This window comes from Sphingobium sp., from assembly GCA_023266575.1.
GTDB lineage: Bacteria > Pseudomonadota > Alphaproteobacteria > Sphingomonadales > Sphingomonadaceae > Sphingobium.
The window spans coordinates 1-57,671 of record JAHFPV010000004.1 but is presented as its reverse complement, the minus strand read 5'-3'; the positions used below and the strand labels follow the sequence as shown (position 1 = coordinate 57,671).

Genomic DNA, 57,671 nt, shown 5'->3' with positions numbered 1-57,671 from the left:
TAGTCATGCGCGGTGCCATTATTGCACTGGCCGCCATTGCGCCCTGACGCCTCGCCCACGACCTGCCCCGCCTCCAGCAGCACGACGCTCGCGCCGCGTTTCGCCAGCGCCAGTGCCGCCGACAGGCCCGTAAAGCCGCCGCCGATGATGGCGACATCGGCCGACCCGTCGACCCCGCCCTCCGCCCCGCCCATGAAGGGCGGCGCGCTGGCGAGCCAGTAGGAGAGGGGGGAGGCGCTCATCGAACGATCAGAGACCCACGACCGCCGGCAGGCAACCGATATGGGGGATTTCCACGTCGCGATAGAAGGGGTTGGACGGCTCATGCCCCCGGCCCACAAACACGCGGCAGCCAAAATGCAGGTCGGTCGCCGTATTCTGATCGTAGCGGAAGCTGGAGGAGACGTGCATCATATCCTCCGGGTTCGCGCCAAGCTGATCAAACATATATTCGAACGCCTGCATCCGCGGTTTGTAGGCCTGCGCCATCTGCGCGGTATAGACCGCGTGGAACGGCGCGCCCAGCATCCCGACATTATGATGGATCTGGTCGTTCATCGCGTTGGACAGGATGACGAGCGGAATCTTGTCGCCAATCTTGGACAGGCCACCGGCAACATCGTCATGCGGTCCCCAGGTCGGCACGGCGTTGTAAACGGCGTCCGCGTCCGCCTCATCATAAGCCACACCCCACTTCTCGCACGTCCGGCGCAGCGAGTTGCGGATGATCTCCTGATAGGGTTCCCATGGCCCCATCACCTGGTCGAAACGGTAAGCGCTCCAGTCCTTGCAGAAGGCGGGCAGTTTTTCCGCGTCGATGCGATCGGCCATGAAGGCGGTCGCCATCTCGGTCATGCGGAAACGGGTGAGCGTGCCATAACAGTCGAAGCTGATATATTTGGGCCGGAAATTGGGCATCGGCTGATCGTCCTTTGCGGGTTCTTAACGGTCGGCCTGTTGGCCATGTGACTGCCATATTACGACATGGGCGCACCGGAACATGAAGCCCATTTCTGCGGGCGCGGGCGCATATATGGGGCTTTTATCGCTACCCTTTCGGCATAGATTGCCGCGCTCTCAATAGCCACGGTCACGCGCGACTTCGCCCTCCATCGGCACGCCGGATTGGTGGCGGCGGATATTGGCGATCAGCGCGCGTGCCGCGCCGTCCGCGCGGGTCATGCTGGCGACATGAGGGGTCATGATGATGCGCGGATGCGCCCAGAAAGCATGGCCTTGGGGCAGCGGTTCGGGATCGAACACGTCCAGCACCGCGCCCGACAGATGCCCATCGTCCAGCAGAGACAGCAGATCCTGCTCCACCAGATGCCCGCCCCGCCCGACATTGATCAGGCTGGCCCCGGATGGCAGCTGCGCCAGCGTTTCCCGGCACAAAATGCCGCGCGTCTCGTCCGTCAGCGGCAGCAGGCAAATCAGGATATCGCAGCCTGACAGGAACGTCGGCAACGCCGCCTCGCCCGCAAAACAATCCACGCCCTCCACCGCATGGGCCGACCGGCTCCACCCCGACAGCGGAAAGCCGAACGGCCGCAATGCCCCCAGCGCCGCCTGCCCCAGATTGCCCAGCCCCATCACGCCGATGCGGCGCTGGCTGGCTGGCGTCAGCTTGATCGGCGACCAGCGCCCTTCGCGCTGCGCGATCCCATGTTCGATCAGATTACGATGCAGCGCCAGCACCGCCATCGTGACATATTCGACCATGCCCTGCGCAATCCCCGGCTCGATCATCCGTACAACGCGGACATGGGGCGGCAGGCGCGACATATCGAACTGGTCGATCCCCGCACCGATCGAAAACAGCACTTCGAGTGCGGGCAATGTCGCGATCAATTCCACCGATGGGTTCCATGCGGCCAGATAGCGGATCGTGGCGGGGTCAGGTGCGTCCGCCGGATCGGCAAAGCCAATGTCCGACGCTTCATCAGCGAAAATCCCGCGCCAGATGCGGCCACGTTCGGGGTCGGAGGTATAGAGCAGGGTCATGACACAGACTTTCGCGCGGGAGCGGGGCGGCGGGCGCGTTGGACCTGCCACCACATAAGAGGGCCGGAAATGCACAGCGCGGTCCATGCCAGCGCAACGACCAACAGCAGCGCCTTGCCAACCGCGCCAAAGGCATCGCCCGCATGAAGCGGCAGAACGGTTATCCATAGCGCCTTGTTGTTATCCGCACGGATTGCGCTGACGATGCGCGGCTGCGCCAGCGTCACGATGACACGATGGATCGCGCGCGCATTACGCTCCGGCGCATGAAAATTGACGATCAGCCGGTCGTCCTCGATCCGCAGGTCGCGCAATGCGGCATCGGGGAAGGCGGTCTGCGCCAGCGTCAGGCTGCGGTCGATCGCAGCGGCCGATGCGACGGACGGCGCACTCGCCGCGCCGCTCCCCAATAATTCGGGCACTGCCAGTAACAGGCCTGTCGTCGCCATGAACAGCAGGATCGCACTCAGCACGACGCCCGCGGTACGATGGCATTGGCGCAGCACCAATCGGGGCGACAGCGTCCAGCGTATCGCCAGCGCCTTGCCCATCTTGCCGCGCTTGGGCCACCAATAGGCCAGCCCGCTCGCCAACATCGCCAGCAAGGCGATGCCGTTCAGCATGACCACCGCCATGCCCACCTTGCCCGCCATCAACCGATAATGGATCTGCAGCGCCGCCTCGACCGGAAAGGCAAACACACTGCCGGACCGCGTCACTGCGCCGCCCGCGGGATCGACCGACGCATAGCGTAGCGCGCCGTCACGATTGCCCAGTTGCGCGAACCAGGTCGCCCCGTCCGCATCGGGCGCAAACAGCCGCGTCACCGTAAAGCCCGCCGCCGCCCGGTTTGCCTGCACGACCGCTTCGCCGACTGAAACCTCTGGTCCCACGCCGCCGCTTGTCATCGCGACCGGATCGATCAGCCGCGCCAGCGGCCCGCGATAGACCAGCATCGCCCCGCTCAGCGCCTGCACCAGCAGAAACGCCGCCATGGCCAGGCCGATGATACGGTGCAGGCGCAACATCAGCGCACGGTTCATGGGACATCCCTCTGAAACGAAAAGGGCCGCTGACGACAGGAGGAGAAATGTCGCCAGCGGCCCTGAAAGAGGAGGCGCGAACGCCTCCCCGACACCTGTTTTAGAAGTTGAACGTGCCACGCACCGTGAAGGAACGGGGCGTGCCCGGCTGCACCCACAGGGCTGCATAGGAGCTGGCATAATATTTCTTGTCGAACAGATTATCGACATTGGCCGACAGCTTGAACTGGTCATTGATTGTCACCGACGCCAATAGCTTGGCGATGGTGTAGCTGGGCAGATAGAAATTCGCCGCTGTCTGGCCAAGGCGCTTACCGACATGGTTCACGCCCGCGCCCAGCATCGCTTCATGATCGCCGATCGCAAAATTCTTGAACAACAGGATATTGCCCTGATGCTTGGGAATGTTGATCAGTGGATCATTTTTGAGAACCCCGGCGGTCGGATAGGTGTCCGCCCATCCTGCATCGGTATAGGCATAGGTCATGAACAGCTCGAACCCGGCGGGCAGCTTGGCGTTGACGTCGAACTCCACCCCCTGGCTCTTGGCTTCACCGACCGCCACCGACAGGCCAGTCAGCAGATCGGCGGTCAATACGTTGCTCTTCTTCATCTTGTAGAGTGAGAGTGTGCTGGTGATCCGGCCGTCCGGCGTCACGAATTTCGCACCGACCTCATAGCTTTTGCTGATTTCCGGCGCGAAGGGGTTGTTAGCCGCATCGACGCCGCTGTTCGGCCGGAAACCTTTGCCATAGCTGGCATAGAAGGACAGACTTTTAGTTGGCTCGAACACCAATCCCGCCATCGGGCTGAACTTGGAATAGGTGGTGTTCGGATTGCTGTTGTTGATCCGGTTGACGATATCCTGATTGAAATGATCATAACGGCCCCCGAACCGGACCTTGAATTGTTCGGTGATCTCGATCTGGTCTTGCGCATAGACGCCCCAGGCCTTCTGCACTTCGGTTGAATTCTGGATCACCGCATATTTGTCTGCTGTCGGTACTGCGATGGTGTAGTTGGGGTTGAAAATGTCGATCGAATAGGACTGGTCAACAGCGGTTGGACGATAGCGGTTCTGGAACGTTTCGATCTCGAACTTGTCCCAGTCCGCACCGACGCGGATATTGTGGACAATCGATCCGGTTTCCAGCTTGCCGCTGATTTCGCCACGGAACACCATGTGCTTGGTACTGTAATCGCGATAGCGGCGCTGGCGGGACAGAGTGCGACCGTCATTGTCGATCAACTGCCGTCCCAGCGCCAGTTCAGGATCGCTCGAAAAGCCCTCGAACGTGGTGTCCTTATAGCCAGCACCCAGCATGACAACCCAATCGTCGCTCAGGTCATGCTGCAGCTGCGCCTGATGGCCCAGCACTTCGATCGCGATCGGGCCGTCATTGGGATTGCTAAGAAACCGCGTGTTGGGGATGGCCCCCAGCGTATAGGTCGTGCCAGCCGCCGCCACGGTCGGGATCGCCACCACGCCGCGATCGAACGGCACTTCCTGGTTCACATATTCCAGTTCATAGGTGAAAATCGTCTTGTCCGACAGTTTCGCCAGGAAGGACGGGTTCAGCACATATTTGCGCGTCTCCACCGTGTCGCGGAAGCTTTCGGCATTTTCGACCGCACCCGTCAGGCGGATGGCGACGGTATCGGTGATGGGCAGATTATAGTCGCCCTCGACGCGATACGTGTCCCACTTGCCGCCCGCGACCGAAAAGCTGCCGCCTTCCTTGAAGGTCGGCTTCTTGCTGACGATGTTGACTGTGCCGCCTGGCTCGCCGCGCCCGAAGAGCGCGGAGTTGGGGCCTTTTAGCACTTCGATCCGCTCGACATTCGACGCATCGCGCGGGCCGCCATAGCCGCGGCCACCGTTAAAGCCGTTGACCAGGAAACCGCTCGGAAAATTCTCGTCGCCAGCAAAGCCGCGGATCGCGAAACTGTCCCACAACCCGCCAAAATTATTCTGCTTGGAAATGCCGCTCGCCAACTCCAGCGCGGTGTCGAGCCGCGTGATGTTCAGATCGTTAAGCAGCTTGCCTTCCAGGAACTGGACCGCCTGCGGGATTTCCTTAACCGGCGTGTCGCCGAAATATTGGCGCTTGAGGCCCGTAACGACGATGTCGCTGGTTTCGGCGGCGGGTGCCTGCGCGATCGCGGAAGTCGGCAACGCGATGGCGGCGGTGCTGGCAATCATCGCCAGACGGAATGTGGATGATGGTCGCATGATGAAATCCCCTTAAAAAATCGCTGTTCCGAACGTCCTGCGAAGCGGGGACCGGCGGGTCTTTTATATCCGACGCGGACTGTTTGTCCTGTCATCGGGTGCCGGGCCACGGGGTGTTTGTGCCACCTCTTCTTGCTGTTCAGGCTAGGATGAGTTCCAGACATATTCCGTCAAACTTGGCGCATAGGACGGCGCAAAATTGTGAATCGATGGTCGTTACGGCATTAAAATGCTGCGCCAGATTTTCGCAGCAAAGATGGCAAAACCGCCAAAAAATGGCCGCCTGCCTTAAGAAAGCGGCCACTTGACCCCGTCACAGATATTTCAGCCACCAGATATCCTTGCGCCGCTGTTTAAGCTGCGCGAACCAGCGGGTCGGAAAGTAAAGCGGCAGGATCAGCAGCGCGACCCAGATCCACACGGTCGACAGATTATCGACCCCGAACACCTTGCCCTTGGTCGGCCCGTAGAGGACGAGCGCGACATTGTAGATCAGCTTCAAGACGTAGAGATGCAGAATGTAATAAAACATCGGCGCCCCGCCTAGCAGCGCCAGATGCGGCATCACCGCGCTGTCCTCATATGTCTCGAACAAGGCAAGCAGCAGGCAGCCGGTGCCCACGGTCGGCATCAGGAACAGCAGGGATGGCGGATATTTGGTCAGCGCGAGAAAGCTCATCACCGTGCGCAGCGGCGTTTCCGCCACGAACCACGGCTTGTCGCCGTAAAAATTGAGATAGCGGATCGCAACGAAACCCAGGATCAGCCCCAGCCCCAGCGCGACGAGGCGGCGGATGCGCCGCTTCGGGTCGCTGCCCTTGGCAAACCATGGCCCGCAGGCATAGCCCAGCAGGATAACGCCGATCCACGGCAACACCGGATAGGTGGTCTTGATCGCCGCGCCGCCAAATTCAATCAGCGACCGCTGATGCAGGATCGCCCAGGCAACATAGCCGGGCTGGTCTGCGGTCAGCCGAATGGGATCGAGCAGATTGTGCAGGCAGACAATCGCCAGCCCAACGCCAAATTGCGCGGCTCGCGGCAAATGCAGCAGTGCCGCCAGTGCCACCATGGAAATGCCGATCGCCCAGATCACCTGCAACCAGATCGCCGTCGGCGGAAAAGCAGGCGCCTGCGTCGGCCAGGCATAGCCAACCACGGTCATTTCCAGAAAGATCAGGAACAGCCCGCGCTTGAGCAGAAATTCGGACACCTGACCCTTGCTGTGCGACTGGCCATAGAGCCAGGCCGACAGGCCGGTCAGCGCCACAAAGGTCGGCGCGCAGAAGGTCGACAGCAGCCGTGTGAAAAACAGCCCCGGATCGGTCGTGTTCGCATCGACCGGATCGGTCACCTGCAAATGCAGGAAAAAAGTCTCGCGCACATGATCGACCAGCATGAACAGCATGACGAGGCCGCGCAGCGCGTCGATGGCGATCAGTCGCGTGCGCGCCTTGGCGGCTGCGACCGGTGAGGCGACGCTAGGGCTGTAGGCGGTGGGGGGCGCATGGCCCGCAATGCTGCTCATAATCTGTCCCTCTATCCTCTGCTTCACGCGCCCTTGGGCTGGAAGAGATCCTTGTAGAAACCGGCGGTTTTTACCGTCACGGTCACGGGTGTGTCGCCCTTGTTGCGCCAGTACCAGCCATGGGTGCCGGCAAAGGGCGCGGTGAAACTGCCCTGCGCACTGGTCTGTGCGCGCTCTTCCCAATAGCTGGTGAATTCACCCTCGGCAGCATCGGGCTTCTCGCCATGCATATCGACCTTCACCGGCCCGCCGGTGGTGGTCCAGCTAAACACGAAACTGTCGCCCGCCTGCATATGCGCTTTCACCTCCTGCCCGCTATGCGGCGCCAGGGTGATAGTCATTGCGTCCTGTCGCAGCGTGCCGGTGCGCGCGATGCTGGCCCCGGTCGGCAGCGCCGATGCAGTCGCAACGGGCGCGGCGGTAGCTTCGGGTGCATCCGTCTTGACCGCGACCATGCCCGTCAGCCCCAGAGCGCCGCCGACTCCCGTAGGGTCGATCCCATATTCGGCAGGCAGCACGAACAGGGTCAGGATCGCCGCGGCGGCGATCGCCGCGCCGGCGGTCGCCTTGGCCAGCGTGGCAGGCGACGGGGTGATGCGGGTGGGAAGCGCGGATGCTGTCATGTCATGCCCCTTGCGTGAAATAACCGGCCAGCTGAAAGCCGACCAGAACGAAGCCTGCCGTCATCAGCGCAGCATTGGCGAAAATGGCGGAGCGCTGGAAACTCCCGCTCATGCGCCACAGATTCATCAGCAGCAGGATGATCGCCAGCGCCATGAACTGGCCCAGCTCGACCCCGACGTTGAAGCTAATGAGATTATATATCATTCCTTCCTTCGCGAGTGTCAACTCCTGCAATTTGGTCGCCAGACCAAAGCCGTGGAAGAAACCGAAGATCAGCACCGCCGCCTTGGGATTGGGCGACAGGCCAAACCAGGTGCGGAACCCGTCCAGATTGTCGATCGCCTTATAGACCACCGACAGGCCGATGATCGCGTCGATCAGAAAGGGGTTGGCGCGAATGTCGAACAATACGCCCAGCAGCAAAGTCGTGCTGTGGCCGATCGCGAACAAGGTTACGTAAGCGCCGACATCCTTCATCCGGTAGAGGAAGAAAATGACCCCCGCCAAGAACAGCAAATGGTCATAACCGGTGACCATATGTTTGGCCCCCAGATACATGTAGGGGATGATATTGACGCCCGACGCGCCCTCGATGAAGGCCTTGTCATTCTCATCGACGCCATGCGCCAGCGCCGCCTGGCTGAGCAGCGCAAGCAACAGGGCGATCAGCAGCAACGCGACCCGCCGCACGCCTGGAGAGAAAGACGGGGGGAGGATCGCGCTGCGCATCGACCGGCTCCTTATTTCGCCTGGAAGGTGGCGAAAATCTTGGCGCCGCTCTTGTCGACCAGCGCGACGACCAGCTTGGCCCCCTTGGCAGTCTTGAAGCCCGGCGCGGTCAGCCTGTTGCCGCCTGCGGGTTTCAGCGCCGCCTCGGTCTTGGCACCGGCGACGCTCTGGGTCAGCTTGGCGGTATAGCCTGCCGCTGCCAGTGGTTCATCCTCCTCGCTCAGATAGACGTCGACGCCCTTTGGCCCAGCGACCAGTTCCATCATCGTCTCACCCGACATCTGGACGAGGCCGCCATGCTGCGGCTTCATGCTGCCATGAGCGTGCAGCATTACAGGCGCGGCGATGAGGGCGATCGCGGCGATGCCGGTGCGGAAAAATGCGCTGTTCATGGGATCAAACTCCTTGGCAAACTGGATTATTCGGGCAGATGCGGCAGGACGAAGGACAGTGACGCGCGATATTCGACATGGTCGACCTTTGTCTTGTCGTCCGCAGGGCCGACATAGATGCCCATCAGCACGTTCAGACCCTGATTGCGCAGCGTGATGGTCGCCGTGCCGTCAGCACCCGTCTTGACGGCGGCTTCGTCGGGATCATTGACATAATCGGTCATGACCGTGACGCCCGCCATCGGCTTGCCCTGATAGAGGGCGCGCACCTTCATCGGTTGTCCCATCTTCTGCGGGATGGCAGGGTCTACAGGAACGATCTGGAGCATATGACCCGGAATGATCGGCAGCGGCTTGGTCGGCACCTGCGTCAGATGGACGGCATATTTCCAATTATGCTCGGCCAGCGCGGCGGTCGGCACTTCGTCGCGGCCCTTATTATGCCACTCGCCATCGGGCGTCCGGCTCCACAGACCATAATCCATAACCGCCGCGACGATCGCAACCGGCTCGTCGCTATCGACCACCGGCACAACGCCAGCCGCGCGCAGTGACGTCGTCACCGGCGCGCCATCGGCGTCATAGCCAGCGACAGACTTGATCATCGGCAGCCGCTTGACCGCATCCAGATCATCCGCGCCAACGCCATAGACCAGGGCAATCTGACGCGCGCGCTGGGCGAACCAGATGCCGTGCGCACTGGCAGGGACGGTGGCGGCGATCAGGGTGGCAGCGGTAACGGCGGCAGTCACCATAGGGACGAAACGCATAGGGAAGTTCCTCGACAAAGGGGGCCAATTCCTGGGTCGAGGCTATGATGACCGCGCGAACGAAAATTCTGAATACGTCATATGGGCGACGCGAAAATGTCAAAAAGAAAGGGCCGGAGGAGCGATCTGCTTCTCCGGCCCTTTTTGCGCCCCATCAGGATAAGAAATCAGGCGTCGGCAAATTCCACCGAATTGACGATATGCGCCTGGGTATATTCCAGCAGCCCCGCTTCGCCCAGTTCCGCGCCAAGGCCGGACTGTTTCACGCCCCGGAACGGGATGTTGGCGTCGATCGCCAGATGCTGGTTGACCCACACCGTGCCGCTGTCGATCTTCATCGCGACCGCCGTGGCGCGGGCCAGATCCTTGCCCCACACCGTACCGCCCAGCCCGTAATCGCTGTCATTGGCGCGGGCGATCACATCGTCGATGTCGTCATATTTCAGCACCGGCAGCACCGGGCCGAATTGCTCTTCACGCACCAGCGGCGCATCATCGTCCAGATCGCGCACGATAGTGGGCGCAATGAAATAGCCCGCCCGGTCGAGCGGCGCGCCGCCGGTCATCACCGTGCCGCGGGTGCGGGCGTCCTCGATCAGGGCGTTTACCTTGTCGAACTGCATCTTGTTCTGCACCGGGCCGATCGTCGTCCCCTGCTTGGCCCCGTCATCGACGATCGCTTCATTGGCAAGTTTGGCCAGTTCATCGCAAAATTCGTCATACATGGGGGTGGGGACATAGGCGCGCTTGATCGCGACGCAGATCTGCCCGGCATTGGTCATCGCGCCCTGATAGACTTTCTTCGCCGCCAGCTTGGCGTCGACATCGTCCATCACGATCGCCGCGTCATTGCCGCCCAGTTCCAGCGTCACCCGCTTCACCGTGCCCGCCGACGACGCCATCACCTTCTTGCCGGTTGCGGTCGATCCGGTGAAGGCGACCTTGGCAATGTCAGGATGGCCGGTGATCAGCGCGCCCAGCTCATTCTGGTCGCACACGATGTTGAACACGCCCGGCGGCAGGATCGCCTGTGCCAGTTCGCCGAACAACAATGTGGTCAGCGGCGTCGTGGGCGCGGGCTTGGCAATCATCGTATTGCCGGTCACCAGTGCCGGACCCAGCTTGTTCATCAGCAGGATCATCGGGAAATTCCAAGGCGTGATCGACGCGACGACGCCCAGCGGGGTGCGATGTTCGACAACGCGGTTGCCGCCTTCATCCTTCAGCACCTTGGGTTCGACCCGCATCGCGGCAAAACCGCGCAGCGTGAACACGCTGCCCATAATCTCGTATCCGGCCTGATCCAGCGGCTTTCCCTGTTCCGCCGTCAGCAGGCTGGCAAATTCCCCGATCCGCGCCTCCAGCGCGTCGGCGAGTTTGTTGACCAGTGCGGCCCGTTCATCGACCGGCAGCGCGGACCATGCGGGCAGCGCGCGCTTGGCGGCGGCAACAGCGCGCTCCAGCAGCGCCTCGTCGGCCTTGGGCGCGGAGGCAAAGGCAGCGCCCGTCGCCGGGTTCACCACATCGAACATGCTGACGCCCGGCACCAGTTCGCCGTCGATCAACAGGCGGTATTCATGATCCATTATCGCTCTCCTTGACTGCAAATCCTGATTCGGAACGGCTTTGGCTATCGCTTTGTGCGACGCGAGCCTGTAGCATGTATTTGTGCGCCTGTGATACAATTTTGGCAAGAGGATAAAGGCAGGGATGAAAAAGGGGGCGGATCTGCGCGGGCTGGTGGGCTATCAGATCCAGCGCGTGCATCTGGAGTTAGATGCGGACGCGCGCGCCGCAATGGCGGACCATGATCTGTCGCCCGCCAAGCTGACCGCGCTCATCCTGATCCGTGACAATCCGGGCTGCGACCAGACCGCCCTGGGCCGGGCGCTCAGCATCAATCGGTCCAGCGCGATGAAGCTGGTCAATATATTGGCAGAGCGCGGCCTGGTCGAGCGGCGGCCTGGTCGCGACTTGCGCACCAACGCGCTGTGGCTGACGCCCGGTGGAGAGGCGCAGGTGCCGGTCATGGTGGATGCACTGCGCAAGTCTGATGCTCGTATGACGGCACGGCTGAGCGCGGAAGAAGTCCGCACGCTCAATGCTCTGCTGCGTAAACTCGGCCCGGCGACGCGCGCCGCCAGCGCGGACTAACGGACAGGCAGGCGCAAAATCGGTTGCGTAAATTGTATCATAGGCGCACAATCTGCGCGAGAAAGAGCGGCTGATTCGATCCGCTCCCATGACCTGATTTCTGGGGAGAGATACGCTTGACCGACATGATCGACCTCGACCGGCCCGCATCGTCCATGGCGGCCCCGTCGCTCGACCGGTTATTGCGGCCCCGCTCGGTCGCCATCGTCGGCGCGTCCGACAAGCCGGGCGCGCTGGGCGCATCAGTACTGGCCAATCTGGTGCGGCAGGGCTTTGCCGGAGCCATCCATCTGGTCAATCCCAAGCGTGCCGAGATTGGCGGACGTCCCTGCGTCGCCTCGGTCGATGATCTGCCCGACTCTGTCGATGTCGCTGTCCTCGCCATCCCGCGCGCCGGGGTCTTGGACACGATGCGCGGCCTCGCCCGGCGGAACGTCGGCGCGGCGGTGATCTTTTCCGCAGGCTTTGCCGAGGACGGGCCGCAGGGTCTGGCCGACCAGCAGGAAATCGCCCGCATCGCCCGCCATGCCGGGATGGTGGTCGAAGGGCCGAACTGTCTGGGCCTCGTCAACTTCCGCGACAATGTCTCGCTGACCTTCATCGAAATGCCCGAAGCAAAGGCGCAGGGCGACCGCCGCGTCGGCATCGTCTCGCAATCGGGCGCAATGGCCGCGGTGCTGGCAACGACGATGATCCATCGCGACGTGCCGTTGAGCTGCTACATCTCGACCGGCAATGAAGCGGCCAGCGGGATCGAGGATTATCTGACCCATTTGGTCGATGAACCCGAAACCATGGTCATCGCCATGATCGCCGAACATATCCGCGACCCCGCCCGCTTCCTCGCCGCTGCCCGCGCGGCACGGGCTGCAGGCAAGCAGGTCGTGCTGCTCCATCCCGGCCGCAGTGCGGCGGGTGCGGCCAGCGCCGCCACCCACACCGGCGCGATGGCGGGCGATCATGCCGTCATGGCCGTCCATGTCGAACGGGCCGGCGTCATCTTGGTCGACTCGCTCGAAGAGTTGGGCGACGTCGCCGAAATGCTGACCCGCAATGCGTCGATCGGCACGGGCGGCACCGGCGTCATCGCCGAATCCGGCGCGTTCAAGGCGATGATGCTCGACCTGTCCGAAGCGGTCGCGCTCGACCTGCCGACCCTGTCCGATGCCGACAGCCCGGCGCTGCGCGCGGCGCTCCCTGATTTCGTGCCGGTCACCAACCCGCTCGACGTCACCGCGCAGGGGCTGGTCGATCCCGGCCTTTATGGCCGCACGCTCGCCGCTCTGGTCGATGATCCGCGCATCGCCACCATCCTGCTGACCCTGATCCAGACCGACACCGGCACATCCCACATCAAATTCGCCGCCGTGCTGGATGCCCTCGCCAGCCTGCGTCCGACCAAGCCGATCATCGTCGGCGGCGTCGATGAAGGCGGCGCAGTGTTCGCCGACGACCTTGCCGCCCTGCGTCAGGCAGGCGTCACCTATCTGCCTACCGCCGAACGGGCCGTGCGCGCACTCGCCCATATCAGCGCCGCCGCCGCGCGCGACTTTGCGACGGCCCCACTCGACGCCGCCCCGGTCGCTGATCTGGCGCAGGTCGGCCACTCCATCCCCGAATATCGGTCGAAGGCGATTATGGCCGCCCACGGCATCGCCTTCCCGCGCTTCGCGATGGCGCAGAGCGTGGAAGAGGCGATCGCCGCCGCCGATACTCTGGGCTACCCCGTCGTTCTCAAGGCCCAGTCGCCCGACCTGCCGCACAAGAGCGACGCCGGCGGTGTCATCATAAACCTCAAAAATAGCGATGAACTGGCCGACGGCTGGCACCGCCTCGCTGCCAATATCGCCGCGTCCCGCCCCGGCCTGGTGCTGGACGGCGTGCTGGTGGAGGGGATGGCGGACAAGGGTGTCGAACTCATTGTCGGCGCGCGCAACGATCCGCACTGGGGCGCGACCATACTGGTCGGTTTCGGCGGCGTCGCGGCGGAATTGCTGCACGACGTTTGCCTACTCCCCGCCGATCTGCCGCGCGACGCGATCATCGCCCGCATCCGCACGCTGCGGATGGCCCCCTTGCTCGACGGCTTCCGTGGCGCGCCGGTCATGGACATTGGCGCGGTCGCCGACGTTGTCCAACGCCTCGGCCGCATGGTCGCCGCCACCCCCGCCATCCGCGAGGTCGATCTCAACCCGGTGATCGTCTATCCAGAGGGGAAAGGCGCGCTGGCGCTCGACGCGTTGATTTCGCTGTAACCACGTCCGTTCGTTTCGAGCGAAGTCGAGAAACGCGAATCACTGCGCTAACCGCTTCTCGACTTCGCTCGAAGCGAACGGCTTATGGCCCATTTACGTCAGCGCATAATAGCGCAGCACATTGCCATCCGCGCGCCGTTCGCCGACGCCAACGAACACATGTTTGGTCAGCCAGTCATGCTTGCCGACCGGACATTCAAAGGTTGGATTGCCACGCAGATAATAGTCCTGCTGCTCCACCGGCTGCCCCTCGCCAAAGGCCCAGTCGCGCAATTTCGCCATCGTGTCGGGCTTGCGCCCCCACAGGAAACCGCGATTGTTGAGCAGGATCAGCGTGCCATCCTCCTCCTCCAGCATATAGCGTGCGTCGAACACCGCGACATCGTCGGGTCGGAAATAGGCATAGTCGCCGCCCGATCCCGGCACCGCCTTGCCCTTGATCCGTGGCCCCTCAAACGTCCCGCCATCGACATAGACGGCGCTACGATTGCCCCCCATCGGCGTATTCACGATGGTCTGCACCCGCGGAAATTGCAGCCGCACCTCCATCGCAAATTCCAGCCGTGGATTATCCAGCGTCGAAAACAGATTTTCCATCAACCTAACTCCCCAATCACCCCAATTCCAGTGTGCCGCCATCCACAAACAGATTGGCAGCGGTAATAAAACTCGCCTCGTCCGATGCCAGGAACAGCACCGCGCGCGACACTTCCTCCGCCCGTCCCATGCGCTTCATCGGCACCGCCTCGATCATCATCTCGCGCATCGCCGCAACATCGGCCTCGCTCATCCCCGGATTGCGATGCAGCAGCGGCGTTTCGATCGGGCCGGGGCTGACCAGATTGACGCGGATACCCTCGCCCACCAATTCGCCCGCAATCACCTTCATCGCCGCATATAGCCCGCCCTTGGCCGCGGCATAGGCCGTGTTCCCAGGCACGAAGGCATGGCCGCCGATCGATCCGGTCGCGACGATCGACCCGCCCCGGCGCATCAGCTTCAACGCCTTCTGGATCGCAAATACGCAGCCGCGCAGATTGACGCCATGGACATGGTCCCAGTCCTCCGGTGTCAGATCGCGAAAGGTCGCGAAACCGCCGACGCCGGCGTTGATGAACAAAGTGTCGATTCGCCCGTCCTGCGCCGCCATGTCGGCCATGACCGAGGCCATCGCATCCAGATCGGCAATGTCCGCCCGATAGCCTTTCGCGCCGGGGATGGACGCCACCGCCGCGTCGATCGTCGCCTGATCCCGCCCGGTGATCCGCACGATCGCGCCCTCGGCTGCAAAGGCCTGCGCGCTGGCGAGGCCAATCCCGCTATTGCCACCGACGACCAGGACGATCTTGTCGCTGAACCGCATGTCGCTCTCCGTCAGAAGGGGGAGTTGGGATTGGGACTGTCGGCCGGCACATCCTGCACCACATCCCAATGTTCGGCGATCAGGCCGTTTTCCACGCGGAAAATGTCGATCACGGCAAAGCCCGGATCGCCCGGCCGCCGCAGGACATGATAATGGACGATGACATGGTCATCCTCGACAAAGCAGCGCTTGATGTCATGCACGGCGTCCGGGTTTTCTCCGCGCACCTGCCGCAAGAACGCCTTGAGCGGCTCCGTCCCGGTGTCGATCCACTGGTTATGCTGGATATAATCGGGGGCCAGATAGCGGTCCACCGCATCGGCATCCATGGGTTTCAGCACATGGTCGAACATCGCCATGACCAGTTTGAGATTGCGCTCTTCCTGCTCGGTGCGGGCCATATCATCCTCTTCCCATCTTTTCGCTGGCGTTTGATCGCCCTTTGCCCTTACGATAACGATCGTTATTAATAAGGCAAGCGGGCAGGGAGAAAATTGCCGCCCGGAAAGCAGGAGAGGCCAATATGAACCGCGCCGATTATGAGCGTTACGCGCACGCCTTCAACAATCGCGATTATGACACGGTGTTCGATTTCTATACGCCGGGCGCGACGATCCAGTTCTTTGGCGTCGATCTTGGCACGCGCGAGGCCTTCAAGCGCTTCTACGGCTTTCTCCACGCCCATGTCATTGAAACCCTGACGATCGAGCGCTTCGCGGCCAGCGAAGAACTGGTCGCGCTCGAAGGCATCATCCGGGTCGAGGCGACCCGCGATCTGACCGCGGAGGCTTTGCGCGAACAGGGGCTGGATCAGTTCGTGCCGATCAAAAAAGGCGAAGTGCAGGAGATGCGCCAATATATCCATTATCATGTCGCCAACGACCGCTTCACCAGCGTCGGCTGCGCGATCGTCCCTGCGTGAGAGTTTGTCTCGAAATGCGCGAAAGAGCGCATTTCGAGACAAACTCTGATCGCGTCTTTCCCCATGCCCGGCTTGACTTGCGGCCCGGCAAATGTCCTATCGGATAGCCATGTCGAACAGTCCTGCGCCCAAAAGCCCGACCGCACCGCCCAAGTCGCCCCGGTCCCGTGCTGACGAAGTCAGCCAGTCCGATACGCTGCACCGCATATTGCGGCTGGCCAATAAATTGATGGCGCCCTTCTCCACCTATCTGGAGCATCGCTACAAGATCAGCCTCAATGAATTTCGCCTGTTGATGCTGATCGGCCGCTTTCCCAATTCCGCCAGCCACGAACTGGCCGAAATAACCGGGGTGAACCCGATGAGCGTCTCGCGCGCCGTTGCTGCCCTGCAAAAACATGGCCGCATCACTGTGGAGCGCGACACCGGCAACAAACGGCGCAAAACATTGGTGCTGACTGACGAAGGCCAGCGCCTTTATCTGCTGATGCGTCCCCAGACCGACAAGGTCGCTGACTATCTCGTGTCGGGACTGGAAGCGGCGCAGGTCGATACGCTCAACCAATTCCTCGACACGTTGGTCGACACGCTCGAAGCCAAGGACGAGGCAGGCAATAGCCGCTTCCTCGAATCCACCCGCCCCGACGACGCAGACGCCTAATCATTGGCTAATCAGGGCGAACGAAGATTCCAGTTCGCGCGCCGATCGCCATCCCCGTGACCCACATGATGACGAACGCCCCACCCAGCACCCCGACCAGCGGCAGCACCGTGAAGGAGGGCAACAGCGACACCACACCGCTCGCCAGCGCGGTGATCGCCAGTTGCAGCGTACCCAGCAATCCCGCCGCCGCGCCTGCCCCGCCCGCCGCCGCATCCAGCGCCGAAATTGCCGCCGGGGTCAGGATCAGGCCTGCAATGGCGAACAACAGCATCGAATAGGGCTGGAACAGCAGCAACGGCATGGCCTGCCGCGTCGCCACCAGCGCAATCACTGCCGTGGCGGCAATCGCCACGCTCGCGACGCTCAGTACCAGCCGCCGTGCGCCCAGCCGTTGCATCAGGCCCGGCGCAAACTGGGTCGCGATGATCGACGTCACGGCGTTCAGCGCCAGCAACAGGCTATATTCATGCGCGCTCAGGGCAAAGCCGATGCTGAACACAAAGGGGGCGGCGGTCACGAAGGCAAAGGGGATGGTCGTCGCCAAACCCGCCACCAGTGTCCAGCCGACGAAGGCCGGGGTCGCCAGCAGCTGGCCATAGGATATCAGCATCGACTGGCGCACCAGCCGCCGCTCTGGCGGGAGCGATTCGGGCAGGAACAGCAGCACCGCCACGATCGCCACCAAACCGCCGCCTGCCAGCAACCCGAACAGCCCGCGCCAGCTTGTCAGCTGCAATAAATAGCTCCCGGCCAGCGGGGCCAGCACCGGCGAAATGCCGATCACCAGAAAGGTAAACGCCATAAGCTGCGCTGCGCGATGCCCGCTATGCCGGTCGCGGATCATCGCTCGCACGCTCGACGTCCCCGCGCACGCGCCCATTCCCTGGAGGAAGCGAAACGCGATCAGCTGCTCCAGACTGGTCGCCAGCGCGCAGGCAGTAGATGCGACGATGAACAGCGTCAGCCCGCCGATCAGCGGCCAGCGCCGCCCAAACCGGTCGCCCAGCGTGCCGAGCGGAATCTGCGCCAGTGCCAGCCCCAGGAAAAAGGCCGACAAGGTCCGCTGCACTGCGCCGCTATCGGCTGCCAGCTCGCGCGCCATGCCGGGCATGGCGGGCAGATAGAGGTCGATCGCCAGGGGACCAAGCGATGACAGAAAGCCAAAGCCGATCCCCAGCAACAGGCTGGGCTGCGTGCATTCCCCGGCCGTTATCCGGCTCGCATCGGTCATAAATATCGCCACCCTCTTCCCATTTAATAACGATCGTTACATTTATCATTGGGCTGGCGCAAGCGGGCAGGATCGCCTAATTGTGTCGCCAGCATACAATATCGCTACAACGACCGCACGGTGCGACAGAAGAGGATGAATATGGCCATTGCCACCCTGCCAGCGGACGACCCGCGCAGCATCATGGCCAACAGTCCGATGCGCCTGCCGCAGATTGTCGCGATCGCTGTCTGCTTTCTCCTGAACGCGCTCGATGGCTTCGACGTGCTGGCTGTCACCTTCGCCGCGCCCGGCATTGCGAAGGACTGGGCGATCGGGCCGGGCGCGATCGGCATCATCGTCTCGACCGGCCTTGTCGGTATGGTCGTCGGGTCGCTGACGCTGGGCCAACTGGCCGACCGCATCGGCCGCCGCCGCCAGATATTGCTCTGTCTTGCCATCATGACGGTCGGCATGTTTGCATCCGCCTTTGCCACCGGCGTGGTGTCGCTCGGCCTGCTGCGCGTGATCACCGGGTTGGGGCTGGGCGCGATGCTGGCGGCGATCAACGCCATGTCGGCGGAGTTTGCCAATCGTCGCCGCCGCGATCTGGCTGTCAGCATCATGGCGGCGGGCTATCCGGTCGGCGGCATCATTGGCGGCTGGGGCGCGGCGCAATTGCTGCGGACGCAGGGGTGGGAGGCGATCTTCCTGTTCGGCGGCGTGGCGACGCTCATCATGGTGCCGCTGGTGCTGGCCTCCCTGCCCGAATCGATCGGCTGGCTGGCGACGCGTGGCGGCCCGGACGCACTCGCGCGGATCAACGCGATATTGCGACGGCTTGGCCAGCCGCAGGCGGCGCAACTGGTGGCGCTCAACGAGCCCAAAGCATCAATGCGGTCCCTGTTCGCAGACCGCTACCGCGTCACCACGATCGCGCTGATCGTCATGTACGGCCTGCACATGATGACCTTCTATTATGCGCTTGGCTGGGCGCCATCGCTGGTCGTGGCACTCGGGTTCGATCCGTCGCGGGCTACGATCGTGTCGGTGTTCATGAATTCGGGCGGCGCGATCGGCGGGCTGATGCTCGGCCTGCTGTCGCCCCGCCTCGGCCTGCGCCCGCTCGTCATCTTCGGCCTCGCGGGTGCCGCAGTGGCGGTCGCCGCCTTCGGTGCCGTGCCGCCGGAACTGGTCGTGCTTCAGGGCGCGGCGTTCATCCTGGGTTTCCTGTCCAACGGCTCGGTGGTCGGCCTCTACGCGCTGATCGCCAATGTTTATCCCACCACCCTGCGCGCGACCGGCACTGGCGCTGTGATCGGCTTCGGCCGCTTCGGCGCGGCCTTTGGTCCCTTCGCGGCGGGGCAGTTGCTGGCCGCCGGGGCAGGGCGGGGGACCACATCTCTGTTGCTGGCGCTGGGCTCAGCCATCGCGGCGCTGGTCCTGCTGGCCTCGCGCATCCGCCCCTCGGACGAAAATTAGTCCCGCCGCACCGTCACCTCGACCCCCGCCAGCCCGCGGGTCAGCGCGAACGGCTTGTCCACGCTGATCCGCGCCTCGACCACGCAGGCAAAGTCCAGGCAGCGCTCGCCCAGTTTCTGCGCGAATGTCTCGATCAGCGGGATATGGACCAAAGCCAGATCCTCGGCCGCCTGCGCGACCTTGCGATAATCGACCGTGTCGCCAATCCCGTCCACCCGGTCGGCGGACAGCAGCAGATCGACCGAGATCACCAGCGGCTGGCGACGGCCAATCTCGTCGGGATTGATGCCGATGTCAGCCAGCAGGGGCAGGTCGCGCACCTTCACGCGGGTGGTGCAGATCGTCTCAGGCATCTTGGCTCCTTTCGGCTGCCAGCACGGTGTTGCTGAGCAGGCAGGCGATGGTCATGGGGCCGACCCCGCCCGGCACCGGCGTCACCGCCTTGGCATGGTCGAGTTCATGGGTAGCGCAATCGCCGATGATATGCGTGCTATTGTCACCCTGGGTGACGCGATTGATGCCGACGTCGATCACGATCGCGCCGGGCCGGACCCAATAGCCCCGCACCAGATGCGGCGCCCCTGCGGCCGCGACGATGATGTCGGCCTTACGCGCAATATCGGGCAGGTCCAGCGTTTCGATATGGGTGACAGTCACGGTCGCCTCCCGCTCCAGCAACAGCATGGCGACCGGCTTGCCCACGATATTCGACTTGCCGATCACTACCGCGTTCAATCCGCGATAATCGTCGATCACGCTATCGAGCAGCTTCATGATCCCCAATGGCGTGCAGGGCACCAGCCCGCCGGTCCCCGTGGACAATCGCCCAACATTGACCGGGTGAAATCCGTCCACATCCTTGGCCGGGTCGATCCGGTCCAGCACCAGCGCCGCATCGATCCCGGCGGGCAGCGGCAGCTGGATCAATATGCCATGCACCGCGGTATCCGCGTTCAGCGTGTCGATCAGCGCCAGCAACTCGGCCTGCGGGCAATCGACCGGCAACCGATGCTCGATGGACGTGATTCCCACGCGCCGACATTCGCTGATCTTGCGGCGCACATAGACATGACTCGCCGGATCGTCGCCGACCAGCACCACCGCCAGCGCGGGGGGCTGGCCGGTTCGTTCGACCAGCGCCGCCACCCGCGCGGCGGTCTCGTCCGACAGGGCGCGCGCCATCGCGCGCCCGTCAATGACCTGCGCCATGGTCAGGCCTTGAAGACGACGGTGCGCGCGCCGTTCAGGAACACCCGGCCCTGCAAATGATGCTGCACGGCTGTCGCCAGCACCCGTCGTTCAATGTCGCGACCCTTGCGCACCAGATCGTCAGGCGTGTCGGCATGGCCGATCGCCTCGACATCCTGATGGATGATCGGCCCTTCATCCAGGTCCGCGGTTACATAATGCGCCGTCGCGCCGATCATCTTGACCCCCCGCTCATGCGCCTGATGATAGGGCTTGGCGCCCTTGAAGCCGGGCAGGAAGCTGTGATGGATATTGATGCAGCGGCCGGACACGAACCCGGCCAGATCGTCGCTCAAAATCTGCATGTAGCGCGCCAGCACGATCAGGTCCGCGCCGGTCTCGTCAACGATCGCCTTGATCCGTGCTTCCTGCTCGGCCTTCGTGTCCTTCGTCACCGGCAGATGGTGGAAGGGGACATTGCCGATCAGCGATATGGTCAGCGCCTCGCGCGGATGGTTGCAGATGATGCCCACCACATCCATGTCCAGCTCGCCGATCCGCCAGCGATAGAGCAGGTCGCCCAGGCAATGGTCGAATTTGCTGACCAGCAGCAGCACCTTCTGCCGCTCGCTGCGGCGACGCAGGCTCCATTCCATACCGCGCTTCTGCGCCACATTGGTAAAGGCCGCGCGCAGCCCGTCGACGCTGTCGTCCGCCGCCTCAAACTCCACCCGCATGAAGAAACGGTCGGTCAGCTTGTCGTTAAACTGCTGGGCGTCGGTAATATTGCCGCCCTGCTGCGCCAGAAAGCCGGCAACATCGGCCACCAGGCCGGGCCGGTCGTCGCATTGCAGGGTCAGGGTGCAAATCTCGGTCACATCGCTTCTCCGCTCAAGTCGCGCCGCCTTTAGCGGCTTGTTGTATAATCGTTGATCCATTCGACCGTGCGGGCGAGGCCGCCAAATGGATAGAAATGCAGTCGCACCTTGCCATGCTGGCTTCCCAGCCCTTTGCCAAGGGCGTCGATCAGCTTGTCGGGACCAGCGGTGCCGATCAGCTTGGTGATCGAAATGCCATATTTGGTCAGCACCGACGCGGACGCCCCCACGCCACAGCGCGCGGCAAAGCGCATCAGCGTCTTGATCCCCGCAGGGCCGGGAATGCCGATCCGCACCGGCGCATTTATGCCGCGTGTGCGCAACTCTGCCAGCCAGGACAGCACCGGCGCCGCGTCGAAACTGAATTGGGTGACGATCAGCGGGGCCATGCCGCGCGCTTCAATCTCCGCGCATTTGGCGATCAATATGTCGAAACATTGGTCAGGCGTCATATTGGGATGGCCTTCGGGATGCCCCCCAATGCCGATCGCCTTGATCCCCGCCCGCTCGAATGCCCCGGTGCGGATCAGCGACATGCTGTCTGTATAGGGACCGGCGGCTTCGGGCGGATCGCCCGCAATGATGAAGCAGCGGGTGACGCCCGCCTCCCGCACCACGGCGGCCAGATAGGCCTCGAAATCATCGCCCGACTCCAGGCGGCGGGCGGAAAAATGTGGCATCGGTTCAAAACCCAGCGCCCGCACCGTCCGCGCCGCCTCGATCCGCGCCTCCAGCGATTCGCCGGGCAGGAAGGTGACGGCGACCGGGGTTTCAGGGGCCATGGCGGGCGCGGCCTCGCGCAGTGCGTCAATGTCTTTCGCCGTGATTTCCAGCGAATAGCCATCGGTCATGCCCTTTGGCGGCAAATCCCAGTTCGGATGGATCGACGGCAGGCTCATGTCTCTCTCCCGGTAGCATTCGATCAGGGGTGGCCCGCATGACGAATGCGGCGTGCCTCTCCCCGGCGCATTTTTCCCCTAGCCTATCCGTAAACATTCGTATAGATGAAAACTTCATGGATACGAAAACATCCGATCAGGGCAGCCAAGCCGCGCCGCTCATCATCCTTCCGGGGTTGATGTGCGATTCGCGCATGTTCGCTGAACTGGTCGCTGCTTTCCCCGCAGCTCAGGTGATTGACGGCTTTTACGCCGGGTGCGACCGGATGGAGGCGATGGCCGACTATGCGCTGGCGCGGATGCCCGCGCGCGTCTCGCTACTCGGTCATTCCATGGGCGCGCGCATAGCGCTGGAGCTTGTGCGCAAGGCACCCGAACGGGTCGAGCGACTCGCGCTGGTCGACACCGGCGTCCACAGCCCGAAACCCGGCGAACGCGAAGCGCGCTATGCGCTGCGCGACATTGGTCGCGAACAGGGCATGGCCGCGCTGGTCGCACGCTGGCTGCCGCCGATGGTCGGCTTTGCGGGCTTGCGCAACGAACCCCTGATGGACAGCCTCTACGCTATGGCCGTCTCGGCGGGTCTGCCCGTGTTTGAGGCGCAGATAGAGGCGCTGCTGGGCCGTCCTTCGGTCGATGCGCTGCTACCGACCATCGCCTGCCCGACGGTCGCGATGGTCGGACGCCAGGACCAATGGTCCCCTGTCGCCCAGCATGAAGCGATCGTCGCTGCCATTCCCGGCGCGCAGCTGCGCATTGTCGAAGGCGCGGGCCATATGATGCCCGCCGAAGCGCCACAGGCTTTCAACAAGTTGGTCGGGGAATGGCTCGCCATCCCCGCTGCACCCGATTTTACTAACATTTCCAATCATGCCAAAGGAGAGGTTTGAATGACCGACAAGTCCCTGCAACAACTGCTCGATGAAAAGGGCGACATCGTCGAATTCCTGCGCAACCAGCAGGTCGGCCCCAACGCCTATCCGGGCGTTCCGGGCGAATATAGCAACTGGCGCGACGAACAGCGCAGCTGGGCGGAAAGCTCGGTCCTGTTCAACCAGAGCTTCCACATGGTCGACCTGCTCGTCACCGGCCCCGGCGCGTTCGACATGCTCGCCTATCTCGCCCCCAACAGCTTCAAGGGCTTCGTGCCGAACCGCGCCAAGCAGTTTGCCCCCGTCACGCCCGAAGGCTATGTCATCGGCGACGTCATCCTCTTCTATCTGGAAGAAGAAAAGTTCGAGCTGGTCGGCCGCGCCCCCTCGATCGAATGGGTCGAATATTGGGCCTCGACCGGCAAGTGGGATGTGAAGGTCGAACGCGACGAACGCACCGCCGCCCGTCCGCTTGACCAGCAGGGCTATCGCCGCAACTATCGCTTCCAGCTGCAGGGGCCAAACGCCATGCCCGTGCTGGAAAAGGCGATGGGCCAGACCCCGCCGGACCTTAAATTCTTCCACATGGCGCCGATCATGATCGCGGGCGTCGAAGTGCGCGCGCTGCGCCACGGCATGGCCGGTCAGCCGGGCTACGAGCTGTTTGGTCCCTGGAAGGATTATGACACCGTCCGCAACGCGCTCATTGAAGCGGGCAAGGATTATGGCCTCACCCTGTGCGGTGGCCGTACCTATTCGTCCAACACGCTGGAATCCGGCTGGATCCCGTCGCCGCTGCCCGCCACCTATACCGGTGAAGGTTCCAAGGCGTTCCGCGAATGGCTGCCTGCCAAATCCTATGAAGGCATGTGCTCGCTCGGCGGCAGCTTCGTCTCCGACAATATCGAGGATTATTATCTCAACCCGTGGGAGTTGGGCTACGGCATCATGGTCAAGTTCGACCATGATTTCATCGGCCGCGAAGCGCTGGAAAAGGTCAAGGATCAGCCCCACCGCCAGAAGGTGACGCTGGCCCTCGACAATGAAGATATCGTTCGCGTCATGAGCTCGATGCTCCAGACCGGCGACAAGGCCAAGTTCCTGGAATTCCCCAGCGCGGTCTATTGTATGCACCCCTATGACGCAGTGCTGAAGGACGGCAAGACCATCGGCCTGTCCACCTGGATCGGCTACACCATCAACGCCGGCCGCTTCCTGGCGCTGGCGATGGTCGACGCTGAATATGCCGAACCCGGCACCGAAGTGACCCTGCTGTGGGGCGAACCCAATGGCGGCACGTCCAAGCCGACCGTCGAACGTCACGTCCAGACCGAAATCAAGGCGATCGTCTCCTCGGTCCCTTACTCGGAAGCCGCCCGCGACAATTATGCCGACGGTTGGCGCACCAAAAAGGCCTGATCACGATCCCTGAGCGGGAGGAACGGGGGATGCCGAAAGGCGTCCCCCGTTTTCGTTGGGTTGAGGTGCGCCATCATCATCCTAAAATGCCGTCTCTCCCTTCCGTCATCCCGGACCTGATCCGGGATCCATTCACGCAAGGCTTGCGGTTGTGCGTCAAAGTAGCGCCAACGGATCCTGACCTTAGCTACGCTGCCCCCAGCTCAGCCGCCGCAAACAACTCGACCGCCTGCTCCAGCCGCGCCACCGCGCGCGCTTCCAGTTCCGGCGTGAAGCGGGGCAGGGGGATGGCGACCGAAAAGGCTCCCACCGCGACGCCGTCGACCATCGCCGCTATGCCCAGGCCACAGATGCCCGGCGTATATTCCTCCCTTGTGCGCCCTACGCCCGACGCGCGGATCGCGGCGAGTTCGGCCCGCAACGCCGCCTCGTCGGTCAGGCTGTGCGGCGTGAACGGCTCCAGCGGCACCTGCGCAAAATAGGCGTCGATCTCGCTATCCGCCAGGCTCGCCAGCAACGCCTTGCCCGCCGCCAGGCTGTGCATCGGAATCCGCGTCCCGACGCTGATCGAATAGCGCAGCGACTGTTCCGCCGTCTCGGTGACGATCGCCTCCAACTGCCATCCATCGCGCACGAAGAAGGACGCCGTCTCGTTGGTCTGGGTCCGCAGCGATTTGACCAATGGCCGCACCTTGTCCGCCAGCGACAGCGCCATGCGTGGCGACGCCAGCCGCGCCAGCGCCGGGCCGGGCAGGTAACGCCGCCCCTCCCGCGCCAGATAGTGCCGCTCCACCAGCGTTGCGAGCAGATAGGACAGGCTGCTGACCGGAATGGTCAGGCCCGCGGCAATTTCCTGCGCCACCACGCCCGCTGGCCGCGCTACGACATATTCGATGATGTCGATGGTCCGCATCGCCGATTTGACGGTGGACGGCGTGGTGCCATTCATGGGCTGCGAACTCCCCTAGAAAATCAGACTGCCCCGCCGTTCGGCAAAGCGCCATCCCGCCGCGCTCAGGACGAAGCGGTCGTGGAACGACCCGACCTTAGGCGCGCCATCGCCGGTGAACAACAGCATCGCGCTTTCCCCCACGGCTTCGCTAGCGCTCACCACATCGATCACGATATTGGAACAGATATGCCGCGTCACCCGCGCCGGGCGGGCGAGGAACGCCGCCAGTATCGCCTCACGCCCCTGGACCCAATCGTCAGGTGCCGTCGGCCGCGCCATCCGCCCCTCGGGTACATAAAGGTCCGCCACGCCCTGCCAGTCGCCCGCATCGTTCAGATTGGCATAGAGCGCCACCAGCCGGGTGCAATCCGCCTCGATGGCGCGTCGCTCCTCCGCCGTCACAGCCGCGCGTCCGCCAGATCAGCCCCCGCGCGCAGCGACCGCAGCTTCTTCCAGGTCACCGCCGGGTCGATCTTGCCATAACCCGCAAAGGTGCCGAACCCGCAATCGGTGCTGCCGATCACCCGCTCCTTGCCAACGATCCGGGCGAAACGCTCGATCCGCTGGGCGATCAGTTCGGGATGCTCGACATAGTTGGAACAGGTATCGATCAGGCCGGGGGCAAGGATTTTATGATCGGGAATGGCCGCGTCGCGCCACACCGTCCACTCATGCTCGTGGCAGGGATTGGCCCCCTCGAACAGGACCGTCGCGGGCCGTGCGGGCAGGATGATGTCGATCACCTTTTCCAGCGGAATGTCATGATCATGCGGCCCTTCATAATTGCCCCAGCAAATATGCATCCGCATCCGTTCGGGCGGAATATTGGCGGTCGCGGCGTTCAAAGCGTCGACATTGGCCGCGGCGATCTTGAGGAACTCTTCCTCGCTCGCATCCTGATAGCCGGTGTGCCGCGACATCGCCAAATCGGGGCAATCGAGTTGCAGGTCGAACCCCGCCGCCACGATCGTCTCATATTCCTCCCGCATCGCATCGACCAGATCGGCGAGATAGGCTTCATGGCTGGGATAATGGCGATTGACCTGGAATGCCGTGATCAGCCCCGGCGATGCTGCGTTCATGAACGCCCGCGCGCCCTCGCCATGCGGGGCCAGTGCCGCCTTGAACCGGCGAATATCGTCATGCAACGGTTCTAGCGTCACCTTGCGCACCGGGCCGATGCAGGACGCCCGCGTGAAATCCTGACTGCCCATGATTGCCGCCAGCTTCTGCCGCAGCTCCGGCAAAGGGGCGAGATCGGCGGCGGGTCTGCGGTCGGTATGCCCGCCAAAGCCCGACAGTCGCTCGATCATATAGGTCGAATAGCCGACCTTCCCCAATTCGCCATCGCTGACGATCGATACGCCCGCCTCGATCTGCGCGGTCACAGCCTCCGACACGGCGGCCTGCACCAATGTATCGAACGCCGCCGCGTCATAAGGCTCGCCCTTGTCGCGGGCCAGCAACAGCGGCGTCAGCGCGTCGCCGCGCGGCAGGCTGCCGACATGGGTGGTGGCAATAGGCATGAAGATCCTCCTCCTGTTTGGAGTATCCTGCCACAGTTTCGCGGATATGGATATATCGCGGATATGAAAAAACAGGCGCCGAACCCCGTCCGGCGCCTGTCAGGAGGGATAGCGGAATCAGGCTTCGCTGTCAGCCTTCGCCTTGGACAGGTCATAGCTGCCCAGACCCGGCTTGTAGCTCTTCTCGTCGATGAACTGGCGAATGCCTTCCTTGCGACCTTCGGTCTTGTCGTGGAAATTGGCCGCCTCCTGCATCCTCACCAGATAATCCTCGGCCTCGTCATAGGTCATGGTGCTGACGCGACGCACGGCATCCTTGGCGAATTTGAGCGCGACCGGATTCTTCGACAGCAGCTTGTCGGCTACCGCGCGGGTGCGGTCCTTGAGCTGGTCGAGCGGCACGCTTTCATTGACCAGCCGCATGGCCGACGCCTGCTTGCCGTCGATCAGGTCGCCGGTCAGCGTCAGCCACATCGCGTCGCGCATCGGCAACAGATCGACCACCACCTTGGTCACGCCGCCGCCGGGCAAGATACCCCAGTTGATTTCGGACAGGCCGAACTGCGCTTCATCGGCACAGATGGCGAGATCGCAGGCGAAGAGCGGGCCAAAGCCGCCGCCAAAGCACCAGCCATTGACCATCGCGATGGTCGGCTTCTGGAACCAGCGCAGGCGGCGGAACCAGCCATAGCTTTCGCGCTGCGACTTGCGCACGCCACCTAGGCCGGCGGCCTCTGTTTCGCGGAAATATTCCTTCAGGTCCATGCCCGCCGACCAGGCCGTGCCTTCGCCGCTCAGCACCAGCACGCCGACATCGTCGCGAAATTCCAGCTCGTCCAGCACTTCCATCATGCGCCGGTTGAGCGTCGGGCTCATCGCGTTGCGCTTGGCGGGGCGGGCGAAATTCACCCAGGCGATCCGGTCCTCGACATGCACCGACACGACGTCTTTTTCGTTTTCCATCATCCTGCTCCCTGGCTGGTCCTGTGAAAGGCGGGCCGGGGGCGGCCTCACCGAATATGTATGCTAGGGATACAATATAGGAAGCGGAATTGGCAAGCGAATTTTGTGACAGCGTCAAACGGCACCTGCACCGCTCGCTTGACAACGCCGCTGCGCCATTAGATGATAACGATCGTTATTAAAAATGTCGGCACGACCGGCGGAGCGAGGCGGGATGGACGTGAAGGGCAAAGTGGCGCTCGTGACCGGCGGCGCATCGGGTCTGGGCGAAGCGGTGGCGCTGGCTCTGCGCGACGCCGGAGCGCGCGTCGTGGTGCTGGACCGGCAGCTGGCCGCGCTGACAGACATCGAGTCGATCCCATGCGACATCACCGATGGAGCGGCTCTTTCAGCCATCGTCACAGATATTGTCGATCGCCATGGCCCGATCGCTATCCTGGCCAATATGGCGGGCATCGGCGGCATTGGTCCCATTGCAACGCCCGCCGGTCCGGGCGACGTTGCCGCTTTTCGCCAGGTGATCGACGTCAACTTGATCGGCGCAGTCGCCGTCACCGCCCATGTCGCCCACGCCATGATCGCCAACGCCCCCGACGGCGCGGATGGCGAACGTGGCATCATCCTGAATGCCTGTTCCATCGCCTCGTTCGAGGGGCAGGAGGGGATGGGTGCCTATAGCGCGTCAAAGGCGGCGCTGGCCGCACTGACGCTGATCTGGGCGCGCGACCTGTCGCGCCACGCGATCCGCTGTGTCGGGATAGCGCCCGGCTTTTTCGCCACGCCGATGACGGCGCATATGCCAACCGCGCTGGTCGATGAACTGATCGACGGCATGGAATTTCCCCGCCGCGCTGGCACCGCGAAGGAATTTGCCGACGCCGCCATGTTCCTGATTCGCAGCCCGATGATCAACGCCGAAGTGCTGCGGCTCGACGGCGGCGCGCGTCCCCCGGCGCGCACCCGCTGGACGGCAGCGGCCTGAACCCCCTTCCAAGCATAAGGCATATTAGCAGCATGGCCCAACCCCTCCCGCCCGCCGCCATCGCCGCCTTCGCCGCGATCGTCGGCAAGGATCATGTGTTTTTCGACGAAGCGGACCAGCTTGCCTATCAGGACAAGTTCGCCATCGACGACGCGCTGCATCATCCCGCCGGGGCCGTAGCGCCGGCGACTGTGGAGCAGGTGCAGGCGATCGTCCGCGTCGCGGCGGAACGCGGCCTGTCGCTCTGGCCGATCAGTCGGGGCAAGAATCTGGGCTATGGCGGCTCCGCACCTCTATTGGCGGGATCGGTCGTCCTCGACATGAGCCGCATGAAGAAAATCGACTATGACGAGGCGAACGGCACCGTGCTGCTGGAGCCGGGGGTCGGCTTCTACGATCTCTACGATTTCCTGAAGTCCAGAGGCATGAAGCATTGGCTGTCGGTGCCGGGCAATAGCTGGGGATCGGTGGTGGGCAATGCGCTCGACCGGGGCGTGGGCTATACCCCCTATGGCGAACATGCGGCGCGCATCTGCGGTATCGAAGCGGTGATGGCCGACGGGCTGGTCGTGCGCACTGGCATGGGCGCGCTGGACGGCGCACCGACTTGGCAGCTCTATCGTTTCGGCTTTGGCCCCAGCTGGGACCAGATGTTCGTCCAGTCCAATTTCGGCATCGTCACCAAAATGGGCCTGTGGCTGATGCCCGCTCCCGAATCGCTGATGGGCATGGATCTGGAATTTGACCGGCCGGAGGATTTGGGGCCGCTGATCGACGCCATCGCGCCGTTGCGGCGGGAAGGGTTGTTGCAGCAGTCGCCCACCATCGGCAACTGGCTGCGCGCCGCCGCCGTGGTGACGACCCGCGACCAGTGGACTGACAAGCCCGGCGCACTGGCGGACGATGTGATCGCGGCGATCCGCAAGAAATTCAATGTCGGCTGGTGGGGGGTCAGCCTGCGCCTCTATGGTCGCGAGTCGGTGAACAAGGCGGCCTATGCCGTGCTGGAACAGGCGATGGGCGCATTGAAACCCATGGCGATGCGCCCGACCAACTGGAAAGCGGGCGAACCGATGGAGGCGAGCGGCTGGACCGGCACGCCGCAGACCATGCCGATGCAGAACGCCAACTGGCATGGCGGGCGCGGCGGTCATGTCGGCTTTTCGCCCATATTGCCGCAATCGGGCGCGGCGGCCATGGCGCAGTTCCAGCGCACCTATGCCCGCTACAAGGAATTTGGCATGGACTATCAGGCCAGCTTTGCGTTCGGCGAACGCCATCTCATCAACGTCAACGCCGTGCTGATCAACAAGGATGATCCAGCGCTGATGGGCCGGGTCGATCCCTTCCTCAAGCAACTGATCGCCGATGCCAAGGCCCAGGGCTATGGCGAATATCGCACCCATCTCGACTATATGGATGCGGTCGCTGCCACCTATGATTTCAACAAGGGGGCGCTGTGGCAGATCAACCGCAAGGTCAAAGATGCGCTCGATCCCAACGGCGTGATCGCGCCGGGCAAGAGCGGCATCTGGCCCACCCGCAAAGCAGGAGGCCGGGCATGATGCGGCGGGGATGGATGGTCTTGGCAGCGTCCGCCCTGGTGCTGGCTGGGGCCGCGTGCGGCCGCGCGAGTGAAAGTGGATCGACACCGGCGCAGGCGGCCAAGGGGCCGCCACCGCTGCCCGCGCCTGAAACCCTCTCGTCCAGGCCCAAGGCGGGACCGGGCGAGCGGCTTTATCTCGAAAAATGCGCCATGTGCCATGGGCCGGGCGGGATGGGGACGGGACTGCTGGCACGGCGCACGGAACAGCCGCTGCTGGAAAAGCGCACCGACCTGACCGTCGATTATGTGGTGCAGGCCGCGCGCATGGGGATCGGCAACATGCCGGCCATTCCGCGTGGCGAGGTGAGCGACGCGGACATGGGCCTGATCGCGAAACATCTGGCGCGAGCCGGGGAGGGGGGGCAATGACCATCGTGACACGGCGCGGCTTTCTGTCCAGCGCGGCGGCGGTGTCCGCCTTCGCCGGATCGGGTGGCTCGATGGCAGCGCGACCGGGCGGGGCACTGTTGCTGCATGATCCCGGCCTTGGCGCAGGACAGCGATTTGCCGCACGGGCCAGAGCGCTGGGCGGTGCATCACTGTCGCTGCAGGGCGACCGGGTACGACAATTGCGCGGCCTGATAGCGGGCGAACCGGCATCACTGTTCGGCGTCACCCGGCGCAGCGATGAACTGCTGATCGGCGAGATTGCGGCGGAAGCAGGCTATCGCCGCGTCGCGCTGGTCCTGCATCGCGCCGTCGGCGTGATGGTGCCGATCTGCGCGCCCGATGGCGCAACCATTGCCACGCTGGCGCGCCTCGCTGGCGCACGCTGGCCCGAAGCCTTTGCCGAACTGGCGCTGGGCGGGGTGGAGCAGTGCGAAATCACGCCGGTCACAGGAGCAGCGGAACCAGCGCTAAGCTGGGTGCTTGTCGCACTTAAACCTCCCCTCCCCTTCAGGGGAGGGGCTGGGGTGGGGGCTGTCGTTCGATCGCCGGGGTGGCCTGATGCGCACCCTGGCTAGTCGGTCCTGTCAGCGCTTAATGATCAGCGACTCCGGCCGCTTGCGCGGCACCCATTCGCCCCGACCGGGGAATTTGCTCAGCACTTGCCCATCCCACAGCCGCACGGTGCGGCGGTGGAAACGCCACTGGCCGTCCTCGCCCTTGACCGCATGATCGTCATACCAGCCTGCAAAGCGCAGCAGATAGGGCGGTTCACCTTCACATTCCGTGACGAAGGCGAAAGACCGCATGGTGCAGCTGCCATCGTCCTGCGGGCTATATTGAACCTGTGTCACATGATGCTGGCGACCTGGAAAGCCCGGCGCGTTGCGATAATGTTCTGCAATCCCGCGAATCCCCTCATGCCCTTCCCAGATGTCGGGTTCGTCGAACACCTCCTCCACCATCCGCGCATCGGGCGTGAAGCAGGCGACCAGCGCATCGACATCGCCCGTATCCAGCGCCCAGCCATAGGCGGCAATCAGATCCTGTAGCGCGATCCGGTCCTCGATGGGCAGGCTTGGCATGATAGTCACTCTCCTGTTTTCACTCTCTTGACGCAACAATAACATTCGTTACTATTGAGCGCAACAGACGATAAGAAGATGGGCAAGAGGACGCATGGGAAAGATCATCATTTCAGGAGCTTCCGGCGCATTTGGTCGCGCCGCCGCAGCCCTGTTGCTGGACAAGGTCGCGCCACAGGACGTCATCCTGCTATCGCGCACTCCTGCTAATTTAGCTAATTTTGCCGCTCAGGGTGCCGACGTCCGCTTCGCCGATTTCGATGATCCCGCGACCCTTCCCGCCGCCATGGCGGCGGGCGAACGGATGCTGCTGATCAGCACCGCCCGCGTCGGCACCCGTGTCGGCCAGCATCGCAGTGCGGTGGAGGCGGCGGTGGCCCAAGGGGTGCGCCACATCGTCTATACATCGATCATTGCCGCCGACGAACCGGGCAATCCCGCCATCGTCAAATATGACCATCGCGCGACCGAGGAAATCATCGAGGCGTCGGGCGCAGCCTGGACCCATTTGCGTGACAGCCAATATGCCGAAGCGGTCGCCGCCGCGATGGTCATCCCCGCGCTGATCGCCGGGACCAAGCCCGACAATTGCGCTGATGGTCCGGTCGCATTCGTCAGCCGCGACGATTGCGTCGCCACCGCCGTGGGCGTGCTGACCCAGCCGGGTCACGAAAATAAGGCCTATACGCTGACCGGCCCGGACCTCGTCACCATTCCGCAAGCGATGGCGATGGCCAGCGACATTGCGGGCAAGCCGATCGTCGTCGAGCCAGTCGATGACGACGCCATGTTCGCCTATTTCGATTCGCTCGGCATCCCCCGCCATGCGTCCGACATCGCGCCAGATGGTCCCATTCCCTGGTCGAGCGATGACATGGTCACCTTCGGCCAATCGATCCGCGAAGGCTATTTTGCCCAGGCCACCGATTGCGTCGAACGGATCACGGGCCGGAAGCCCAAATCGCTGCACGAGGTCATGCTGGCGCACAAGGGGAGCTGGCCGCTGTGAGAGGCGCAATTCTGGCTTTGCTGTTACTGGCGGGTTGCGCAGCGGGTGACAAAGGCGGCGCGGGCGACGACTGGCCTTTCACCGGGGGCGATGTCGGCGGCAGCCATTTTTCGCGGCTGACTGATATAGACGCGGGCAATGTCGCACGGCTCGGCCTCGCCTGGTCGCAAGATCTGGGCACCAACCGGGTGCAGGAAGCCACACCGGTGGTGGTCGATGGCGTGATTTACACCAGCGGCAATCTGGGCCGGGTCTATGCGCTGGACGCAGCGACCGGCGTGTCGCTCTGGACGTTCGAGCCGGAAGTAGACATGCAGGCCAACCGTTCGGCCTGTTGCGACCAGGCCAATCGCGGTGTGGCCGTGGCCGATGGCAAGGTGATGGTCGGCGCGCTCGACGGGATGCTCTACGCGCTCGACGCCAAGACCGGCGCGGTGGTCTGGAAGGTCGATACGGTCACCGATCACAGCCGCGGCTACACCAGCACGGGTGCGCCGGAAGTCGCGGGCGATCTGGTGCTGATCGGCAATGCGGGCGCGGAATATGACGCGCGCGGCTATGTCACCGCCTATCGCGTCGCCGATGGTAAACAGGCATGGCGTTTCTTCACCGTGCCGCATGATCCCAAAACCGGCCCGCAGGAAAATCCCGCGCTCGATGCTGCGCTCAAGACATGGGACAAGGACAGCCGCTGGGACATTGGCGGCGGCGGCACGGTGTGGGATGCGATCAACTATGATCCGGCCTTCGACACTGTCTATATCGGTGTCGGCAATGGCGGACCCTATGCGATAAAGACGCGATCGCCTAAGGGCGGCACCAACCTCTATCTCTCCTCCATCGTCGCACTGGATCGCAGGACGGGCGCGGTCAAATGGCATTATCAGGAAACGCCGGGCGACAGCTGGGACTATACCGCGACCCAGCCGATGGTGCTGGCTGATGTCGAGGTGGACGGGAAGGTCCGCCCCGCCATCCTTCATTCGCCCAAGAACGGCTATCTCTTCGTGATCGACCGGGAAACCGGCAAGCCGCTGCGGATCAATGCGCTCGTGCGGACCAACTGGACCAAGGGGTTCGACAAGGATGGCGTTGCGCAGATGACGCCCAAAAATGTCGATTACTGGAACGGGCCGCGCATCGTCTATCCAGCCTCGGCGGGCGCACGCAACTGGTATCCCGCCGCTTATGATCCGACGCGCAAACTCTATTTCGCGCATGTGCTGGACATGGGCAATCTCATGTTCGGCCCGCCACCCGGCACGTCGGAACAGGCGCGCCGGGCGAAGGCGCTGAACGTCCAGACGACCCTGATCTTCACGCCCATGCTGCAACAGGTGTTGCCGACGCTTCCCGCTGCGATCCGCGATCAGGTGGAGAAGCTGCCCGAAATGCAATGGGTGAAGGACAAGCCCTACAGTTCGGAACTGCGCGCGATCGATCCGCTGACCGGCAAGGCGAAATGGGCCGTGCCGACGCAGGGGTGGCAGGACCGGATGGGGACGCTCGCCACCGCATCGGGGCTGGTGTTTCACGGCACGATCGGCGGCAAGCTGATGGTGCGGGACGCGGACAGCGGCAAGCTGCTGAAAGAAATTGATACCGGCAGCTCGATCATGGCTGCGCCGATGACCTACCGGGTCAAGGGCGTGCAATATGTGGCAGTGGCGACCGGCTTTGGCGGCGGCGGCTGGGGCTATGTGCCGGACTATTCCGCGGCCTATCGCTATGGCAATGCCAACCGGCTGCTGGTGTTCAAGCTGGATGGCGCACCGGTGAAGAAGCCCGATCCGCTGCCGCCGCTGGAGGTCGCCGCCGCGCCGCCCGCGCAGAAGCCTGGCGTGACCCCCGCAATGATTGCGCGGGGGCAGGGGCTGTTTTTCCAGAATTGCGCCATCTGCCACAGCAACCAGTTGCGATCGACCGCGCCCGACCTGCGGCGGATGCAGCCTGCGACCCATGACATGTTCGGCGCGATCGTGCGCGATGGTTTGTTGCTGCCGGGCGGGATGCCGCGCTGGGACGATCTGCTGTCGATGCAGGATGTCGATGCGATCCACGCCTGGCTGATCGCCGAGCAGGGCGCGTTGCGGGCGCGCGAGATCAAGCTCAAGGCGGCTGGCAAACCGCTCGATGCGCCCAGCATCGCCGTCATGTCGAATTTTTAGGATCATCCATGGAAGATACCGACATCATCGTCGTGGGCGGCGGATCGGCCGGAGCGGCGATGACCGGGCGGCTGGCCGAAGCCGGGCTGGCCGTCACCCTGATCGAAGCGGGCAAGACCGACCGGCATATGCGATCGCGCGTGCCTGCACTGACCAGCGCGATTGTGCAGAACCCGGACTATGACTGGTGCTATCAGGTCGAGCCGGACCCGACGCTGGGCGGGCGGGCGGACATCTGGCCGGCGGGCAAGCTGCTGGGCGGGGGGAGCGCGCTCAACGGCATGATGTTCATTCGCGGCCATCGCTGGGACTATGACCAGTGGGCAGCGATGGGTGCGGACGGCTGGGACTATGCGTCTGTGCTGCCCTATTTCCGGCGGATGGAAGATAATGAGCGTGGCGCGGATACATGGCGGGGGACTGGCGGGCCGATCGCGGTATCGGAAGGACGCGCGCGCTATCCGATCACCGACCAGTGGATCGCGGCGGCGCAGCAGGCGGGCATTGCCCGCTCGACCGACCTGAATGGGCAAAGTGCCGAGGGCGTCGATTATGTCCAGGTGTCGCAGCGCAACGGCATCCGCTGTTCGGCGGCGCGCGGCTATCTGCACGAACGGCGCGGCGGCAAGGCACCGGCGGTTCTGCTGGAGGCGCAATTGCTTCGGCTGCTGATCGAGGATCAGCGCGCGGTCGGGATCGTCTATCGTCAGGATGGCGTCGAGAAAATCCTGCGCGCGCGGCATGGCGTGGTGCTGTCGGCAGGCGCGATGAACACGCCGCGCCTGCTGATGCTGTCGGGCATCGGCCCGGCCGATCATCTGGCGGATATGGGCATAGAGGTTGTGCGCGACCTGCCGGGCGTCGGGCGCAATTTGCAGGACCATGTCGGCACTCATGTCGTCAACGAAGTCGATGCTGCTACGCTCAACAGCGATGCGCAGGGGTTGCGCGGAGCCTGGCAGGTGCTGCGCTATGCTTTGGCGAAACGCGGCGCGCTGACCACCGCGATCGGTCATGCGCAGGCGTTCGTCAAAAGCCGGGCGGATTTGCCCGCGCCCAATCTCCAGATCAGCTTTGCCGCCTTCGCCTTCGACTTTGACGAGCGGGGCCGGTTGATGCTGCGGAAAAATCCGTCCGTGTCGACGCTGGTGGGCCTGATGCGGCCCAGCCATCGCGGGCGGATCACGCTGCGCTCACCCGATCCACTTGCGCCGCCGGTCATCGCGCACCGGCAACTCGACAGTGAGCTGGACATAGAACAGATCGTCGAAGGCATCGGTATCGCCCGCGATATCCTGCGCCAGTCGGCTATCGCGGCGCATGTGAAATCGGAACTGCGCCCCGGCGCGGCGCTGACGGATGCGGCGCAGTTGCGCGATTATGTGAAGATGGCGTCGATCCCGCTCTATCACCCGGTCGGCACGGCGCGGATCGGGCATCGCGATGATCCGGCTGCGGTGGTCGATGCGGATTTGCGCGTCATCGGTGTGGACGGGCTTTGGGTCGCCGATGCGTCGGTGATGCCGTCGCTGCCGGCGGGCAATACCAATGCGACCGCGATCATGATCGGCGACAAGGGTGCGGATCATGTTCTCAAGACCCTGCGCCGCAACGCGCGGCAGGCGGCATAAAGGTTGCCCAGGCATACATTCTACGCTTGCAATAATAGTAACGAATGTTAGTATAAGTCCCAGGAGAGAATAAGGAACCAAGGGCGATGCCAAGCTATCCCCAGACCATCCATTTCATCGGGCTGAACAGGCCCGTGGGCATCGAATGGTCCGCGCGCAATCTGGACGTTATCGGCACGATCCCTGCCGAGATTGACGGCGCCTTCTTTCGCGCCGTGCCGGACCCTGCCCATCCGCCGATGTTCGACGATGACATCGTGCTTTCGGGCGACGGCATGGTCGCGAAATTCGCCATCCATGATGGCAAGGTCGATTATGCGATCCGCTATGTCGAAACCGAACGCTACCGGCTGGAGAAAGAGGCGCGGCACGCGCTGTTCGGCCAGTATCGCAACCCCTTTACCGACGATCCCAGTGTTGCCGGGCGCGACCGCACGGTCGCCAATACCACGCCGGTTTGGCACGGCGGGCGGCTGTTGATGACCAAGGAGGATGGCCTTGGCTATCAGGTCGATCCCGACACGCTGGAGACGCTGGGCCGGTGGGACTATTATGGCGCGCTCAAATCCCGGACTTTCACCGCCCATCCGCGCGTGGACCCGGAAACGGGCGAGATGTTCTTCTTCGGCTATGAGGCCGACGGGCTATGTTCGACCAAAATATCCTATGCGATCGCGGATCGCGATGGCAAGCTGATCTCCGAACAATGGTTCGACCAGCCCTATTGCTCGACCATTCATGACTTCGCGATCACCCAAAATTACGCGATCTTCCCGATCTTCCCGACGATCGCCGATCTCGACCGGCTGAAGGCGGGCGGGGCGCATTGGGCGCACCAGCAGGATCTGGAAAGCTGGGTCGGTATCATGCCGCGCTATGGCAAGGTGGAGGAGATGCGCTGGTTCAAGGGGCGCAAGGGCGTGTCGGCCTTCCATCTGGTAAACGCCTTTGAAGAGGATGGCTTTGTCCATCTCGACCTGTGCCTGTCGGACACCAATGCGTTCGGCTTCATGCGCGAGGCGGGCGGCATCCAGCGCGACCAGCGTGAGATTCAGGGCGGGCTGACCCGCTGGACCTTCGACCTGTCGAAGGAGGGTGAGACGTTCGAGGAACGGCTGGTCGGCCCGCCCGGCGACATGCCGCGCCTGCGCGATGCGGATCAGGGGCGACCCTATCGGGCGGCCTGGTATCTGTCGATGAACCCGCAGGGCGGCCCGCCGTTGCCCGGTGGGCCGGTGGGTTTCGCGTTCAACGCCTTGCTGCGGATCGAGCCGGGCAATGGTCGCATCGACATGATGGGGCTGGAGCCGGGTATGGCGATCAGCGAACCGGTACATGTGCCATCGGCACAGGATGGCCATGACGGCTGGCTGCTGATGGTCGTCGATCGACAGGCCGGCGAGGCGGATTTCAAGTCGGAACTCTGGGTGGTGGAGGCAGGTGCGATTGCCGCCGGGCCGATCGCTCGCGTGCCGATGCCATTGCCGATGCGTGCGCAGGTTCATGGTGCCTGGGTGTCGGCACAGCAGCTTGCGGACGCCGCTTGACAAATAGTAACGATCGTTATTTAATGGCGGAGAGGGCAGGGTCGTAACGGCCCCATCCCCCTCCAAAAATACTGGCAAAGCAGAACAGTCCGACGAGCAGGACCAGAGGATGGCAGCAAAGGCAGGCGCATAAGCGTCGCCCGGACCGGTATCGCCCCAGGGATGGTCCGGTGTCGTCCTCCCCATGCCCAGCGGGCTGACAACAGGGAGGAAAAAAATGACATATATCTGGAAATTCGCGTTCAACGGCAGCGCCGCCAGCCTGGCGATGGTCGCCGCGATGATCGCGACGCCCGCACTGGCGCAGGACGCAACCGCGCCGGAACAGGCCGCCGATCAGCCGGGCCAGCCCGCCGACATCATCGTCACCGCCCAGTTCCGCGCGCAGAATTTGCAGGACACGCCGATCGCGATCACGGCGGTATCGAGCGAAACGCTCGCCGCGCGCAGCCAGACCAGCGTCACCGACCTCGGCCAGTTCGCCCCCAACGTCGCCTTGGCGACAGCAACGAGCCTTCAGGGTAATTCGGTCGCCGCCTTCATTCGTGGCGTTGGTCAGCTCGATTCCAGTTTCGCGCTGGAGCCGGGGGTCGGCATCTATATCGATGATATCTATTATGGCACCACCTATGGCGCGGTGATGGACCTGACCGATCTGGAGCGGGTCGAGGTGCTGCGCGGGCCGCAGGGGACGCTGGCGGGCAAGAACAGCGTCGGCGGCGCGGTCAAGCTGTTCAGCAAGAAGCCGGACGCCACGGCGGGCGGCTTTATCGAGGCGACCTATGGCAGCTATGACAAGTTGGAACTGCGTGGCAGCGCCAATATCCCGCTGACCGACAGCCTGTTCCTGCGCGTGTCGGGCGTATCGAAAAATGTCGACGGCTATATGAAGCTGCTCGATTATGGCTGCGTCAATCCTGCCTCGGGCATTGCGCCCACCGGCACCAATGACAAAGGATGTCAGGCCGGCACCGAAGGTGGCATCGACGTCATGGCCCTGCGCGCCGCGCTGCGTTACGCGCCCGCCGGATCGCCACTGGAAATCAACATCGTCGCCGACGTGTCGAAGGATAATAGCGAAGCGGTCGCGACCAAATTGCTCTACGCCAACAATCCGCTGGTGCGCAGCTATGTGCCGGGCAATCCGACCGCGGGCATCCCGTTCGACAGCCGTTTCATCACCGCGTCGAAAAGCTACACCTCCTATGCCAATTATGCTACGGGCGGCAATTATACGACCGTGTTCGGCATCCCGACCCAGGTGGCTCCGGGCGGCTTCACCGCCAGCCCGACCAGTTCGGTCAAGAGTTGGGGCATTGCCGGGACGATCGACTATGATTTGTCGGACATGCTCAAGCTAAAGTCGATCACCGGCTATCGCAAGGCCGATGGCACCAGCGCGATCGACGTGGATGGTTCCCCACTCGCCATATTGTTGCAGCAGTTCAACTATGGCCATGAACAATTCACGCAGGAATTGCGCCTGAGCGCCAATTTTAACGACGCGGTCGACCTGACCGTGGGGGGCTTTTACTATAAGGCGACCGACCTGCTGACCGGGCGCAGCGCCATCCCGACGTTGTTGTTCGATTTCCTGGTCGATGATGTGGTCAAGAACCGCAGCGCATCGGCCTTTGCCCATGCCGAATTCCATGTTAGCGACGCGTTCAACGTGATTGCCGGGCTGCGCTACACCGACGACAAGAAGACCTATAACTATTCGCGCCGCAATGTTGACGGCACTTTGCCGAGCGGCGCTTTCTTCACGCCCAATTTCCTGCTCGCCGGGCTGGATGGCCTGTCGGGTACGTTCAAGGGCAGCCGTCTCGATTATCGTCTGGGGGTCAATTATCGCTGGAGTGACCAGTTGATGACCTATGCGCAGGTTTCGACCGGGTTCAAGGGTGGCGGCATCAATCCGCGCCCGTCCGCGCCCGATCAGGTGCAGACCTTTGGTCCTGAAAAGCTGACCACGTATGAAGCCGGGTTCAAGGCTGACCTGATGGGCCGCATGATACGCCTCAACGGCGCTGTGTTCCTGAATGATTACAAGGATATGCAGCTGGTCCGCTACCAGTGTCCGGAAAGCGTGGTATTCTCCTGCTCGGTGCCGTCCAACGCTGGCGACGCCCGCGTGTTCGGCTGGGAACTGGAAGCCTCGCTCCATCCCACCGACGGCCTGTCGATCGATGCGTCCGCCGGTTATCTCGACTTTGATTATAAGAAGATCACCAACCCCGCGACTTTGGTGACCAAGGATATGATCGCTCCCTTCATCAGCAAATGGCAGCTGTCGGCGGGTATGCAATATGAGGCCGATCTGGGCGGGTCTGGCACACTGACGCCGCGGATCGACTGGTCGTGGCGCTCCAACTATTTCTACAACGCCATCAACAACCCGTTCAACCAGATCAACGCCCCCCATCTGGTCAATGCGCGTCTGACCTATCAGGGGCCGGACAAGGACTGGTCGCTCAGCCTGGCCGTCACCAACCTGCTCGACAGCTATTATTATGCGGGCAAGGCTGAAAATGTCGGCAGCTTCGGCGTCGTCACTGGTGTGGTCGGACGGCCGCGCGAATGGTCGATCACCGCGAAAAAGAGCTTCTGACGCGCCACGAAAAAATGGCCAGTTGCCGTGCAGGGCAACTGGCCATCAGGGCGCTCCGCTTTCAGGAAGGGCGGGTTAGAAGGCGTAGCGCATACCGAAGTTGAACTGGCGACCGCTGTGGGTCAGCACGTTCAGGCGATTGGTTTCGTCCACAAACTGGTCGTTCTTGGTGTCGGTCAGGTTGATCGCCTCGATGCTCAGCTTCATCTTTTCGGTAATGTTGTAGCTGGCCTGGGCATCGACATTGATGGTGCGGTTGGTGCCATTATAGGCATTGCCCTCCGTCCCCGGCACCGCGGTCAGATATTTGGACCGATAGGCCACGGACCCGCGAATCTGGAACTTCTTGGTTTCATAATAGAGTGTCGCGTTGGCGGCGTGCCTGGACAGGCCGACCAGCGGCGCGATGGTCGACGTGCTGCCATCGGCGGCGGTCAGATATTCAATGTCCGACTTCACGAACGTATAGTTGGCCAGCACGCCGAAATTGGCGAGCATACCCGGCAGGAAGCTGAAGGGCTGCTGGATATTGACTTCGAAGCCTTTGAGGATGCCGCCCGACGAATTGACAGGCTGGCTGACGATGAACACGTCGCTGGGCGATGCCGTCGTGCCGTCCAGCAGCGAATTGGGCAGGCCTAGGCTGGCATAGGGCACGCCCACGCTCAGCGTCTGTACGAAGGTGCCGATATCCTTGCGGAAGGCGGCCAGCGCATAGATCGCCCCTTGCGTCGGATACCATTCGATCGACACGTCCAGATTCTTCGACGATGTGGGCTTGAGGTCAGGGTTGCCGGACGAGAAGCTGCGGTTGCCGCCCGACACGTTGAGGTTGCCACCGGGCGTCAGCGACGCGATCCCGGCGCGGGCCAGCGTCTTGGCCGCAGCGAAGCGGACCTGCAGGTCCTCCGTGATATTGCCCACCAGGTTGATCGAGGGCAGCCAGCGCTTGTAGGTGCGATCGGCACTTACCAGGTTGGTGGCCGCACCGCGACTGGCATAGCCGGTCGAAAACTGGTCGGTCTTGACGTAACGTATGCCCAGGTCACCGCGGATCGGGACGCCAGCATCGGCCAGGTTGAACTGGGTCATGCCCCAGATGCCGAGATCCTTTTCCGTCACGGTGACATAGGAGCCGCGCGCGGTGGCATTTTCGACCCCGCCAGTGGCGTAGATCGGATTGCCGTAAATATTGCCCTGACTGATGAAGGCAGCCAGATTGGGGACGATCCACGCGGTCGGTGTGCCGGCGGGGACGTTCAGCCCCTTGCCGAACCCGTCGAACAGGGTGGTCATGCTCGCCAGTTCGGCGGCGGTCAGCGGGGCGACCACCGTTTCGCCCGACAGGCGGCGACGCTCGGTCGAATCATATTCAAACTTGCGCCAGTCGGCACCCGCTTTCAGGGTCACCATGTCATTGGCTTCCCATTCGACAAAGCCCTTGGCAGTGGTGAAGGCGTTGTCCACCGTCTGCGGGCGGATGCGGACTTCCGACGTCCCGTTGATGAAGCTCCAGGTCGCCGGATTGGCGACATCGACGCCCGGCGCGATGGTCGGGAAGCGGCTGGTGAAATCATATTGGAAATTGCCGGTATTGACCGCGTCGATCGTCACCGTCGTCTGGATCGGGTTTCTGAATTCCGACTTGGCGTGGCCGCCCATGATGTTGATCTTCAACCGGTCGCCCAGCTGCTGGTCGATCGATCCGTTGACCTGATAGAATTCGGTTTTGAGGACGTCGTAGCGGGACTGCGACCGCATATCGACATTGTCGAACGTGCCGGCGATGATGTTGTTGTCACCATCGACCGTGCCGTCGCGGATGATCGTCTGCGGCTTGCCGCTGCCCGACCGGCTGAAGCTGATCGCCTGGAGCTGGGCTTCCTTGCGGGTGCCGTCGAGCCGCGAAAAGAGGCTGTCGATCGAGATAGTCGTGCGGTCGGTCGGCTTGAACTGAACCGACGCCGCGGCACCCAGGCGCTTTTGTGCAATGTCGTAGCTGACCAGGCCGGGAATACGCGGATGGAACAGCGCGGTGCCGGGATTGGCGTCGTTGATCTGCGCGATCGTCTTGCCGGGCAGGGTCGATGTCGGGGCAAATCCGCCGTTGAACCCGCCATAGGTCCAGCGGGTGATGTTCGCGCCTTCCTCGATAATCTTGCGCTCTTCATAGGCAACCGACAGCAGCACGCCGAAGCGGCCATCATCGGTCTGGGTCGCGACCAGCCCGGACAGGCGCGGCGTCGTCTTGCCGCTCAGATCATTATAGCTGGCGGCGGCGGAAAGGACGGCGGTGGGTTTCTTATAGTCGAGCGGACGCGCGGTTTGCAGGTCCACGACGCCGCCCAGCGACCCTTCTTCGACATCGGCCGTGGCGGTCTTGCGCACCGACAGGTTGCTGAACAGGTCGGACGAGAAGATGTTGAAGTCGAAACCACGGCCACGGTTGACGCCGCCCGAATTGTCGGTGCCGCCGGTTGTGCCGATGGCTTCCATGCCGTTGATGCGCACGCGGGTATATTCAGGGCCGAGCCCGCGGACGGTGACATTGCGCCCTTCGCCGTTCACGCGGCTGATGGCGACGCCGGGAATACGCTGGAGCGATTCAGCCAGGTTCAGGTCCGGGAATTCGGCGATATCCTCTGCCTTGATCGCGTCGATCGAGGCGGTTTCGTTACGCTTGACGTTCAGCGCGCTGTTCAGGCTGGCGCGAAATCCGGTGACGACGATGTCGGCGGCGGCAGGTTCGTCCTGCGGCAGGGCGGTGGCGGGCGATGCAGCCCCCGCATCGCTCTGCGCCAGTGCCATGGGCGCCAGGGCAATCGTTGCGATGGCACTGGACAGGCTCAGGATCGCTTTGGTTCGACGGGTGGCGTTCATGGCCCTATCACTCCCCTAATGTTTGCGGCTTGCGCTTATGATGTCCGGCATTGATCACCGGATCGGCCCTACTTCGATAGCGCTGGAACCCGACAAGATGCCAATCCCAATGCCGCATGGATCAATGCACGGCTTGCACTGATCGCTGGCGGCATTGCGGCGCCGCTCCGGCATCAAGCCAAGATGGGACTGGATCATGGCGGATTTCGGCTTGGACCGGCCCGGCCTGTCCCGCTAGCTTCACGCCTTGCCATTTCGACCGTTCCGACAGATGGACGGCACCGTTGAGGAGAGCCATTCGTGATCCGTCCTGCCACCGCGAACGCCGTCGCTGCCGATCGTCCCAGCCATGTGCGCTATCGCATCATTGCGCTGATCTTCCTGATCACGTCGATCAACTATGCCGACCGCGCAACCTTCTCGATCGCGGGCAATGCGGCGTCGGGCGAACTGGGCATCTCGCCGGTGCAGACGGGTTTCATCCTTTCCGCCTTCGCCTGGGCCTATGTATTGGGGCAGATACCGGGCGGCGCACTGCTCGATCGCTTCGGCACGAAGCGCATTTATGCCGGGGCCATCGCGCTCTGGTCTATCTTTACCGCGATGCAGGGCACGGTCGGGCTGATCGCGGGCCTGCCGGTGGTGGCAACGCTTTTTGCCATGCGCTTCATGGTCGGCTTTGCGGAATCGCCGTCCTTTCCCGGCAACGCCCGTCTGGTCGCGGCCTGGTTTCCCGGCGCGGAGCGCGGCACGGCGTCGGCCATCTTCAACAGCGCGCAATATTTCTCGCTCGTCGCCTTCGCGCCGCTGATGGGCTGGCTGGTCCATAGTTTTGGCTGGCGTGCGGTATTCTGGGTCATGGGCGCACTGGGGCTGGCCGCGACCGCCCTTTTCCTGCGCTATATCCATAGCCCGGACCGGCATCCCTCGATCAACGCGGCGGAACTGGCGCATATCGAGGCGGGCGGCGGCCTCATCCATATGGAGGATGGCGCGGCGCAGGCGGCGCGCGCGCCGACCTTCACCTGGACCAATATCCGGCAATTGCTGGCCAACCGCATGATGCTGGGCATTTATCTTGGCCAATATTGCATCAATGTGCTGACCTATTTCTTCGTCACCTGGTTCCCCATCTATCTGGTCAAGGAACGCGGCCTCAACATCATGGAGGCGGGCTTTGCCGCTGCTGTCCCCGCACTGTGCGGCTTTGTCGGCGGGCTTGCGGGCGGTTATGGCTCCGACCTCATCCTGCGCCGTACCGGATCGCTCGATCTGGCGCGCAAGACGCCACTGGTTGCCGGGATGCTGCTTGCGACGCTCATCATCGCCTGCGTCTGGGCGGAATCGGAAACACTCGTCATCACCTTCATGGCGCTCGCCTTTTTCGGCAAGGGCGTCGCCTCGCTCGGCTGGGCGATCATGGCTGACGTCGCGCCCAAGCAGCTGGCCGGACTGTCAGGCGGGGTGTTCAACATGTTCGGCAATATCGCCGGGATCGTCACGCCGATCGTCGTCGGCTTCATCCTCGCGGCGACCGGCTCGTTCGATTGGGCGCTCATCTTCGTCGGTGCCCATTGCCTGCTCACTATCTTCGCCTTCCTGGTCGTTGTCGGCCCGATCCGCAGGCTGGAGCTGGCCTGATGCGGATAGGCCGTCGCGCTTTTGTAACCGGAGCCGCCGCGCTTGCCCTGCCTGCACAGGCCCGCACCCGCGATACGCTTGTCGCCAGCACGCCGATGTCCCCGCCGCGCTGGGCCGTGCTGCAACGCCAGTTGCTAGCCGCCAACGAAGCCGCCTGCGTCGATTTCTACGCCCACTATGTCGATCGGCGTGACCGGCTGCGCGTGTTCGAGCGTTGGGGTGCGAATGACGGCCCCGATGATGCCGCCGAAGCGACCAATGACTGGTTCCTGCTCCACGCGCTGGGCGGGGGTGATCGGATTCGCACATTGGCCGCCCAATTCTGGGAAGGCCATCTGCGCCAGTTCGCCGCCGCCCGCACCACCGACGTGCCGATCGCGCGGCAGGGCATGTACCACCGCGAATTTCCGGTTCAGATGGACTGGCAGCATAATGCGGAAGGGCTGACCAGCTTCAACGTCATGGGCCTGTCCATGCCCCGCGACGCCGGGCTGCGGGTGCGGACTGCGCGATACGCCGATTTCTATACCGGGCGCGATGCCACCGCGCCCAATTACGACCCCAAATTGCGGATGATGCGCAGCCTGATGAACGGCAGCCGCGGCCCGATGCTGCGCCCCGCCACCCCGCTCGACTGGGCAGGCGATCCGTTCGATCCCACACCCTTCCACATGGAACATGGCGAAACCACGTACCAGGAAACGCTCGACCATTATGCCGAATATGGCGATGTGGTCGGCGACAATCCGCTGAACCTGCAATCCACGACTTTGGGCCTCAACGCCTATGCGCTTGGGGGAGGGGAGCGGTTCCGCCGCTGGGCGCTCGACTATCTCGACGCCTGGGCGGAACGCGCCGCGCGCAACGGCGACATCCTGCCCAGCCATGTCCGCCCCGACGGCACGGTTGGCGATGACTGGTGGGCGGGCGTCTATGGCTGGGGCTTCTCCCCCCGTGTACCGCAGACGGGCGTGCGGGAGGATCGCAACCGTGTCCCCCGTTCGATCACCGCCTTCATGGGCGCGCTGCTGATGAGCGGCGACCAGCGCTATATCGACCTGTGGCGGCGACAGACGGCGCGGATCAACGCCGCAGCGCGCACTATAGACGGCGTGTCGCACGTGCCGACCATGTATGGCGCGGATGGCTGGTATGGGTGGAAGCCCGGTCCCTACCGCACCAACGGCTTTGAAATCTGGTATATGTCGCAGCGCGCCGAAGATCGCACGGCGGCTGGCGATCATCCGTGGATCGGTTTTCTAGAAGGGCGCGACCCAGCCTATGCCGAGCGCGCGATCGAGGCGGACCTCAAGCGCGTGGCCGAGCGCGTGACCTTGCGCGAAGGCGACACGACCACGCCGCACACCCGTCTGGCTGACTGGCCCATTGGCATCAACCCGGCCAGCGTCACCAGTCTTGTTCAACTCATGACTGGCGGCCTGCACATCGCCCGCCCGCCCTGGTCGAAAACGTCGCCGCCGCAGGGCGGCGTGCCGCTCCATTGCCGCCTACGCTATTTCGATCCCGCCGCGCGTCGCGCCGGGGTGCCGCTGCAGGTTGCCGCGCTGGTCCACAGCCTGTCCGACACGGCGACCGAGGTGACGCTGGTCAATCTCGACCCTAAAAGCGCGCGCAGCGTCATCGTGCAAGGCGGCGCCTATGGCGAACATCGCATCGACAGCGTGACGATCGAAGGCCGCACCGTTGCGGCTGGCGGGCGCGATGTGACCGTGCGGCTGGAGCCGGGCTGCGGCGTGCGCTTGCGTCTGGCGATGACGCGCTACGCGCTTCGCCCGACGCTCAGCTTCCCGTGGGACCGGGCCTAGCCACCCGGCTTGATATAGGGCGCGACCGCGAACAACAGCCGTTCCTCCCGGCGCGGATCATCCTCCACCCGCACGTCCCGGTCGAAGATCATCGTCGGCCGCTGCGTCAGTTCAAAATGCGGCCAGCGCGGCAATGCCCCGCCATTGGGATCGCCTGTCCGCGCCAGCGCGATGAAGGCGTCCGCCATCACCCCCGCCAGCCGCCGCGCTTCCGCGCTCACCCCGGTTCGCGCGCCCGGTGCATCGACATTGTCGAACACCAGCGGAATGTCGAGCGTATGGAACGCCCCCAATATCCCGCCCGCGTCGGGGCAGGGGAAATCGAGCTGATACATCCATGTCGGCGCGCCGATCCGCGCTCGCTCCTCCGCCTGGATCAGATGCCCCGGCCAGGATCGCCCTGCGGTGGAGGCGGCCAGCAATATCTGCCCCGGCGTCCGGTCGGGATAAAGCTGGCGATAGCGCGCGATGACATGATCGGGGGCGAGATCCTTGACCATCTGGCGCGCCAGCCGGTCGGGCAGATTGTCCCATGTCGTGTCGCCTGCCCGCAACGTCTTTTCGATCCACAGTGCGGTTTCGTCATGGGTATTGCCGATGATCAGCGGAATATGCGCTGCCTCGCGCGGGGCGTCCGGCACGAAGGGGTGCCGCGTCAGCACATGATGGTCCAGCGTGGAGGTGAAACTGATCTCGCCCTTGCCCTCCAGCGGATCGGTCATCCCCATCGCCTCGACCAGCTGGCCGATCGGCAGGCGGGCGAGCGCCGCCACGTCCGCCGCGCCAGCCTTCGCCATCCACGCCTTGGCGCGCGCGGTGGCATGGTTTGGCCCGGCGGCGGTGACATGCTGCCCGCTCATCGTCGCGGCGGTGTGAAACAGCGGGCGCGCCTCCGCCATCGCCATCAGCGTCACGACCTTCGCCCCGCCACCCGACTGGCCGAAGATCATCACCCGCCCCGGATCGCCGCCGAAGCCCGCTATATTGTCGCGCACCCATTGCAACGCCAATATGATGTCGAGATTGCCGACATTGCCCGATTCCCTGGGGCCGCCCAGCTGCGCCAGATATGCATAGCCCAGCGCCGCCAGCCGATGATTGAGCGTCACCACTACCACATCGCCGCGCCGCACCAGATTGCCGCCATCATAGAGCGGGTCGCTGCCCGACCCATGGGCGTGCGCCCCGCCGTGCAGATAGACCATGACCGGCCGCCGCCTCTTGTCGAGCGCAGGCGTCCAGACATTGAGGAACAGGCAGTCCTCCGACGTCGGCTCGGTGGCGTCGGTCTGTGGCGCAGCGGGACCGTAACGGGTGGCGTCGGCAATGCCCTGCCACGGTTCGGGCGGCAAAGCCCGCTGGAACCGGCGCGGGGCGGTATCGGCACCATAGCGGATGCCGCGAAACGCCAGCACATTCCGCTCGATCATGCCGCGCACCCGGCCATAGCGTGTCGTCGCAACGGGACTGGCGGGCGCACGCGCGGCGACGACCAGCGGCGCGGCGGCCAGCCCGCTGATCAGCGCGCGCCGGTCGATCCCGCTCATCCGGTCGCTTCGGCGCAGAGCTGCCGCATGGCGGGCAGCGCCGGATTGGCATTGTCCCGCCGCCAGGCCATGTGCAGTTCGACGGGCTTGTCGATCGGCGTCATCAAGCGACGAAACTGCACGTCCATCATATGCAGCCCGGTCGCGCTTTCCGGCACGATCGCCGCCGCGACCCCGGCATGGACCAGCCCCAGCATCGAATGAATCTGCGTCACATGCTGGACATAGAGGGGCGCGACCTGCGCCTCGTCGAACAGGCGCACCAGCATATTGTGGAAATAGCTCGCCCCCTGGCGGGAATACATGATCAGCGGCTGACCATCGAAATCGGCGGGTTCCAGCGCCGCCTTCGACTGGCGCGGGTCGCCGGGCGGCAGCGCGACGAACAGCGGTTCGTGCAGCACGCAACTCGTCTCGAATTCATGCCGGTCGATCGGCGGGCGGACGAAGCCGATGTCGATCAGGCCCGTGAGCAGCGCATCGACCTGCTCGGTCGACACCATCTCGCGCAGTTCCAGCTCGATATTGGGCAGCGCTGCGCGCGCCTGCGCCACGATGCGCGGCACGACATTATAGCCCGATACCGCAGTGAAGCCGAGCGCCACCCGCCCCGCATCCCCCTTCGCCACGCGCCGTGCGGACAGGGCCGCGCTGTCGGACAGGCGCACGATCCGTCGTGCCTCGATCAGGAACACGCTGCCCGCCGGGGTCAGGCTGACCTGCCGGCTGGTGCGTTCCAGCAATTGCACGTCCAATATCCGTTCGAGCAGCTGGATCTGCCGGCTGAGCGGCGATTGCGTCATGTTGAGGCGCTGCGCCGCGCGGCCGAAGTGGAGTTCTTCGGCGGCGGCGACGAAGCAGCGGAGCTGGCTGAGTTCAAACATCATCACAAGCTAGCCGCGCCTTTCGTTCAAGTCACGCAGCGGCGGACAATGCCCCCGGCGACACTGCCTCGATCAACACACGCAGTTCGGCTTCCTCGGCTGCCGACAGGTCGGTCAGCGGCGACCGCACCGGCCCGGCATCGCGCCCGATGATGCGCATCCCCGACTTGACGATCGACACGGCATAGCCCTGTCCCTTGTTGCGCAAGGCGATATAGGGCAGCACGAACCGGCGCAGCCCGTCCATGACATGGGCATGATCGCCCGCCCGCACCGCCTTGTAAAAGGCCAGCGCCCATTCCGGCATGAAGTTGAAGATCGCCGAAGAATAAGTGGTGACGCCCATGGTGAGGTAGGGCGTGGCGAAGGTTTCCGCCGTCGGCAGTCCACCAATATAGGTCAGCCGGTCGCCCATCCGCGCATAGATGCGCGTCATCAGCTCAATGTCGCCCACGCCGTCCTTGAAGCCCACCAGATTGGCGTTGCGCTCGCACAGGCGGGCGAGGGTTTCGTCGTTGATGACCGCATTGTCGCGATTATAGACGATGACGCCCAGACCGGTGGAGCGGCAGACGGTCTCGATATGATCAGCCAGCCCCTCCTGCTTGGCGTGCATCAGATAGGGGGGCAGCAGCAGCAGGCCATCCGCGCCCGCCTTCTCCGCGTCGCGGGCAATGCCGGTGGCGATGGCGGTGCCATAGCCGCAGCCGGAGATGACCGGCGTCTTGCCGCCGCCTTCCGCTACGGCTGCCGCGACGACCGTGGCAACTTCTGCCGGGGTGAGCGAGAAAAATTCGCCGGTGCCGCCTGCTGCGAACAGGCCGGTCAGTTCATGACCCAGCATCCAGGCGCAATGCTCGCGATAGGGGGCTTCCAAAAATGCGCCATCCGCATCGAAGTGGGTGACCGGAAAGGACAACAGCCCTTCGCCCAGATGCCGGGCCATGTCGGTGGGGCTGTAATGGCTCATATGCGCTGCTCTCCTCTCCACGGCGGGACATTCCACGCCCGTGCTTGGGGAGAGGAAATAGGCGCTTTCGGGGTCATGCGTCCAAACCAAAGACGCGCATGAACGATGCAGAAGCTGGCATGATCGGCCAATGCCGTTGCGGGCGGTGGTTTGCGCGCGTGCGGCAGAATATGCTGCTACCGTGCCGCGAAAGGCAATGTGCGATCGCGTATTACGATGCACAGATACTTGTGTCGTTACGTTCGCTTGGATAGGCTCTGCCGATGTCCGCGCTGCGCCCCTCCCCGTATTTTCGCCTGGGCGCATGGCTGTGCATTGCACTGCTGGCGCTGTTTGCGGGCATGAGCCTGTCGCGGATGATCGATGAGGTTCAGCACGCGCCCGGTATGACCCAAGGCCATGGGCATCTGCTGTTCAGCGCATTGTCCGTGGAAGAAGCCCACGACGCCGACCATGATGTGCGCGGCGGAAAGCAGGACGGCCAGCCCGATCGCCTGCCCGACAGCCATCACCATCATGCCGACAGCGGGTCAGGCGTCATCCTGCTCGGACAGGCCGTGCTTGCCATGCCATCATCGCGCTCTGCGCCGCCCATTATAGGGGCTGATCGGGTGGAGCCGGACTCCGTCTCGCAGGGGCCAGAGCGCCCACCCAGGCTGATCGCACTTCGCGTCTGAACCTGCGGCCGCCATGCGGCGCGGGTTGGTCCGTGTCGCATAGCGAAAGCCTGTTTTCATGTTTCCATCTGTTCGTCTGCGCGCTTTTCCGCGCCTGACCGTAGCGCTACTTGTCAGCACTCTCTTCCCCGCCCTGCCATTGGCGGCGCAGGGGCTGTCGCTCACCGATGCCCTGTCGCGCGTCGCGCAGGCCGATCCCGGCGTCGCCGTGACCGGTGCCCAGCGCGACGCGGCCACCGCCGCCATGCGTCAGGCTGAGGAGCGGCCGCAGGATGTCGTCACTGTCGATCTGGAGGATCTCGCCCGCACTGGTCCCTACACCCCCGTCGCCAGCACCCAGACTACCGCCTGGTATGAGCGGACATGGGAGCGGGGTGGGAAGCGGGAGGCGCGGGTCGGCGCGGCCCGGCTGAACCGCGACGTTACCGAACAACGCGGCCGCCTGCGCCAGCTCGACATATTGGCGCAGGCGCAGGCGGCGTGGGTGGAGGCGCTGGCCGCCGAAGCGGAAATTCCCGTCGCGCTGGAACGCCTGACGCTCGCCCAACGGCTGGAGCGCGAAGTCGCCCGGCGGGTCGGACGCGCGCTCGATCCCCTGTTCGCGCTGGAGCGCGCCCGCACCGCCGTGGCGCAGGCGCGCATCGCCCATGAACAGGCGATCGAAGCGGCCCGCATCGCACGCATGTCGCTCGCGGCATGGTGGGGCGCGGACGGCGATGTGCAGATCGACACCAGCAGCTTCTCCCGCCTTGCGCCCGACCCGGCAGCCGATGCCCAACCCATAGATGTGGCGCTGCTCGACGCAGAACGCGACGCAGCGGCAGCACGGGCGCGGCTGGCCGAAGCGAATAGTGCCACCGATCCGACCCTGCGCGCAGGGCTTCGCCATTATGGCCAGGGCAATGATGTCAGCATCGTGGTCGGCGGCTCTATCCCGCTTGGCGGTCGTCGCGCCCAGCGCGGCAATGTCGAGCAGGCCGAAGCCGAACGGCGCGTCGCCGAAGCCGAGATCTCGGTGCTGCGGGTGCAGGTCAAACGCGACATAGACCGGCTGCTCGCCCAGCGCGCAGCGATCGTCCGCGAAATCAACAAGATCGACAATGCGGTGCTGCCCAGTGCCGAGCGCGCGGTCATGTTGGTGCGCGATGGCTATAATCGCGGCGGCACCGCCTTCACCTTCCTGGAAGTGACGCAGGCGCAGGAAGCGATGATCGACGCCTATGATCGCCGCATCACCCTGCTCAAATCCTACCATCTCGACGGCGCACGGCTCGACCGACTGACCGGCCGCCACGCCCCCCTTCTTGCCAGCGCGGAGAATCGCTGATGTCCCCTTATCTCAAATTGGCAGCCCTGCTGTTCGTCCCCGCCCTGTTCGCCGGTTGCAGCGAAAACCCGCCCGCCGATGATCATGAGGAACATGGCGCGGCAGAGGCTGAGGAAGAACGCGGCCCCCATCGCGGCCGGATGCTGCGCGACGGCAATTTCGCGGTGGAAGTCACCATCTTTGAAGATGGCGTCGAACCCGAATTCCACATCTACGCCTATCGCGACGACAAACCGGTCGCCCCGCAACATGTCCAGCTCAGTGTCGACCTCATCCGGCTGGGCGGCAAGGTCGATCGTTTCGCCTTCATGCCCAAGGATGATTTTCTGCGCGGCGGTGGAGTGGTCAAGGAACCGCATAGTTTCGACGTGAAGGTCAAGGCGGTCGAGGGTGGCCGCACCCATAACTGGACCTATGCATCCTATGAAGGCCGCACCACCATCGCCGCCGACGCGGCGCGGGCAGGCGGGGTGCGATCCGAACGGGCAGGCCCAGCGTCGATCGCCGAACTGATCGACATGTCCGGCCGCATCGAAATCACGCCGGAGGGCAAAGCCGATGTGCGCGCGCGCCTGCCCGGCCAGATCCTGTCGATGACCGGCGAACTGGGGCAAGTGGTGCGGCGTGGCCAGACACTGCTGCGCGTCGAATCCAGCCATTCGCTCCAGACCTACACCGTCACCGCGCCGATCAGCGGTACGATCGTCGAAAAGAACGCTAATGTCGGCGACATGACCGGCGACCGCGCGCTGTTCGTGATCGCCGACCCGACCAAGCTGCACGCCGAATTTTTCGTCTATCCCCGCGACGCCGAACGGGTGCGGGTGGGGCAGAAGGTCGCGTTGCGCAGCCTGTCGGGCGCGGCTCGGCTGACCGGCGCGGTCGAGGCGATCCTGCCGACCGCCGACCTCGCCAGCCAGACGCTGCTCGCCCATGTCCATCTGCCCGAATCCGCAGCGGGACAATTCCGTCCCGGCATGGGGGTGGAAGGCGCCTTCGCGGTTGCCGAGACGCAGGCACCGCTGGCGGTGCGGACCAAGGCGATCCAGCGCTTCCGCGACTTTGATGTCGTCTATGCCAAGGTTGGCAACAGCTATGAGGTGCGGATGCTGGAACTCGGCCGCAAGACGCCCGAATGGACGGAGGTGCTGGGCGGACTGGAACCGGGCACCGAATATGTCACGGACGGCGCTTTCCTGATCCGCGCCGACATCGACAAGTCGGGAGCCAGCCATGACCATTGAGGCCATTGCCGACACGCGCCCCCCGCTGCTCGAACGCATCATCGCCGCCGCCATTCGCCTGCGCTGGGCGGTATTGGCCGCCGTGCTGCTGCTCTGCGCGCTGGGCATCTGGAGCTTCCAGCGCCTGCCGATCGACGCCACGCCTGACATCACCAATGTTCAGGTGCAGATCAACAGCGAGGCGGTGGGTTTCTCCCCGCTGGAGGCGGAGCAGCGCGTCACCTTCCCGGTGGAAACCGCGATCGCGGGGCTGCCGGGGCTGGACTATACCCGCTCCATCTCCCGCTACGGCCTGTCGCAGGTCACCGCCGTGTTCGCCGACGGCACCGACATTTATTTTGCGCGCCAGCTGATCAACGAACGGTTGCAGATCGCGCGATCGCAATTGCCGCCCGGCGTCGAACCGGAAATGGGACCGATCGCCACCGGGCTTGGCGAAATCTTCATGTACACGCTGGAGGCGAAACCCGGCGCGCGCAAGGCCGACGGCACGCCTTATAATGCCGAGGACCTGCGCACCTTGCAGGACTGGGTGATCCGCCCGCAACTGCGCAACACGCCCGGCGTTACCGAAGTCAACAGCATCGGCGGCTATGAACGGCAATATCATGTCACGCCCTTGCCGGACAGGATGGCGGCCTATGGGCTGGCGCTGGACGATGTGGTCGATGCGCTGGGCCGCAACAATGCTAATGTCGGCGCAGGCTATGTCGAACGCTATGGCGAGCAATATCTCGTCCGGGTGCCGGGGCAGGCGGGAGGCGTCGATGATCTGAAATCCATCATTGTCACCAATCGCGGCGGCGTACCGATCCGCATCAATGACGTCGCCGATGTCGGCATGGGTCAGGAATTGCGCACCGGCGCGGCGACCGAAAATGGGCAGGAGGTGGTGCTGGGCACCGTCGTCATGCTGGCGGGTGAAAACAGCCGGATCGTCGCCCGCGCGGCGGCGGAACGGCTGGAGCAGGCCGCCAAGGCACTGCCATCCGGGGTCGAAGCCGTCGCCATCTACGATCGCACCGATCTGGTCGAACGGGCGATCTGGACGGTCGAGAAGAATCTGCTCGAAGGCGCGTTGCTCGTCATTGTCGTGCTGTTCCTGCTGCTCGGCAATGTCCGCGCCGCGCTCATCACCGCCGCCGTCATCCCCATCGCCATGTTGATGACCATCACCGGCATGGTACAGGCGGGCGTATCGGGCAATCTCATGAGCCTTGGTGCGCTCGATTTCGGCCTGATCGTCGACGGCGCGGTCATCATCGTGGAAAACTGCCTGCGCCGCTATGGCGAGGCGCAGCATGGTTTGGGTCGCTTGCTGGATCGCGATGAACGCTTTGCCCTCGCGGCTTCAGCCACGTCGGAGGTGATCCGCCCGTCGCTGTTTGGCGTCCTCATCATCGCGTTGGTCTATGTGCCGATCTTCGCGCTGACCGGGGTGGAGGGCAAGATGTTCCACCCCATGGCGATCACGGTCGTCATGGCGTTGACCGCCGCGCTTATCCTCTCGCTGACCTTCGTCCCCGCCGCCATCGCCCTGTTCGTCACCGGCAAGGTCGAGGAGAAGGAAAGCCGCCTGATGCTCTGGGCGCGGCAGGTCTATGAACCGGCGCTGGAAAAGGCGCTGCGATTGCGCAAGGCCATTGTCGCACTCGCTGTCGGCCTGGTGCTGGTCGCAGGCTTTTCCGCGAGCCGAATGGGGTCCGAATTCGTCCCCAATCTGGACGAGGGCGACATTGCCATGCACGCCCTGCGCATCCCCGGCACCAGCCTGACCCAGGCGATCGGAATGCAGAAAACGGTCGAAGCCCGGCTCAAACGCTTTCCCGAAGTCGAGCGCGTCGTCGCCAAGATCGGCACGGCCGAAGTTGCCACCGACCCGATGCCGCCTTCGGTCGCCGACACGTTCGTCATGCTCAAGGACCGCAAGGACTGGCCCGACCAGCGCAAGCCCCGCACCCAGCTGGTCGCCGAAATGCAGGAAGCGGTCGAACAGATACCGGGCAATAATTATGAATTCACCCAGCCGATCCAGATGCGTTTCAACGAACTGCTGTCGGGCGTCCGCGCCGATGTGGCGATCAAGATATTCGGCGACGATCTCGACGAGTTGCTCCGCATCGGTCAGTCGGTCGAGGAGGTGGTTGGCGGCATAGACGGTGCAGCCGATGTCGGCGTCGAGCAGGTGACCGGTCTCCCGGTCCTGCAAATCACGCCGGACCGCGCTGCGCTGGCGCGCCTGGGCCTGAATGTCGGCGACGTGCAGAATGTCGTCGCCATCTCGATAGGCGGCAAGGAAGCGGGCGAGCTGTTCGAGGGCGACCGCCGCTTCCCGGTAATCGTTCGCCTGCCGGAGGATATCCGTAGCAAGGTGGACGAGATTGGCCGCCTGCGCATCCCGCTGCCGATGAATGGCGCAGGCCCACGCGGTTTCGTGCCAGTGCAGGACGTCGCCAGGGTAGAGGTGATCATCGGTCCCAACCAGATCAGCCGCGAAGATGGCAAGCGCCGTGTCGTGGTGACCGCGAACGTGCGAGGTCGCGACCTTGGCAGTTTCGTGCAGGAACTGCGCGAGAAGGTGGACCGGGACGTCGAGCCACCGGCGGGTTACTGGATCAGCTATGGCGGCACGTTCGAGCAGCTGATCTCCGCCGCCGAGCGTCTGCGGCTGGTGGTCCCGGCAGCGCTGTTGCTGATCTTTGGCCTGCTCTACGGCCTGTTCCGCTCGGTCAAGGACGCCACCATCGTCTTTTCCGGCGTGCCGCTGGCGCTGACTGGAGGAGTCGCGGCGTTGCTGCTGCGGGATTTGCCGTTGTCCATTTCGGCGGGGATCGGCTTCATCGCCTTGTCCGGCGTCGCGGTGCTGAACGGGGTGGTGATGCTCAGCTTCATCCGCACGCTGCTGACAGAGGGACGACCGCTGGAGGACGCGATCCGCGAAGGCGCGTTAACCCGGCTGCGACCCGTGCTGATGACCGCGCTGGTGGCGAGTCTGGGCTTCGTGCCGATGGCGTTCAACGTCGGAGCGGGCGCTGAAGTGCAACGGCCGCTGGCGACGGTGGTGATCGGCGGAATCGTCTCTTCGACATTGCTGACATTGCTGGTGCTGCCCGCCCTTTACCGGCTGATGCATGGGCGACGCCGGGAAAGGATGCAGCCTTGAAGCCCCAGTTTTCGGGGCTTCTGCACCGATTTCCATCAAAAAAAGTCATTGGTGTGAAAAACCCTGTTGACCGAATCTGTGGTGTTACCTAGAGGGCTGTTCACCGGACGGGGCGCTGCCAGCAGGTAGCGCTTTGAATGGTCGCCAACATATGTGGATGAGCAGTCCTCCGAGACGCAAGGATCGGGGTGGGCTGGTTGTCCGCTTCTTGAGTTGGTGGTTCTTTGACATTGTTAGTCAGATGAAGGGACATGTGGGCGGCGGCTCCGGTCTGCGGCGGCTTTCAGGCGTCGTGCGATCGGTTAAATTTAGGCCGTTCCTATATGTCTCAATATATATCCACTAGTTTATATATTGTGCAGGAATGGCTCCTGGAAATGAGCGGTTTCTGTTGGGCTTATTCCGCCTGGCAGGGA

50 protein-coding genes (1 of these 50 running past the window's edge) are annotated in these 57,671 nt (G+C 63.6%); 22 read left to right on the top strand and 28 right to left on the bottom strand.

Annotated features, from left to right (window positions below):
* From Q0D44_RS06295 to Q0D44_RS06245, 11 genes are all read right to left on the bottom strand, one after another.
* Positions 1-242, bottom strand: partial view of an FAD-binding oxidoreductase gene (locus Q0D44_RS06295; protein ID WP_294134132.1) — the 5' portion only. Its footprint begins 1,042 nt before the window's first position; only the first 242 of its 1,284 coding nucleotides appear in the window; its start codon is at positions 240-242; its stop codon lies off the left edge, out of view.
* A 7-nt stretch (positions 243-249) separates the two neighbouring features.
* Positions 250-918, bottom strand: a complete 669-nt coding sequence (locus Q0D44_RS06290) for a haloacid dehalogenase type II (protein ID WP_294134130.1) — start codon at positions 916-918, stop codon at positions 250-252.
* A gap of 159 nt (positions 919-1,077) precedes the next feature.
* Positions 1,078-2,004 carry a glyoxylate/hydroxypyruvate reductase A gene (locus Q0D44_RS06285; RefSeq protein ID WP_294134127.1) on the bottom strand — a complete coding sequence of 309 codons (927 nt, stop codon included), beginning with the start codon at positions 2,002-2,004 and terminating at the stop codon, positions 1,078-1,080.
* Entirely contained in the window at positions 2,001-3,047 is a 1,047-nt protein-coding gene (locus Q0D44_RS06280; protein WP_294134126.1) for a PepSY-associated TM helix domain-containing protein, read from the bottom strand. Before Q0D44_RS06280 ends, Q0D44_RS06285 begins: the two co-directional genes overlap by 4 nt.
* Before the next feature lie 100 nt (positions 3,048-3,147).
* The gene (locus Q0D44_RS06275) at positions 3,148-5,280 is read right to left on the bottom strand and encodes a TonB-dependent siderophore receptor (protein WP_294134125.1); all 2,133 of its coding nucleotides are present in this window, start codon (positions 5,278-5,280) and stop codon (positions 3,148-3,150) included.
* 313 nt (positions 5,281-5,593) lie between these two features.
* On the bottom strand, positions 5,594-6,808 hold the full coding sequence (locus Q0D44_RS06270; protein ID WP_294134124.1) for a heparan-alpha-glucosaminide N-acetyltransferase domain-containing protein: 1,215 nt from the start codon (positions 6,806-6,808) through the stop codon (positions 5,594-5,596).
* 23 nt (positions 6,809-6,831) lie between these two features.
* Positions 6,832-7,431, bottom strand: a complete 600-nt coding sequence (locus Q0D44_RS06265) for a hypothetical protein (protein ID WP_294134115.1) — start codon at positions 7,429-7,431, stop codon at positions 6,832-6,834.
* Between the two features lies 1 nt (position 7,432).
* Positions 7,433-8,161 carry a HupE/UreJ family protein gene (locus Q0D44_RS06260; RefSeq protein WP_294134112.1) on the bottom strand — a complete coding sequence of 243 codons (729 nt, stop codon included), beginning with the start codon at positions 8,159-8,161 and terminating at the stop codon, positions 7,433-7,435.
* A gap of 11 nt (positions 8,162-8,172) precedes the next feature.
* Positions 8,173-8,553 (bottom strand): hypothetical protein, encoded by a 381-nt coding sequence (locus Q0D44_RS06255; protein WP_294134109.1) that lies wholly within the window; start codon positions 8,551-8,553, stop codon positions 8,173-8,175.
* A gap of 26 nt (positions 8,554-8,579) precedes the next feature.
* The gene (locus Q0D44_RS06250; RefSeq protein ID WP_294134107.1) at positions 8,580-9,323 is read right to left on the bottom strand and encodes a DUF4198 domain-containing protein; all 744 of its coding nucleotides are present in this window, start codon (positions 9,321-9,323) and stop codon (positions 8,580-8,582) included.
* Between the two features lie 167 nt (positions 9,324-9,490).
* On the bottom strand, positions 9,491-10,909 hold the full coding sequence (locus tag Q0D44_RS06245) for an aldehyde dehydrogenase family protein (RefSeq protein WP_294134102.1): 1,419 nt from the start codon (positions 10,907-10,909) through the stop codon (positions 9,491-9,493).
* A gap of 124 nt (positions 10,910-11,033) precedes the next feature.
* On the opposite strand from Q0D44_RS06245, the gene Q0D44_RS06240 reads away from it, so the two are divergent.
* Complete coding sequence (locus Q0D44_RS06240) at positions 11,034-11,477, top strand: MarR family transcriptional regulator (protein WP_294134098.1); 444 nt, start codon at positions 11,034-11,036, stop codon at positions 11,475-11,477.
* 125 nt (positions 11,478-11,602) lie between these two features.
* Positions 11,603-13,732, top strand: coding sequence for an acetate--CoA ligase family protein (locus Q0D44_RS06235; protein ID WP_294134470.1), 2,130 nt, complete (start codon positions 11,603-11,605; stop codon positions 13,730-13,732).
* A gap of 93 nt (positions 13,733-13,825) precedes the next feature.
* Here the strand turns inward: Q0D44_RS06235 and Q0D44_RS06230 are convergent, their stop codons facing one another.
* The 3 genes from Q0D44_RS06230 to Q0D44_RS06220 are packed head-to-tail and all read right to left on the bottom strand — an operon-like array spanning position 13,826 to position 15,496.
* Entirely contained in the window at positions 13,826-14,329 is a 504-nt protein-coding gene (locus Q0D44_RS06230) for a DUF3237 domain-containing protein (protein WP_294134095.1), read from the bottom strand.
* Positions 14,330-14,345: 16 nt separating this feature from the next.
* Positions 14,346-15,095, bottom strand: a complete 750-nt coding sequence (locus Q0D44_RS06225; protein ID WP_294134092.1) for an SDR family oxidoreductase — start codon at positions 15,093-15,095, stop codon at positions 14,346-14,348.
* Between the two features lie 11 nt (positions 15,096-15,106).
* Complete coding sequence (locus Q0D44_RS06220; RefSeq protein WP_294134090.1) at positions 15,107-15,496, bottom strand: nuclear transport factor 2 family protein; 390 nt, start codon at positions 15,494-15,496, stop codon at positions 15,107-15,109.
* A 122-nt stretch (positions 15,497-15,618) separates the two neighbouring features.
* On the opposite strand from Q0D44_RS06220, the gene Q0D44_RS06215 reads away from it, so the two are divergent.
* Both Q0D44_RS06215 and Q0D44_RS06210 read left to right on the top strand, forming a co-directional pair.
* Complete coding sequence (locus tag Q0D44_RS06215; RefSeq protein ID WP_294134088.1) at positions 15,619-16,017, top strand: nuclear transport factor 2 family protein; 399 nt, start codon at positions 15,619-15,621, stop codon at positions 16,015-16,017.
* 109 nt (positions 16,018-16,126) lie between these two features.
* Positions 16,127-16,678, top strand: coding sequence for a MarR family winged helix-turn-helix transcriptional regulator (locus Q0D44_RS06210; RefSeq protein ID WP_294134084.1), 552 nt, complete (start codon positions 16,127-16,129; stop codon positions 16,676-16,678).
* 7 nt (positions 16,679-16,685) lie between these two features.
* Here Q0D44_RS06210 and Q0D44_RS06205 read toward each other — a convergent pair whose 3' ends face one another.
* A complete protein-coding gene (locus Q0D44_RS06205) occupies positions 16,686-17,912 on the bottom strand; it encodes a multidrug effflux MFS transporter (RefSeq protein ID WP_294134081.1) in 1,227 nt (408 codons plus the stop codon).
* 141 nt (positions 17,913-18,053) lie between these two features.
* On the opposite strand from Q0D44_RS06205, the gene Q0D44_RS06200 reads away from it, so the two are divergent.
* Positions 18,054-19,373 carry an MFS transporter gene (locus Q0D44_RS06200; RefSeq protein ID WP_294134078.1) on the top strand — a complete coding sequence of 440 codons (1,320 nt, stop codon included), beginning with the start codon at positions 18,054-18,056 and terminating at the stop codon, positions 19,371-19,373.
* Here Q0D44_RS06200 and Q0D44_RS06195 read toward each other — a convergent pair.
* Genes Q0D44_RS06195 through Q0D44_RS06180 form a run of 4 tightly spaced genes read right to left on the bottom strand, consistent with a single transcriptional unit; the run spans position 19,370 to position 22,338 of the window.
* Entirely contained in the window at positions 19,370-19,726 is a 357-nt protein-coding gene (locus Q0D44_RS06195; protein WP_294134076.1) for a dihydroneopterin aldolase, read from the bottom strand. The two genes, Q0D44_RS06200 and Q0D44_RS06195, sit on opposite strands and share 4 nt — an antisense overlap.
* The gene (locus Q0D44_RS06190; RefSeq protein ID WP_294134073.1) at positions 19,719-20,582 is read right to left on the bottom strand and encodes a tetrahydrofolate dehydrogenase/cyclohydrolase catalytic domain-containing protein; all 864 of its coding nucleotides are present in this window, start codon (positions 20,580-20,582) and stop codon (positions 19,719-19,721) included. The genes Q0D44_RS06195 and Q0D44_RS06190 overlap by 8 nt, the downstream gene beginning before the upstream one ends.
* Before the next feature lie 2 nt (positions 20,583-20,584).
* Positions 20,585-21,439, bottom strand: a complete 855-nt coding sequence (purU, locus tag Q0D44_RS06185; protein WP_294134071.1) for a formyltetrahydrofolate deformylase — start codon at positions 21,437-21,439, stop codon at positions 20,585-20,587.
* A 29-nt stretch (positions 21,440-21,468) separates the two neighbouring features.
* Entirely contained in the window at positions 21,469-22,338 is an 870-nt protein-coding gene (locus Q0D44_RS06180; RefSeq protein WP_294134070.1) for a methylenetetrahydrofolate reductase, read from the bottom strand.
* Positions 22,339-22,454: 116 nt separating this feature from the next.
* Here Q0D44_RS06180 and Q0D44_RS06175 point away from each other — a divergent pair, with 116 nt between their 5' ends.
* Both Q0D44_RS06175 and Q0D44_RS06170 read left to right on the top strand, forming a co-directional pair.
* On the top strand, positions 22,455-23,228 hold the full coding sequence (locus Q0D44_RS06175; protein ID WP_294134067.1) for an alpha/beta hydrolase: 774 nt from the start codon (positions 22,455-22,457) through the stop codon (positions 23,226-23,228).
* Positions 23,229-24,629 (top strand): glycine cleavage T C-terminal barrel domain-containing protein, encoded by a 1,401-nt coding sequence (locus Q0D44_RS06170; RefSeq protein ID WP_294134062.1) that lies wholly within the window; start codon positions 23,229-23,231, stop codon positions 24,627-24,629.
* A 187-nt stretch (positions 24,630-24,816) separates the two neighbouring features.
* Here the strand turns inward: Q0D44_RS06170 and Q0D44_RS06165 are convergent, their stop codons facing one another.
* The 4 genes from Q0D44_RS06165 to Q0D44_RS06150 all read right to left on the bottom strand — a co-directional run bounded on the left by Q0D44_RS06165 (position 24,817) and on the right by Q0D44_RS06150 (position 28,073).
* Positions 24,817-25,578 (bottom strand): IclR family transcriptional regulator, encoded by a 762-nt coding sequence (locus tag Q0D44_RS06165; RefSeq protein WP_294134058.1) that lies wholly within the window; start codon positions 25,576-25,578, stop codon positions 24,817-24,819.
* Positions 25,579-25,593: 15 nt separating this feature from the next.
* A complete protein-coding gene (locus Q0D44_RS06160) occupies positions 25,594-25,983 on the bottom strand; it encodes a nuclear transport factor 2 family protein (RefSeq protein WP_294134055.1) in 390 nt (129 codons plus the stop codon).
* Positions 25,980-27,107, bottom strand: coding sequence for a cobalamin-independent methionine synthase II family protein (locus Q0D44_RS06155; protein ID WP_294134053.1), 1,128 nt, complete (start codon positions 27,105-27,107; stop codon positions 25,980-25,982). The genes Q0D44_RS06160 and Q0D44_RS06155 overlap by 4 nt, the downstream gene beginning before the upstream one ends.
* Before the next feature lie 117 nt (positions 27,108-27,224).
* Positions 27,225-28,073, bottom strand: coding sequence for a p-hydroxycinnamoyl CoA hydratase/lyase (locus Q0D44_RS06150; RefSeq protein ID WP_294134051.1), 849 nt, complete (start codon positions 28,071-28,073; stop codon positions 27,225-27,227).
* A gap of 211 nt (positions 28,074-28,284) precedes the next feature.
* Here Q0D44_RS06150 and Q0D44_RS06145 point away from each other — a divergent pair, with 211 nt between their 5' ends.
* From Q0D44_RS06145 to Q0D44_RS06130, 4 genes are read left to right on the top strand one after another with little or no spacing between them, the layout of a single operon-like run.
* Positions 28,285-29,052: an SDR family NAD(P)-dependent oxidoreductase gene (locus Q0D44_RS06145; protein ID WP_294134050.1), complete on the top strand. Its 768-nt coding sequence runs from the start codon at positions 28,285-28,287 to the stop codon at positions 29,050-29,052.
* A gap of 32 nt (positions 29,053-29,084) precedes the next feature.
* On the top strand, positions 29,085-30,617 hold the full coding sequence (locus tag Q0D44_RS06140; protein WP_294134048.1) for an FAD-binding oxidoreductase: 1,533 nt from the start codon (positions 29,085-29,087) through the stop codon (positions 30,615-30,617).
* Positions 30,614-31,027 (top strand): cytochrome c, encoded by a 414-nt coding sequence (locus Q0D44_RS06135; protein WP_294134046.1) that lies wholly within the window; start codon positions 30,614-30,616, stop codon positions 31,025-31,027. The genes Q0D44_RS06140 and Q0D44_RS06135 overlap by 4 nt, the downstream gene beginning before the upstream one ends.
* Complete coding sequence (locus Q0D44_RS06130) at positions 31,024-31,623, top strand: hypothetical protein (protein WP_294134044.1); 600 nt, start codon at positions 31,024-31,026, stop codon at positions 31,621-31,623. The genes Q0D44_RS06135 and Q0D44_RS06130 overlap by 4 nt, the downstream gene beginning before the upstream one ends.
* Before the next feature lie 9 nt (positions 31,624-31,632).
* On the opposite strand, the gene Q0D44_RS06125 is transcribed toward Q0D44_RS06130, so the two are convergent.
* Positions 31,633-32,130 carry a nuclear transport factor 2 family protein gene (locus Q0D44_RS06125; RefSeq protein WP_294134042.1) on the bottom strand — a complete coding sequence of 166 codons (498 nt, stop codon included), beginning with the start codon at positions 32,128-32,130 and terminating at the stop codon, positions 31,633-31,635.
* A gap of 94 nt (positions 32,131-32,224) precedes the next feature.
* Between Q0D44_RS06125 and Q0D44_RS06120 the strand changes: the two genes are divergently transcribed.
* The 5 genes from Q0D44_RS06120 to Q0D44_RS06100 all read left to right on the top strand — a co-directional run bounded on the left by Q0D44_RS06120 (position 32,225) and on the right by Q0D44_RS06100 (position 41,096).
* Complete coding sequence (locus tag Q0D44_RS06120; protein ID WP_294134041.1) at positions 32,225-33,139, top strand: NAD(P)H-binding protein; 915 nt, start codon at positions 32,225-32,227, stop codon at positions 33,137-33,139.
* Entirely contained in the window at positions 33,136-35,307 is a 2,172-nt protein-coding gene (locus tag Q0D44_RS06115) for a PQQ-dependent dehydrogenase, methanol/ethanol family (RefSeq protein WP_294134038.1), read from the top strand. The genes Q0D44_RS06120 and Q0D44_RS06115 overlap by 4 nt, the downstream gene beginning before the upstream one ends.
* Before the next feature lie 8 nt (positions 35,308-35,315).
* Complete coding sequence (locus Q0D44_RS06110) at positions 35,316-36,938, top strand: GMC family oxidoreductase N-terminal domain-containing protein (RefSeq protein WP_294134036.1); 1,623 nt, start codon at positions 35,316-35,318, stop codon at positions 36,936-36,938.
* Positions 36,939-37,024: 86 nt separating this feature from the next.
* Entirely contained in the window at positions 37,025-38,485 is a 1,461-nt protein-coding gene (locus tag Q0D44_RS06105; RefSeq protein WP_294134032.1) for a carotenoid oxygenase family protein, read from the top strand.
* A gap of 217 nt (positions 38,486-38,702) precedes the next feature.
* Entirely contained in the window at positions 38,703-41,096 is a 2,394-nt protein-coding gene (locus tag Q0D44_RS06100) for a TonB-dependent receptor (protein ID WP_294134030.1), read from the top strand.
* Between the two features lie 75 nt (positions 41,097-41,171).
* Here the strand turns inward: Q0D44_RS06100 and Q0D44_RS06095 are convergent, their stop codons facing one another.
* Entirely contained in the window at positions 41,172-43,976 is a 2,805-nt protein-coding gene (locus tag Q0D44_RS06095) for a TonB-dependent receptor (protein ID WP_294134028.1), read from the bottom strand.
* 300 nt (positions 43,977-44,276) lie between these two features.
* Between Q0D44_RS06095 and Q0D44_RS06090 the strand changes: the two genes are divergently transcribed.
* Both Q0D44_RS06090 and Q0D44_RS06085 read left to right on the top strand, forming a co-directional pair.
* On the top strand, positions 44,277-45,617 hold the full coding sequence (locus Q0D44_RS06090) for an MFS transporter (protein WP_294134026.1): 1,341 nt from the start codon (positions 44,277-44,279) through the stop codon (positions 45,615-45,617).
* Positions 45,617-47,443 (top strand): hypothetical protein, encoded by a 1,827-nt coding sequence (locus Q0D44_RS06085; protein ID WP_294134024.1) that lies wholly within the window; start codon positions 45,617-45,619, stop codon positions 47,441-47,443. The genes Q0D44_RS06090 and Q0D44_RS06085 overlap by 1 nt, the downstream gene beginning before the upstream one ends.
* Here the strand turns inward: Q0D44_RS06085 and Q0D44_RS06080 are convergent.
* The 3 genes from Q0D44_RS06080 to kdgD are packed head-to-tail and all read right to left on the bottom strand — an operon-like array spanning position 47,440 to position 50,844.
* Positions 47,440-48,990 carry a carboxylesterase/lipase family protein gene (locus Q0D44_RS06080; protein WP_294134015.1) on the bottom strand — a complete coding sequence of 517 codons (1,551 nt, stop codon included), beginning with the start codon at positions 48,988-48,990 and terminating at the stop codon, positions 47,440-47,442. The genes Q0D44_RS06085 and Q0D44_RS06080 overlap by 4 nt on opposite strands.
* Positions 48,987-49,877, bottom strand: coding sequence for a LysR family transcriptional regulator (locus Q0D44_RS06075; RefSeq protein WP_119746485.1), 891 nt, complete (start codon positions 49,875-49,877; stop codon positions 48,987-48,989). The genes Q0D44_RS06080 and Q0D44_RS06075 overlap by 4 nt, the downstream gene beginning before the upstream one ends.
* Positions 49,878-49,905: 28 nt before the next feature.
* Positions 49,906-50,844, bottom strand: a complete 939-nt coding sequence (gene kdgD / locus Q0D44_RS06070; protein WP_294134013.1) for a 5-dehydro-4-deoxyglucarate dehydratase — start codon at positions 50,842-50,844, stop codon at positions 49,906-49,908.
* Between the two features lie 263 nt (positions 50,845-51,107).
* Here kdgD and Q0D44_RS06065 point away from each other — a divergent pair, with 263 nt between their 5' ends.
* The 4 genes from Q0D44_RS06065 to Q0D44_RS06050 are packed head-to-tail and all read left to right on the top strand — an operon-like array spanning position 51,108 to position 57,255.
* Positions 51,108-51,521, top strand: a complete 414-nt coding sequence (locus Q0D44_RS06065) for a hypothetical protein (RefSeq protein WP_294134010.1) — start codon at positions 51,108-51,110, stop codon at positions 51,519-51,521.
* A 58-nt stretch (positions 51,522-51,579) separates the two neighbouring features.
* On the top strand, positions 51,580-52,848 hold the full coding sequence (locus Q0D44_RS06060; protein WP_294134007.1) for a TolC family protein: 1,269 nt from the start codon (positions 51,580-51,582) through the stop codon (positions 52,846-52,848).
* Entirely contained in the window at positions 52,848-54,092 is a 1,245-nt protein-coding gene (locus tag Q0D44_RS06055) for an efflux RND transporter periplasmic adaptor subunit (RefSeq protein ID WP_294134005.1), read from the top strand. Before Q0D44_RS06060 ends, Q0D44_RS06055 begins: the two co-directional genes overlap by 1 nt.
* Before the next feature lie 25 nt (positions 54,093-54,117).
* Entirely contained in the window at positions 54,118-57,255 is a 3,138-nt protein-coding gene (locus tag Q0D44_RS06050) for a CusA/CzcA family heavy metal efflux RND transporter (RefSeq protein WP_366009129.1), read from the top strand.
* Positions 57,256-57,671: the final 416 nt, after the last annotated feature.

Bases quoted from the DNA above. Each gene is read 5' to 3' on its own strand.
- Q0D44_RS06290 (WP_294134130.1), bottom strand. From the start codon at position 918: ATGCCCAATTTCCGGCCCAAATATATCAGCTTCGACTGTTATGGCACG.
- Q0D44_RS06285 (WP_294134127.1), bottom strand. From the start codon at position 2,004: ATGACCCTGCTCTATACCTCCGACCCCGAACGTGGCCGCATCTGGCGC.
- Q0D44_RS06280 (WP_294134126.1), bottom strand. From the start codon at position 3,047: ATGAACCGTGCGCTGATGTTGCGCCTGCACCGTATCATCGGCCTGGCC.
- Q0D44_RS06275 (WP_294134125.1), bottom strand. From the start codon at position 5,280: ATGCGACCATCATCCACATTCCGTCTGGCGATGATTGCCAGCACCGCC.
- Q0D44_RS06270 (WP_294134124.1), bottom strand. From the start codon at position 6,808: ATGAGCAGCATTGCGGGCCATGCGCCCCCCACCGCCTACAGCCCTAGC.
- Q0D44_RS06265 (WP_294134115.1), bottom strand. From the start codon at position 7,431: ATGACAGCATCCGCGCTTCCCACCCGCATCACCCCGTCGCCTGCCACG.
- Q0D44_RS06260 (WP_294134112.1), bottom strand. From the start codon at position 8,161: ATGCGCAGCGCGATCCTCCCCCCGTCTTTCTCTCCAGGCGTGCGGCGG.
- Q0D44_RS06255 (WP_294134109.1), bottom strand. From the start codon at position 8,553: ATGAACAGCGCATTTTTCCGCACCGGCATCGCCGCGATCGCCCTCATC.
- Q0D44_RS06250 (WP_294134107.1), bottom strand. From the start codon at position 9,323: ATGCGTTTCGTCCCTATGGTGACTGCCGCCGTTACCGCTGCCACCCTG.
- Q0D44_RS06245 (WP_294134102.1), bottom strand. From the start codon at position 10,909: ATGGATCATGAATACCGCCTGTTGATCGACGGCGAACTGGTGCCGGGC.
- Q0D44_RS06240 (WP_294134098.1), top strand. From the start codon at position 11,034: ATGAAAAAGGGGGCGGATCTGCGCGGGCTGGTGGGCTATCAGATCCAG.
- Q0D44_RS06235 (WP_294134470.1), top strand. From the start codon at position 11,603: ATGATCGACCTCGACCGGCCCGCATCGTCCATGGCGGCCCCGTCGCTC.
- Q0D44_RS06230 (WP_294134095.1), bottom strand. From the start codon at position 14,329: ATGGAAAATCTGTTTTCGACGCTGGATAATCCACGGCTGGAATTTGCG.
- Q0D44_RS06225 (WP_294134092.1), bottom strand. From the start codon at position 15,095: ATGCGGTTCAGCGACAAGATCGTCCTGGTCGTCGGTGGCAATAGCGGG.
- Q0D44_RS06220 (WP_294134090.1), bottom strand. From the start codon at position 15,496: ATGGCCCGCACCGAGCAGGAAGAGCGCAATCTCAAACTGGTCATGGCG.
- Q0D44_RS06215 (WP_294134088.1), top strand. From the start codon at position 15,619: ATGAACCGCGCCGATTATGAGCGTTACGCGCACGCCTTCAACAATCGC.
- Q0D44_RS06210 (WP_294134084.1), top strand. From the start codon at position 16,127: ATGTCGAACAGTCCTGCGCCCAAAAGCCCGACCGCACCGCCCAAGTCG.
- Q0D44_RS06205 (WP_294134081.1), bottom strand. From the start codon at position 17,912: ATGACCGATGCGAGCCGGATAACGGCCGGGGAATGCACGCAGCCCAGC.
- Q0D44_RS06200 (WP_294134078.1), top strand. From the start codon at position 18,054: ATGGCCATTGCCACCCTGCCAGCGGACGACCCGCGCAGCATCATGGCC.
- Q0D44_RS06195 (WP_294134076.1), bottom strand. From the start codon at position 19,726: ATGCCTGAGACGATCTGCACCACCCGCGTGAAGGTGCGCGACCTGCCC.
- Q0D44_RS06190 (WP_294134073.1), bottom strand. From the start codon at position 20,582: ATGGCGCAGGTCATTGACGGGCGCGCGATGGCGCGCGCCCTGTCGGAC.
- Q0D44_RS06180 (WP_294134070.1), bottom strand. From the start codon at position 22,338: ATGAGCCTGCCGTCGATCCATCCGAACTGGGATTTGCCGCCAAAGGGC.
- Q0D44_RS06175 (WP_294134067.1), top strand. From the start codon at position 22,455: ATGGATACGAAAACATCCGATCAGGGCAGCCAAGCCGCGCCGCTCATC.
- Q0D44_RS06170 (WP_294134062.1), top strand. From the start codon at position 23,229: ATGACCGACAAGTCCCTGCAACAACTGCTCGATGAAAAGGGCGACATC.
- Q0D44_RS06165 (WP_294134058.1), bottom strand. From the start codon at position 25,578: ATGAATGGCACCACGCCGTCCACCGTCAAATCGGCGATGCGGACCATC.
- Q0D44_RS06155 (WP_294134053.1), bottom strand. From the start codon at position 27,107: ATGCCTATTGCCACCACCCATGTCGGCAGCCTGCCGCGCGGCGACGCG.
- Q0D44_RS06150 (WP_294134051.1), bottom strand. From the start codon at position 28,073: ATGATGGAAAACGAAAAAGACGTCGTGTCGGTGCATGTCGAGGACCGG.
- Q0D44_RS06145 (WP_294134050.1), top strand. From the start codon at position 28,285: ATGGACGTGAAGGGCAAAGTGGCGCTCGTGACCGGCGGCGCATCGGGT.
- Q0D44_RS06140 (WP_294134048.1), top strand. From the start codon at position 29,085: ATGGCCCAACCCCTCCCGCCCGCCGCCATCGCCGCCTTCGCCGCGATC.
- Q0D44_RS06135 (WP_294134046.1), top strand. From the start codon at position 30,614: ATGATGCGGCGGGGATGGATGGTCTTGGCAGCGTCCGCCCTGGTGCTG.
- Q0D44_RS06130 (WP_294134044.1), top strand. From the start codon at position 31,024: ATGACCATCGTGACACGGCGCGGCTTTCTGTCCAGCGCGGCGGCGGTG.
- Q0D44_RS06125 (WP_294134042.1), bottom strand. From the start codon at position 32,130: ATGCCAAGCCTGCCCATCGAGGACCGGATCGCGCTACAGGATCTGATT.
- Q0D44_RS06120 (WP_294134041.1), top strand. From the start codon at position 32,225: ATGGGAAAGATCATCATTTCAGGAGCTTCCGGCGCATTTGGTCGCGCC.
- Q0D44_RS06110 (WP_294134036.1), top strand. From the start codon at position 35,316: ATGGAAGATACCGACATCATCGTCGTGGGCGGCGGATCGGCCGGAGCG.
- Q0D44_RS06105 (WP_294134032.1), top strand. From the start codon at position 37,025: ATGCCAAGCTATCCCCAGACCATCCATTTCATCGGGCTGAACAGGCCC.
- Q0D44_RS06100 (WP_294134030.1), top strand. From the start codon at position 38,703: ATGACATATATCTGGAAATTCGCGTTCAACGGCAGCGCCGCCAGCCTG.
- Q0D44_RS06095 (WP_294134028.1), bottom strand. From the start codon at position 43,976: ATGAACGCCACCCGTCGAACCAAAGCGATCCTGAGCCTGTCCAGTGCC.
- Q0D44_RS06085 (WP_294134024.1), top strand. From the start codon at position 45,617: ATGCGGATAGGCCGTCGCGCTTTTGTAACCGGAGCCGCCGCGCTTGCC.
- Q0D44_RS06080 (WP_294134015.1), bottom strand. From the start codon at position 48,990: ATGAGCGGGATCGACCGGCGCGCGCTGATCAGCGGGCTGGCCGCCGCG.
- Q0D44_RS06075 (WP_119746485.1), bottom strand. From the start codon at position 49,877: ATGATGTTTGAACTCAGCCAGCTCCGCTGCTTCGTCGCCGCCGCCGAA.
- kdgD (WP_294134013.1), bottom strand. From the start codon at position 50,844: ATGAGCCATTACAGCCCCACCGACATGGCCCGGCATCTGGGCGAAGGG.
- Q0D44_RS06065 (WP_294134010.1), top strand. From the start codon at position 51,108: ATGTCCGCGCTGCGCCCCTCCCCGTATTTTCGCCTGGGCGCATGGCTG.
- Q0D44_RS06060 (WP_294134007.1), top strand. From the start codon at position 51,580: ATGTTTCCATCTGTTCGTCTGCGCGCTTTTCCGCGCCTGACCGTAGCG.
- Q0D44_RS06055 (WP_294134005.1), top strand. From the start codon at position 52,848: ATGTCCCCTTATCTCAAATTGGCAGCCCTGCTGTTCGTCCCCGCCCTG.